The 54729-nt window shown below is 69.5% G+C and carries 53 protein-coding genes and 1 pseudogene (1 of these 54 only partly in view); 36 read left to right on the top strand and 18 right to left on the bottom strand.

Annotated features, from left to right (window positions below; translation table 11 throughout):
- The 3 genes in view from NNZ72_RS21325 to NNZ72_RS21315 are tightly spaced (at most 8 nt apart) and all read left to right on the top strand, a layout consistent with a single transcriptional unit that may run on beyond the window.
- On the top strand, window positions 1–999 hold the 3' portion of the coding sequence (locus tag NNZ72_RS21325) for a pseudouridine synthase (protein ID WP_257317641.1). 762 nt of this gene lie to the left of the window's left edge; the window shows 999 of its 1761 coding nt (coding positions 763–1761); its start codon lies beyond the left edge, outside the window; its stop codon occupies window positions 997–999.
- A gap of 6 nt (window positions 1000–1005) precedes the next feature.
- On the top strand, window positions 1006–1566 hold the full coding sequence (rsmD, locus tag NNZ72_RS21320; RefSeq protein ID WP_257317638.1) for a 16S rRNA (guanine(966)-N(2))-methyltransferase RsmD: 561 nt from the start codon (window positions 1006–1008) through the stop codon (window positions 1564–1566).
- A gap of 8 nt (window positions 1567–1574) precedes the next feature.
- Window positions 1575–2438, top strand: a complete 864-nt coding sequence (locus NNZ72_RS21315; protein WP_257317637.1) for a patatin-like phospholipase family protein — start codon at window positions 1575–1577, stop codon at window positions 2436–2438.
- Between the two features lie 3 nt (window positions 2439–2441).
- Here NNZ72_RS21315 and NNZ72_RS21310 read toward each other — a convergent pair whose 3' ends face one another.
- Window positions 2442–4238, bottom strand: coding sequence for a monovalent cation:proton antiporter-2 (CPA2) family protein (locus tag NNZ72_RS21310; protein ID WP_257317635.1), 1797 nt, complete (start codon window positions 4236–4238; stop codon window positions 2442–2444).
- A gap of 110 nt (window positions 4239–4348) precedes the next feature.
- Between NNZ72_RS21310 and NNZ72_RS21305 the strand changes: the two genes are divergently transcribed.
- Genes NNZ72_RS21305 through lpxK form a run of 6 tightly spaced genes read left to right on the top strand, consistent with a single transcriptional unit; the run spans window position 4349 to window position 9949 of the window.
- Window positions 4349–5695: a TldD/PmbA family protein gene (locus tag NNZ72_RS21305; RefSeq protein ID WP_257317634.1), complete on the top strand. Its 1347-nt coding sequence runs from the start codon at window positions 4349–4351 to the stop codon at window positions 5693–5695.
- A 4-nt stretch (window positions 5696–5699) separates the two neighbouring features.
- Window positions 5700–6512 carry a 3'(2'),5'-bisphosphate nucleotidase CysQ gene (locus NNZ72_RS21300; protein WP_257317633.1) on the top strand — a complete coding sequence of 271 codons (813 nt, stop codon included), beginning with the start codon at window positions 5700–5702 and terminating at the stop codon, window positions 6510–6512.
- 59 nt (window positions 6513–6571) lie between these two features.
- Window positions 6572–6808: a DUF4170 domain-containing protein gene (locus NNZ72_RS21295; protein ID WP_257317632.1), complete on the top strand. Its 237-nt coding sequence runs from the start codon at window positions 6572–6574 to the stop codon at window positions 6806–6808.
- Between the two features lie 53 nt (window positions 6809–6861).
- Window positions 6862–8175, top strand: a complete 1314-nt coding sequence (gene waaA / locus NNZ72_RS21290; protein WP_257317631.1) for a lipid IV(A) 3-deoxy-D-manno-octulosonic acid transferase — start codon at window positions 6862–6864, stop codon at window positions 8173–8175.
- 15 nt (window positions 8176–8190) lie between these two features.
- A complete protein-coding gene (locus NNZ72_RS21285) occupies window positions 8191–8919 on the top strand; it encodes an HAD family hydrolase (protein WP_257317630.1) in 729 nt (242 codons plus the stop codon).
- Window positions 8909–9949 (top strand): tetraacyldisaccharide 4'-kinase, encoded by a 1041-nt coding sequence (lpxK, locus tag NNZ72_RS21280; RefSeq protein WP_257317629.1) that lies wholly within the window; start codon window positions 8909–8911, stop codon window positions 9947–9949. The genes NNZ72_RS21285 and lpxK overlap by 11 nt, the downstream gene beginning before the upstream one ends.
- A 236-nt stretch (window positions 9950–10185) precedes the next feature.
- Here lpxK and NNZ72_RS21275 read toward each other — a convergent pair whose 3' ends face one another.
- Window positions 10186–10416, bottom strand: coding sequence for a DUF2093 domain-containing protein (locus tag NNZ72_RS21275; RefSeq protein ID WP_257317627.1), 231 nt, complete (start codon window positions 10414–10416; stop codon window positions 10186–10188).
- Between the two features lie 80 nt (window positions 10417–10496).
- Complete coding sequence (mutL, locus tag NNZ72_RS21270) at window positions 10497–12278, bottom strand: DNA mismatch repair endonuclease MutL (RefSeq protein ID WP_257317626.1); 1782 nt, start codon at window positions 12276–12278, stop codon at window positions 10497–10499.
- A gap of 298 nt (window positions 12279–12576) precedes the next feature.
- On the opposite strand from mutL, the gene NNZ72_RS21265 reads away from it, so the two are divergent.
- The 4 genes from NNZ72_RS21265 to NNZ72_RS21250 all read left to right on the top strand — a co-directional run bounded on the left by NNZ72_RS21265 (window position 12577) and on the right by NNZ72_RS21250 (window position 17891).
- Entirely contained in the window at window positions 12577–14310 is a 1734-nt protein-coding gene (locus NNZ72_RS21265; protein ID WP_257317625.1) for a response regulator, read from the top strand.
- Between the two features lie 139 nt (window positions 14311–14449).
- Window positions 14450–15808: a putative bifunctional diguanylate cyclase/phosphodiesterase gene (locus NNZ72_RS21260; protein WP_257317624.1), complete on the top strand. Its 1359-nt coding sequence runs from the start codon at window positions 14450–14452 to the stop codon at window positions 15806–15808.
- A gap of 110 nt (window positions 15809–15918) precedes the next feature.
- Complete coding sequence (locus NNZ72_RS21255) at window positions 15919–16257, top strand: PilZ domain-containing protein (protein ID WP_257317623.1); 339 nt, start codon at window positions 15919–15921, stop codon at window positions 16255–16257.
- Between the two features lie 98 nt (window positions 16258–16355).
- On the top strand, window positions 16356–17891 hold the full coding sequence (locus NNZ72_RS21250) for a trimethylamine methyltransferase family protein (RefSeq protein ID WP_257317621.1): 1536 nt from the start codon (window positions 16356–16358) through the stop codon (window positions 17889–17891).
- Window positions 17892–17952: 61 nt separating this feature from the next.
- Here NNZ72_RS21250 and NNZ72_RS21245 read toward each other — a convergent pair whose 3' ends face one another.
- The 5 genes from NNZ72_RS21245 to NNZ72_RS21225 form a co-directional block, all read right to left on the bottom strand.
- Complete coding sequence (locus NNZ72_RS21245) at window positions 17953–18669, bottom strand: PRC-barrel domain-containing protein (protein WP_257317619.1); 717 nt, start codon at window positions 18667–18669, stop codon at window positions 17953–17955.
- 124 nt (window positions 18670–18793) lie between these two features.
- Window positions 18794–19678: an SMP-30/gluconolactonase/LRE family protein gene (locus NNZ72_RS21240; RefSeq protein ID WP_257317618.1), complete on the bottom strand. Its 885-nt coding sequence runs from the start codon at window positions 19676–19678 to the stop codon at window positions 18794–18796.
- The gene (locus NNZ72_RS21235; protein ID WP_257317617.1) at window positions 19675–20313 is read right to left on the bottom strand and encodes a 2-dehydro-3-deoxy-6-phosphogalactonate aldolase; all 639 of its coding nucleotides are present in this window, start codon (window positions 20311–20313) and stop codon (window positions 19675–19677) included. The genes NNZ72_RS21240 and NNZ72_RS21235 overlap by 4 nt, the downstream gene beginning before the upstream one ends.
- Before the next feature lie 13 nt (window positions 20314–20326).
- Complete coding sequence (locus NNZ72_RS21230; RefSeq protein WP_257317616.1) at window positions 20327–21247, bottom strand: 2-dehydro-3-deoxygalactonokinase; 921 nt, start codon at window positions 21245–21247, stop codon at window positions 20327–20329.
- Window positions 21244–22017 (bottom strand): SDR family NAD(P)-dependent oxidoreductase, encoded by a 774-nt coding sequence (locus NNZ72_RS21225; protein WP_257317614.1) that lies wholly within the window; start codon window positions 22015–22017, stop codon window positions 21244–21246. Before NNZ72_RS21225 ends, NNZ72_RS21230 begins: the two co-directional genes overlap by 4 nt.
- A gap of 262 nt (window positions 22018–22279) precedes the next feature.
- On the opposite strand from NNZ72_RS21225, the gene NNZ72_RS21220 reads away from it, so the two are divergent.
- The 12 genes from NNZ72_RS21220 to NNZ72_RS21165 all read left to right on the top strand — a co-directional run bounded on the left by NNZ72_RS21220 (window position 22280) and on the right by NNZ72_RS21165 (window position 33577).
- Window positions 22280–23071, top strand: a complete 792-nt coding sequence (locus tag NNZ72_RS21220; protein ID WP_257317613.1) for an IclR family transcriptional regulator — start codon at window positions 22280–22282, stop codon at window positions 23069–23071.
- A 262-nt stretch (window positions 23072–23333) separates the two neighbouring features.
- Entirely contained in the window at window positions 23334–24086 is a 753-nt protein-coding gene (locus NNZ72_RS21215) for a helix-turn-helix transcriptional regulator (RefSeq protein ID WP_257317612.1), read from the top strand.
- Between the two features lie 85 nt (window positions 24087–24171).
- Window positions 24172–24918: a LuxR family transcriptional regulator gene (locus NNZ72_RS21210; protein ID WP_257317611.1), complete on the top strand. Its 747-nt coding sequence runs from the start codon at window positions 24172–24174 to the stop codon at window positions 24916–24918.
- Window positions 24919–25037: 119 nt separating this feature from the next.
- Window positions 25038–26198 (top strand): iron-sulfur cluster carrier protein ApbC, encoded by a 1161-nt coding sequence (apbC, locus tag NNZ72_RS21205; protein WP_257317610.1) that lies wholly within the window; start codon window positions 25038–25040, stop codon window positions 26196–26198.
- Between the two features lie 127 nt (window positions 26199–26325).
- A complete protein-coding gene (locus NNZ72_RS21200) occupies window positions 26326–27306 on the top strand; it encodes a magnesium transporter CorA family protein (RefSeq protein ID WP_371747802.1) in 981 nt (326 codons plus the stop codon).
- A 55-nt stretch (window positions 27307–27361) separates the two neighbouring features.
- Window positions 27362–29221 (top strand): potassium transporter Kup, encoded by a 1860-nt coding sequence (locus NNZ72_RS21195; RefSeq protein ID WP_257317608.1) that lies wholly within the window; start codon window positions 27362–27364, stop codon window positions 29219–29221.
- 286 nt (window positions 29222–29507) lie between these two features.
- Window positions 29508–30605, top strand: a complete 1098-nt coding sequence (locus NNZ72_RS21190) for a cell wall hydrolase (RefSeq protein ID WP_257317654.1) — start codon at window positions 29508–29510, stop codon at window positions 30603–30605.
- Window positions 30606–30870: 265 nt separating this feature from the next.
- Window positions 30871–31251 carry an AtpZ/AtpI family protein gene (locus NNZ72_RS21185; protein ID WP_257317607.1) on the top strand — a complete coding sequence of 127 codons (381 nt, stop codon included), beginning with the start codon at window positions 30871–30873 and terminating at the stop codon, window positions 31249–31251.
- Between the two features lie 62 nt (window positions 31252–31313).
- On the top strand, window positions 31314–32066 hold the full coding sequence (locus NNZ72_RS21180) for a F0F1 ATP synthase subunit A (protein ID WP_257317605.1): 753 nt from the start codon (window positions 31314–31316) through the stop codon (window positions 32064–32066).
- 66 nt (window positions 32067–32132) lie between these two features.
- Window positions 32133–32360 (top strand): F0F1 ATP synthase subunit C, encoded by a 228-nt coding sequence (locus tag NNZ72_RS21175; protein ID WP_024270186.1) that lies wholly within the window; start codon window positions 32133–32135, stop codon window positions 32358–32360.
- Between the two features lie 88 nt (window positions 32361–32448).
- Window positions 32449–33081, top strand: coding sequence for a F0F1 ATP synthase subunit B (locus NNZ72_RS21170; protein WP_257317600.1), 633 nt, complete (start codon window positions 32449–32451; stop codon window positions 33079–33081).
- A gap of 10 nt (window positions 33082–33091) precedes the next feature.
- A complete protein-coding gene (locus tag NNZ72_RS21165; RefSeq protein ID WP_257317598.1) occupies window positions 33092–33577 on the top strand; it encodes a F0F1 ATP synthase subunit B in 486 nt (161 codons plus the stop codon).
- 307 nt (window positions 33578–33884) lie between these two features.
- Here the strand turns inward: NNZ72_RS21165 and rnhB are convergent, their stop codons facing one another.
- Both rnhB and NNZ72_RS21155 read right to left on the bottom strand, forming a co-directional pair.
- Window positions 33885–34535 (bottom strand): ribonuclease HII, encoded by a 651-nt coding sequence (rnhB, locus tag NNZ72_RS21160; RefSeq protein ID WP_257317596.1) that lies wholly within the window; start codon window positions 34533–34535, stop codon window positions 33885–33887.
- 136 nt (window positions 34536–34671) lie between these two features.
- Window positions 34672–35829 (bottom strand): PA0069 family radical SAM protein, encoded by a 1158-nt coding sequence (locus NNZ72_RS21155; RefSeq protein WP_257317595.1) that lies wholly within the window; start codon window positions 35827–35829, stop codon window positions 34672–34674.
- 151 nt (window positions 35830–35980) lie between these two features.
- Here NNZ72_RS21155 and NNZ72_RS21150 point away from each other — a divergent pair, with 151 nt between their 5' ends.
- Window positions 35981–36502: a glycosyltransferase family protein gene (locus tag NNZ72_RS21150; protein ID WP_257317594.1), complete on the top strand. Its 522-nt coding sequence runs from the start codon at window positions 35981–35983 to the stop codon at window positions 36500–36502.
- A gap of 63 nt (window positions 36503–36565) precedes the next feature.
- Here NNZ72_RS21150 and NNZ72_RS21145 read toward each other — a convergent pair whose 3' ends face one another.
- The 5 genes from NNZ72_RS21145 to NNZ72_RS21125 form a co-directional block, all read right to left on the bottom strand.
- Complete coding sequence (locus NNZ72_RS21145; RefSeq protein WP_257317593.1) at window positions 36566–37558, bottom strand: calcium-binding protein; 993 nt, start codon at window positions 37556–37558, stop codon at window positions 36566–36568.
- A 77-nt stretch (window positions 37559–37635) separates the two neighbouring features.
- Window positions 37636–38184, bottom strand: coding sequence for a molybdenum cofactor biosynthesis protein B (gene moaB / locus NNZ72_RS21140; protein WP_257317592.1), 549 nt, complete (start codon window positions 38182–38184; stop codon window positions 37636–37638).
- Window positions 38171–39076: a 4-(cytidine 5'-diphospho)-2-C-methyl-D-erythritol kinase gene (locus NNZ72_RS21135; RefSeq protein ID WP_257317591.1), complete on the bottom strand. Its 906-nt coding sequence runs from the start codon at window positions 39074–39076 to the stop codon at window positions 38171–38173. The genes moaB and NNZ72_RS21135 overlap by 14 nt, the downstream gene beginning before the upstream one ends.
- Before the next feature lie 7 nt (window positions 39077–39083).
- Window positions 39084–40922 carry a tetratricopeptide repeat protein gene (locus NNZ72_RS21130; protein WP_257317589.1) on the bottom strand — a complete coding sequence of 613 codons (1839 nt, stop codon included), beginning with the start codon at window positions 40920–40922 and terminating at the stop codon, window positions 39084–39086.
- A gap of 144 nt (window positions 40923–41066) precedes the next feature.
- The gene (locus NNZ72_RS21125) at window positions 41067–42083 is read right to left on the bottom strand and encodes a polyprenyl synthetase family protein (RefSeq protein ID WP_257317588.1); all 1017 of its coding nucleotides are present in this window, start codon (window positions 42081–42083) and stop codon (window positions 41067–41069) included.
- Window positions 42084–42181: 98 nt separating this feature from the next.
- Here NNZ72_RS21125 and NNZ72_RS21120 point away from each other — a divergent pair, with 98 nt between their 5' ends.
- The 6 genes from NNZ72_RS21120 to NNZ72_RS21095 all read left to right on the top strand — a co-directional run bounded on the left by NNZ72_RS21120 (window position 42182) and on the right by NNZ72_RS21095 (window position 46818).
- Window positions 42182–42403, top strand: a complete 222-nt coding sequence (locus NNZ72_RS21120) for a putative signal transducing protein (protein WP_257317587.1) — start codon at window positions 42182–42184, stop codon at window positions 42401–42403.
- Between the two features lie 202 nt (window positions 42404–42605).
- The gene (locus tag NNZ72_RS21115) at window positions 42606–43382 is read left to right on the top strand and encodes a tRNA1(Val) (adenine(37)-N6)-methyltransferase (protein WP_257317585.1); all 777 of its coding nucleotides are present in this window, start codon (window positions 42606–42608) and stop codon (window positions 43380–43382) included.
- 69 nt (window positions 43383–43451) lie between these two features.
- The gene (locus NNZ72_RS21110) at window positions 43452–44330 is read left to right on the top strand and encodes a S49 family peptidase (protein WP_257317584.1); all 879 of its coding nucleotides are present in this window, start codon (window positions 43452–43454) and stop codon (window positions 44328–44330) included.
- 25 nt (window positions 44331–44355) lie between these two features.
- Complete coding sequence (locus NNZ72_RS21105) at window positions 44356–44547, top strand: hypothetical protein (protein ID WP_257317583.1); 192 nt, start codon at window positions 44356–44358, stop codon at window positions 44545–44547.
- A 192-nt stretch (window positions 44548–44739) separates the two neighbouring features.
- Entirely contained in the window at window positions 44740–45810 is a 1071-nt protein-coding gene (locus NNZ72_RS21100; RefSeq protein WP_257317582.1) for a dTDP-glucose 4,6-dehydratase, read from the top strand.
- A 60-nt stretch (window positions 45811–45870) separates the two neighbouring features.
- Window positions 45871–46818, top strand: coding sequence for a glycine--tRNA ligase subunit alpha (locus NNZ72_RS21095; protein ID WP_257317580.1), 948 nt, complete (start codon window positions 45871–45873; stop codon window positions 46816–46818).
- Between the two features lie 165 nt (window positions 46819–46983).
- Here NNZ72_RS21095 and NNZ72_RS21090 read toward each other — a convergent pair whose 3' ends face one another.
- Entirely contained in the window at window positions 46984–47181 is a 198-nt protein-coding gene (locus NNZ72_RS21090) for a hypothetical protein (RefSeq protein WP_257317579.1), read from the bottom strand.
- 154 nt (window positions 47182–47335) lie between these two features.
- Between NNZ72_RS21090 and NNZ72_RS21085 the strand changes: the two genes are divergently transcribed.
- From NNZ72_RS21085 to glyS, 4 genes and pseudogenes are all read left to right on the top strand, one after another.
- Entirely contained in the window at window positions 47336–47884 is a 549-nt protein-coding gene (locus tag NNZ72_RS21085) for a LemA family protein (protein ID WP_257317578.1), read from the top strand.
- A 2-nt stretch (window positions 47885–47886) separates the two neighbouring features.
- Window positions 47887–49815: a DUF2207 domain-containing protein gene (locus tag NNZ72_RS21080; protein WP_257317577.1), complete on the top strand. Its 1929-nt coding sequence runs from the start codon at window positions 47887–47889 to the stop codon at window positions 49813–49815.
- 286 nt (window positions 49816–50101) lie between these two features.
- Window positions 50102–50263, top strand: a pseudogene (locus NNZ72_RS25555) (endonuclease domain-containing protein); the annotation flags it as partial.
- Between the two features lie 111 nt (window positions 50264–50374).
- On the top strand, window positions 50375–52489 hold the full coding sequence (gene glyS, locus NNZ72_RS21075) for a glycine--tRNA ligase subunit beta (protein WP_257317576.1): 2115 nt from the start codon (window positions 50375–50377) through the stop codon (window positions 52487–52489).
- A 123-nt stretch (window positions 52490–52612) separates the two neighbouring features.
- On the opposite strand, the gene NNZ72_RS21070 is transcribed toward glyS, so the two are convergent.
- Both NNZ72_RS21070 and purD read right to left on the bottom strand, forming a co-directional pair.
- Window positions 52613–53086, bottom strand: coding sequence for a plant virulence effector HPE1-like domain-containing protein (locus tag NNZ72_RS21070; protein WP_257317575.1), 474 nt, complete (start codon window positions 53084–53086; stop codon window positions 52613–52615).
- Between the two features lie 96 nt (window positions 53087–53182).
- Window positions 53183–54454 (bottom strand): phosphoribosylamine--glycine ligase, encoded by a 1272-nt coding sequence (gene purD / locus NNZ72_RS21065; RefSeq protein ID WP_257317574.1) that lies wholly within the window; start codon window positions 54452–54454, stop codon window positions 53183–53185.
- Window positions 54455–54729: the final 275 nt, after the last annotated feature.

Raw genomic sequence — 54729 nt, 5'->3', positions numbered from 1 at the left:
GTCGGCCTGCGCGAGGGCAAGAACCGCGAGGTCAAGAACGTGCTCGGCGCGCTCGGCCTCGACGTCAACCGCCTGATCCGCATCTCCTACGGTCCCTTCCAGCTCGGCGAGCTGCCGGAGGGCCATGCCCAGGAGATTCGCGGCCGCACGCTGCGCGACCAACTCGGCCCCCGCCTCGTGGAGGAGGCGAAGGCGAATTTCGACGCCCCGCTCTTCGATCACGCTCCGGAACCGCCGCCGGCCGAGGAGCCGGTCCGCAAGGAGAAGCCCGCCCGCGAGAAGCCGGCCGACCGCCGCGAGGGCGCGCGCGCCCGCCTCGACACGAAGCGCGACGACCGCCCCGCCGGCCGGCGCGACGAGGGCAGGGGCCGGTTCGAGGACCGGCCGAAGCGCGAGCCCGCCGCCCGCACCCGCAAGTCCAACGTCTGGATGGCGCCCGGCGCCCGCCCCGTCGCCGAGAAGAAGGCCGACGAGGACGGCGCGAAGCGCGCGCCGCGCGCGCGGCCGGACGGCGCGCCCAAGGGCAAGCGCTACGGCCGCACCGCCGAGGGCGGACCGACCCGCTCCGCCCAGAAGTTCGATCCCGACCGCAAGGGGCCTGCCCGGGGCCGCGCGGCGGAGGCGGCCGGCAAGCCGCGCATCCTGAAGACCCGCGACGAGGAGGGCGAATGGATCCGCGCCGCCGAGCCGGAGCGCCGCGACGAGGGCGGTTTCGGCCGCAAGCGCGACGCCGCTGGCGGCGACCGGCCCGCGCGCGATTTCGGCGACCGCCCGCCGCGCGGCGAGCGCAAGCCGCGCGGAGAGGGCGACCGGCCCTTCGCCGACCGTCCGCCGCGCCGCGACGGCGGCAAGTCCTTCGGTGATCGCCCGCCCCGCGGCGAAGGCGGCAAGCCCTTCGGCAAGCCTTCGGGCGGAAAGCCGTTCGCGGGCAGGCCGGACGGCGGCAAGCCCTTCGGCGGGAAACCCGGCGGCGGCCGCCCGCGCGGCCGGGGGAAGTAGGCCGCCGTGCGCATCGTCGGCGGAGAGTTTCGCGGCCGCGCGCTCGCCACACCCCGGTCGGACGACATCCGCCCGACCACCGACCGCACGCGCGAAAGCCTGTTCAACATCCTGGCGCACGCCTATCCGGAGGTGCTCCACGGCACCCGCGTGCTCGACCTCTTCGCCGGCACCGGCGCGGTCGGGCTGGAGGCCCTGTCGCGCGGGGCGCGGAGCGCGCTCTTCGTCGAGCAGGGCGTCGAGGGCCGCGGCCTCCTGCATTCGAACATCGAGGCGCTCGGCGTGATCGGCCGCGCCAAAATCTTCCGGCGCGACGCGACGGCGCTCGGCGGCGTCGGCACGATGGAGCCCTTCCACCTCGTCTTCGCCGACCCGCCCTACGGCAGGGGGCTCGGCGAGAGGGCGCTCGACGCGGCCGCCCGCGGCGGCTGGCTCGTCGACGGTGCGCTGGCGATCCTGGAGGAGCGCGCCGATGTGACGCCGGCCGCCGTCGACGGTTTCGAGCCGCTGGAGGTGCGCACCTTCGGCGACACGCGCATGCATTTCTACCGTTACCGGCCCGGCTGAGGTCCGCCATGACCGAGATTCCCACCCCCGCAGCCCGCAAGCCCGGTCCCACCCTGGCGCTGGCGCTCGGCGGCGGCGGCGCGCGGGGGCTTGCCCATATCCATGTCATCGAGGTGCTGGACGAGTTCGGCCTGCGCCCGTCGCTGATCTCCGGCGCCTCGATCGGCGCGCTGATGGGCGCCGCCGTCGCCTGCGGCATGACGGGCGCGGAGATCCGCGAGCATGTGCTGTCGGCGATCGGCGGGCGGCGCGAGGTGCTGAACCGGCTGTGGAGCCTGCGCCCGGCGAGCCTTTCCGAGGTCGTCGCCAACGGCCTGCGCTTCGGCCAGTTCAACCTCGAGCGCGTGCTCGCCGCCTTCCTGCCGGAGCGGCTGCCGGAGACCTTCGAGGGTCTGGACATCCCGCTCAAGGTCGTCACCTCGGACTATTACGCCCAGTGCGAATGCCTTTGCGAGACGGGACCGCTGATGCCGGCGCTTACGGCGTCTGCCGCGCTGCCCGCCGTCTTCCGCCCGGTGACGATCGGCGGGCGCGTGCTGATCGACGGCGGCCTGTGGAACCCCGTGCCCTTCGACCATATCGCCGGCAGGGCCGACATCACCATCGGCGTCGACGTCATCGGCCATCCGCCGGCCGGCACCGCCGACCTGCCGAACGGCATCGACAGCCTTTACGGCGCCACCCAGCTCACCATGCGCTCGATCGTCACGCTGAAGCTGGAGAGGGGCGCGCCCGACATCTATCTGAGGCCCGAGGTCGGCCGCTTCCGCGTCCTCGATTTCCTGAAGGCGGAGGAGGTGCTGGCGGGCTCGGCCGGCATCCGCGACGTGCTGCGCCGCGCGCTCGACGAGCGGCTTTCGGCGCTCGCCTGAGGCCTATGGCGCCGCCTTCTCGCCCTCCAGGCCGGCCTGCGCCTTGCGCTTCGGCTTGAGGAGCGGCTCGGGCCGCACCGGGCTGGAATGCAGCATGTGCCGCCCGGCGGAAATCCCCTCGGCCGCCTGCAGTTCCAGCCGCGCCTCGTCGCGGCGGCGGATGTCGTCGGCGATCGCCTGCGCGCTCTCCTCGTCGTGCTCCAGCGCCTCCAGCGTCTTGCGGCCGAACAGCAGGCCGGATTCGAAGGTCTCGCGGATCTCGTAGCCGACGCCGCGCGCCCGCAGCGACAGCGTGTGGATGCGGTCGTAGGAGCGGGCGAAGATCTCGGCGTTCGGATATTCCGCCTGCACGAGGTCGACGATGCGGTCGGTGGTCTCCTTGCGGTGGGTGCAGACGGCGACGATCCTCACCCGCTCGATGCCGGCGGCATTGAGCACGTCCTTGCGCGTGCCGTCGCCGAAATAGATGCGGAAGCCGAAATTCGCCGCCTGGCGGACGCGCTCAGTGGACGAATCGATCACCGTCACCTCGCGCCCGCCGGCGAGCAGCACCTGCGCGGCGATCTGGCCGAAGCGGGAGAAGCCGATCATCAGCACGTCCGCGCCGGCCCCGTCGAAATCCTCCTCCATCTCCTCGCGCGTCTCCTCGCTGCGCAGGAAGCGCGTGAGCCCGGCGGCGAGCGGCGTCAGCGCCATCGACACGGTGACGATGGCGATCAGCAGCGAGGCGAAGCTTTGCGGGAAGATGCCGCCCCCCGCGGCGGCGGTGAACAGCACGAAGCCGAACTCGCCGCCCTGCGGCAGCACGAGCGCGATGCGCAGCGCGTCGCGGTGCGGCGAGCCCGCCAGCCGGCAGAGGCCGTAGATCAGCGTGCCCTTGACCACCATCATCACGGGCGTGGCGACGAGGATGATCGCCCAGCTCGACAGGATGACGTCGACATGCAGCGACAGGCCGACGGCCATGAAGAAGAGCGCCAGCAGGATGCCGCGAAAGGGTTCGACGTCCGCCTGCAATTCGTGGCGGTAGGAAGAATCGGCCAGCAGCACGCCGGCGAGGAAGGCGCCCATGGCCATCGACAGCCCGGCCATCTGCAGCAGCGTGGCGGCGGCGAGCACGACGAATAGGGCGGCGGCGATCATCGCCTCGCGCGCGCCGGTCCGGGCGATCACCTGGAACAGCGGGTTGAGCAGGTAGCGCCCGGCGACGAGCAGCGCGGCGATGGCGGCGACGGCGATCAGGAAGTCCTCGAAGGCGGTGGTCGGGTCCTGCGGCGCCTGCTCGGCGAGAAGCGGGATGAGCGCGAGCAGCGGCACGATCGCCAGGTCCTGCAGCAGCAGCAGCGAGAAGGCGCGCCGCCCGTAGGGCCGGTTGGTGTCGCCGCTCTCGTCGAGGATCTGCAGCGCGAAGGCGGTGGAGGAGAGCGCCAGGCCGAAGCCGACGATCAGCGCGCCCGGCGCGTCGGCCAGTCCCGACAGCCAGGCGAGCCCCGCCAGCGCGCAGCCCGTCGCCGCCACCTGCGCGATGCCGAGGATGAAGATGTCGTGCCGCATCGACCACAGCCTCGACGGCTTCAGCTCCAGGCCGATGAGGAAGAGCAGGAAGACGACGCCGAGCTCGGAGACGTTCAGGATCTCCTCGCCGTCGCGGATCTGGTGCAGGAGCGGCCCTATCACCACGCCGGCGGCGAGATAGCCGAGGATCGTGCCGAGCCCGAGCCGCTTGAACAGCGGCGCGGCAAGCAGGGCTCCGCCCAGCATGAGAAGGACTTCGTAATAGGCGCTGTGCGTGTAGGACATGCGGGATGGCATCCTTCGGGGGGCTGCTGGCGGCGGGCAAAAATCGGCGGCGCCGCCCTTGATGCCCGTGTCGGCGCACAATAAATGGGTCAGCAAAGAAAGGCCAAGTCATGTCAGAGACGATCGATTCCGCAAGCCTTCTCGCGCGCGCCGGCGAGCTCATCGACCGGGCGGTCGCGGCGGGTGCGGATGCCGCCGACGCGGTGGTCGTGCGCGGCCGGTCGCGCTCCGTCAGCGTACGCCTCGGCAAGGTTGAGGGCACGGAGGCGTCCGAAAGCGACGACTTCTCGCTGCGCGTCTTCGTCGGCCGCCGCGTGGCGAGCGTCTCGGCCAATCCGGGCTTCGACCTGAAGACGCTCGCCGAGCGCGCCGTCGCCATGGCGAAGGCCTCGCCGGAAGACCCCTTCGCCACGCTCGCCGACGAGAGGGACCTCGCCCGGAACTGGCCGGACCTCGACCTCTTCGACCCGACCGAGGCCTCCGCCGAGCAGCTGACCGAGGCCGCGCTTGCCGCCGAGGCCGCAGCCCTCGCCGTCTCCGGCGTCACCAATTCCGGCGGCGCGGGCGCATCGGCCGGCATGGGCGGGCTGGTGCTCGCCACCTCGCACGGCTTCTCCGGCTCGTACATGGCGAGCCGCTTCGGCCGCTCCGTCAGCGTGATCGCCGGCGAGGGCACGAAGATGGAGCGCGACTACGACTTCGACAGCAACCTCTATTTCGCCGAGCTGCGCGCGGCGGAGGAGATCGGCCGCGAGGCCGCCGCGCGCGCCGTGCGTCGCCTCAACCCGCGCCAGGTGCCGACGGCGAGGAACGTCACCGTCGTCTACGACCCGCGCGTGGCGCGCGGCATCGCCGGCCATATCGCCGGCGCCATCAACGGCGCTTCCGTCGCCCGCAAGACGAGCTTCCTGCGCGACCGCATGGGCGAGCAGGTGCTGAAGGCCGGCCTCACCGTCACCGACGACCCGCTGATCGTGCGCGGCCCCTCCTCGCGCCCCTTCGACGGTGAGGGCGTCACCGGCCGCAGGCTGGCGATGATCGAGGACGGCGTGCTCAAGCACTGGTTCCTCTCCACCTCGACCGCGCGCGAGCTCGGGCTTTCGACCAACGGCCGCGGCGTTCGCGGCGGCACGGCGGTCAACCCGGCCTCGACCAACCTCGCGCTGGAGCCCGGCGACATCTCCCCGGAAGAGCTGATCCGCGCCGTCGGCACCGGCCTCTACGTCACCGAGCTGATCGGCCAGGGCGTCAACATGGTGACGGGCGAATACAGCCGCGGCGCCTCCGGCTACTGGATCGAGAACGGCGAGCTCACCTTCCCGGTCTCGGAGGTCACCATCGCCTCCAACCTCAAGGACATGTTCCTTCGCATCACCCCCGCAAACGACATCGACCGCGGCTTCGGCGCCGCCGCCCCGACGCTCGCCATCGAGGGCATGACGCTGGCCGGGACGTGAGGCCATGACGCTTCATCCCGCGCCTACGGACTGGACCGCCGACCTCGACCTGCTGACCGGGGCGGCGAGGCTCGCGGGCGCGCGTGCGCTCGACTTCTTCCGCAAGGCGCCGGACGTCTGGTGGAAGAACGGCGGCCGCTCGCCGGTGAGTGCCGCCGACTTCGCCGCCAACGACATCCTCAAGAAGGAGCTGCTCTCGGCCCGGCCGAACTACGGCTGGCTGTCGGAGGAGACGGACGACGACGCCCGCCGGCTCGATTGCGAGACGGTCTTCGTCATCGACCCGATCGACGGCACCCGCGCCTTCATCGCCGGCAAGGACGTCTGGTGCGTGTCCGCCGCCGTCGTCCACGGCGGCCGGCCGGTGGCGGGCGTGCTCTTCGCGCCGGCGCTCGGCGAGCTGTTCACGGCGGTGGCCGGCGGCGCGGCGCTGAAGAACGGCGCCGCCGTCTCCACGACTGCCCCCGACGCCTCGCGCCCGACGCGCATGGCCGCGCCCGAGGACATGGTCCACGCCATCGACCGGCAGGCCTTCGGCGACGTGCAGCGCATCGCGCACGTGCCCTCGCTCGCCTATCGCCTCGCCATGGTCGCCGACGGGCGCATCGACGCCACGCTCGTCAAGCGCAACGCGCACGACTGGGACCTCGCCGCCGCCGACCTGATCCTGGCGCAGGCGGGCGGCGGGCTCGCGACGCTCGATGGCGAGGCGCTCACCTATAATCGCCGGGCCGTCAGCCACGAGACGCTCTGCGCGGCCGGCCTCACCCGGCTGCCCGGCCTCGTCGACGCGTCCCGGCACCTTGCCGGCCATTGACCTTTGACCCGGAATCCAGCAAACCGTCAGCCGGATTCCGCTTGAGAACGAGAAAAGACATGACCGAGAAAAGCGACACGAAGCAGCGACTCCACCTTGTCTTCGGCGGCGAACTGACGACGCTCAAGGACATCGAATTCCGCGACCTCGACAAGCTCGACATCGTCGGCATCTTCCCCGACTATGCGACCGCGCTCACCGCCTGGAAGGCGAAGGCGCAGCAGACCGTCGACAATGCCCACATGCGCTATTTCATCGTGCACATGCACCGCCTGCTCGACCCGCAGAACGGCTGACCCCGGCCGATGACCTTCCCCCGCCCGATGGCCGCAACCGAGGTGCCGCGCCGATGAGCAGCCGGTTCGCCCGCCTTGCGCTGTCGTTCTACCGCTGGGGCGGGGTCGCGCTCTATCCCGTGATCGGCCCCTATCTCGCGGTGCGCGTCGCCAAGGGCAAGGAGGACCGCTCGCGCCGGCGCGAGCGCTACGGCGTGGCGAGCGTCGAGCGTCCCTCCGGCCCGCTCGTCTGGTTCCATGCGGCAAGCGTCGGCGAGACGGTGGCGGTGGTGCCGCTGATCGCCGAGGTGCGCCGGCGCGGCATCGCGGTGGTGCTGACGACGGGCACGATCACCTCGGCCCGCGTCGCCGCCGAGCGGCTCGGCAAGGACGTCATCCACCAGTACGTGCCGCTCGACCTGAAGCCCGCCGTCAGCCGCTTCCTCGACTACTGGCATCCCGACCTCGCCATCATCGCCGAATCCGAGATCTGGCCGATGACCATCCTCGAGCTCGGCGCGCGCCACATCCCGCAGGTGCTGGTGAACGGCCGGCTCTCCGACCGCTCCTTCGAGCGCTGGAAGCGCCGCCCGGCGCTCGCCGACGCGCTGTTCGAGAATTTCGCCCTCGTCATCGCCCAGTCGGAGGCCGATGCCGAGCGGTTCCGGGCGCTGGGCGCGCTTCCCGTCCAGGTCTCCGGCAACCTCAAGGTCGACACCGACGCGCCGCCGGCCGATCCGGCCGTGCTGAAGGCCTATCGCGCGCAGATCGGCGCACGCCGCACCTGGGCGGCGATCTCCACCTTCGAGGGCGAGGAGGCGGCCGCCGGCAACGTGCACCGGGTGCTGAAGGAGCGTACCGGCCTGCTCACCATCATCGTGCCGCGCCATCCCGAGCGGGCGACGGCGATCGAGGACATGCTGGCGGCGCGCGGGCTTTCCGTTGCGCGGCGCACCCGCAACGATCCCGTGACGGCCGAGACGGACATCCTGCTCGGCGACACGATCGGCGAGATGGGCCTCTATCTGCGCCTGACCGAGGTCGCCTTCGTCGGCAAGTCGCTGTTCGGCCAGGGCGGGCAGAACCCGCTGGAGCCGGCCATGCTCGGCTGCGCCATCCTGTCGGGCGGCCACGTGCAGAATTTCCGCGAGAGCTACCAGATGCTCGCCCGCAACGGCAGCGCCCGCATGGTGCGCGACGTCGAGATGCTGGCGAAGGGCGTGCATTATCTGCTGATGAACGATACGGTGCGCCGGCAGATGATCGACGCCGGCCAGGAGACCGTGCAGGAGATGCGCGGCGCCCTGCGCGCGACGATCAAGGGGCTGGAGCCCTATATCAACCCGCTGACCGTGAAGGCGCGGCTCCACCCCCGCCAGCCCTCCTGAGGAAGGACCGCCGAGATGACGAAGACCGCGACGATCGCCGGCATCCTCTTCGACAAGGACGGCACGCTGCTCGACTATGCCCGCAGCTGGGTGCCGGTGAACCGCGAGCTTGCCCGGATCGCCGCGCGCGGCGACGAGGTGCTCGCCCGCCGCCTGCTCGTCGCCGGCGGCATGGACCCCGACAGCGGCTACGTCACGCCCGACAGCCTGCTCGCCGCCGGCAACACGGTGGAGATTGCCGAGGGTATGGTCGCCGCCGGCGCGCCCTTCACGGTGGGCGAGCTCTCGGTGATCTTCGACGGGCTCTTCGCCAATTCGGCGGCACTCGCCGTCGCCGTCACCGACCTTGCGGTCTTCTTCGAGACGCTGGGCACGCGCGGCTACCGGCTCGGCGTCGCCTCCAGCGACAACGAGGCCTCGATCCGCGCGACCGCCGACCGCTTCGGCTTTTCCGGCCGGCTCGACTACGTCGCCGGCTACGACAGCGGCTTCGGCACCAAGCCGGAGCCCGGCATGGTGCTCGGCTTCTGCGCGGCGACGGGGCTCGAACCGCACCAGGTCGCCGTCGTCGGCGACAACAACCACGACCTGCACATGGGCCGCAACGCCGGCGCCGGGCTCACCGTCGCCGTGCTCACCGGCACAGGCTCGCGCGAAACGCTCGCCGCGGCGTCCGACTATTGCCTCAACGACATCACCGAACTCATGGCGCTGATGCCCGGCGTCGGGTCCCATGGTCAGTGAGGCCCCGCCCTTCTGGTGGACGAAGCCAGACTGGCGCGCCCGTGCGCTCTGGCCGCTTGCGGGACTCTACGGGCTCGTCGCCGGGCGGCGCATGCGCAAGGGCCGCCGCGCGGGCGTCCCGGTGCCGGTCATCTGCGTCGGCAATTTCACGGTCGGCGGCGCCGGCAAGACGCCGACGGCGATCGCGCTCGCCAAGGCCGCCAAGGCCCGCGGGCTGAAGCCCGGCTTCCTGTCGCGCGGCTACGGCGGCTCGCTCGACGTCACCACCGTGGTCGACCCGCACCACCATCGCGCCCGCGCCGTCGGCGACGAGCCGCTGCTGCTTGCCCGCGAGGCGCTGACGGTCATTTCCCGCAAGCGGGTGAAGGGGGCACAGAAGCTGGTGGAGGAGGGGGCCGACCTCATCATCATGGACGACGGCTTCCAGAGCGCGCGGCTTACCTTCGACTATGCGCTCCTCGTCATCGACACGCGCCGCGGCATCGGCAACGGCCATCTCGTGCCGGCCGGCCCGGTGCGCGCGCCGATCCGCGAGCAGATCCGCCAGGCCGACGCGCTGCTTGCGATCGGCGACGGCGACGCCGCCGATAGGCTGATCCGCCAGGCCGCGCGCGCCGGCAAGGGCATCTATGCCGCGACGCTGGAGACGGTCGGGGCGGACGATCTCGACGGCGAAGTGGTGATGGCCTGGTCCGGCATCGCCGACAACGAGAAGTTCTTCCGCACCGTCACGGAGACGGGCGCGCATCTCTACGTCACGCGCGGCTTCCCCGACCACCATCACCTCAGCGACGACGAGGTGGAGGAGATCCTCGACCATGCCGAGGCGCTCGGCTACCGGCTGGTGACGACGGCGAAGGACAGCGTGCGGCTTGCCGGCGGCCACGGCCGTTCGGAGGAGCTGAAGGAGAAGAGCCGGGTGATCGAGGTGGAAATCCGCTTCGACGACCCGAAGGCCCCCGACGCGATCATCGACGCCGCCATCGCCGCCGCCCGCCGGCGCAAGCTGCAGCGGGTTGCGGGGCGGTAGGAAGGCGACCCGCCTGTCGTCGATCTCCCGCCCCCTCACCCTAACCCTCTCCCCGCAAGCGGGGAGAGGGGACGTGCCCTGCGCAGGATCCGGACAAGGGAAAACGGTGCGGCATATCTCCTTCGCCCCGCTTGCGGGGAGAAGGTAGCCGGCAGGCCGGATGAGGGGCCGAAAACCTGATATGCGATGGTCCCGCTCTCGCAGGCGAGGCGTCCGCCGCCGGAAAAGGAAGAACCTCAGCGCCGCTGGTTCGGCAGGGCTCCCGCGCGCTTTTCCGCCTCCAGCGAGGCGGCGGCGCTGGCGTAGGGCTCCTGGCGGGCGACGCTCCAGTAGCGCAGTTCGTCGATCGGGATCGTCTCGCCGGTGACGGCGCAGACGACGTGGGAGCCGGGCATCAGGATCTGGAAATCACCGTCGAGATAGCGGATCTTCGCCTCGCGGCTTGCGCGTCCTTCCAACCGGTTCATCGTCGTCTTCCGTCGTTGTCGTTCTGGTGCCATATCCCGGCGGCCGGCAAATATCCAGCCTTTTCGCAGCCACATGGAGGTCAGCTCCGCCCGAACAGCCGCTCGATGTCGGCGAGCTTCAGCTCGATATAGGTCGGCCGGCCGTGATTGCACTGGCCGGAGCCGGGCGTCGCCTCCATCTGGCGCAGCAGCGCGTTCATCTCCTCCGGCCGCATGCGCCGCCCGGAGCGCACCGAGCCGTGGCAGGCCATCGTGGCGGCGAGGTATTCGAGCCGGTTCTTCAGCCCGCTCGCCGTGTCCCATTCGGCAAGCTCGTCGGCGAGCTGGCGCACGAGCCCCGCCGCGTCCATCTCGCCGAGCATGGCCGGCGTCTCGCGCACGGCGACGGCGCCAGGCCCGAACCGCTCGATGCCGAGGCCGAGCTGCGCGAACTCCGCCGCATGCGCGAGGAGCCGGTCGCAGTCCTCCTCCGGCAGGTCGACGATCTCCGGGATCAGCAGCGCCTGCGCCGGCACCGGCCGGGAATGGAGCGCCTGCCGCATCGCCTCGAAGACGAGGCGCTCGTGCGCGGCGTGCTGGTCGACGATCACCAGCCCGTCCTCCGTCTGGGCGACGATGTAGTTCTCGTGAAGCTGCGCGCGCGCCGCGCCCAGCGGATGGCGGACGGGCTCCGCCTCGACGGATGCCGCGGCCGCCGGCTCGCTGCGGGCGGAAGGCGCGGCGAATCCGGAAAAATCCGCCTGCCGCTCGCGAAGCGCGACCGGCGCCTCGAAGGGGCGCCAGGGCGAGGCGGAAGGCGTCCAGGGCGCTGCGGGCCGGGCCGCCTCGGGCCGGAAGGCGCGCATCAGGCCGGAGGCCCCCGTGGTCGAGGCGCGGTCGCCGTCGCGCGCGAGCGCCTCGCGGATCGCGCCGACGATCAGGCCGCGCACGAGGCCCGGATCGCGGAAGCGCACGTCGGACTTCGCCGGATGCACGTTGACGTCGACCAGCGCCGGGTCGACGTCGATCCACAAGACCGCGACCGGATAGCGCCCCTGCGGGATCGTCTCCGCATAGGCCGCGCGCAGCGCCGACCAGACGAGCTTGTCCTGCACCGGCCGGCCGTTGACGAAGGCGAACTGGTTGAGGCTGTTGCCGCGGTTGAAGGTCGGAACGCCGGCAAAGCCGGTGAGCCGTACGTCCTCGCGCGCGGCGTCGATCTCGATCGCGTTGTCGCGGAAATCGCGGCCGAGCACCTGGCCGATGCGCGCCAGCCGGTCGGCGCCGGTCGCCGGGAACTCCAGCGTCGAGCGGTCGGAGCCCGACAGCACGAAGCGCACGGCCGGGAAGGCGAGCGCCATGCGGCGCACCACGTCGGAGATGGCCGACGCCTCCGCCTTCTCGCTCTTCAGGAATTTCAGCCGCGCGGGCGTCGCGAAGAACAGGTCGCGCACCTCCACCACCGTGCCGCGGTTGGCCGCCGCCGGCCGGACCGGACCGACCTTGCCGCCGGTCACGCTGATCTCCGCCCCTTCGCCCGCCTCGGCCGTGCGGCTGAGCAGCGAGAGCTTCGCGACTGAGCCGATCGAGGGCAGCGCCTCGCCGCGGAAGCCGAGCGTGCGGATGTCGGCGAGGTCGTCCTCGAGCTTGGAGGTGCAGTGCCGGCGGATCGCCATCTCGAGGTCGGCGGGCGCCATGCCGCAGCCGTTGTCCGTTACCCGGAGCAGCGCCTTGCCGCCGCCGGCCGTCGCGATCTCGATGCGGGTCGCGCCCGCGTCGACGGCATTCTCGATGAGTTCCTTGGCGGCGCTCGCCGGCCGTTCGATCACCTCGCCGGCGGCGATCCGGTTGATGAGGGTTTCTGAAAGCTGTCGGATGGTCATGCCGCCATTCTCTTGGATTCGCCAAGGCAATTCCAGCAAAACCGCGCGTGCTCCTTCCTCCGCGATCGCGTGAAGGCGGCGGATCGTTCCGGCGGCCGATTCCGTAAGCGGTCTCTTGTGCTTAATCAGCCTTTAAGAAAAAGCTGCGAACGTGTCGGCGGGCCTGTATGAGCGCAGGCCGGCCGGTCCCCGGCGGACAATTGCAGCGTCGCTGGTCGCTGCCATCCTCCCTGTCCGAAGATGCCATGGCATCCATCAGCATGTTTCGCGAATGCCAGAGAGGCGGGGACTTGAAACGATGAGCGACGGGGCGTCGGCAGACGCGAACATCCGGCTGGGAATGTTCGAGACGGCCTGCGACATTCTCGCCGCCGCCGTGATCGTCTACGACAAGAACGACAGCCTCGTCTTCGCCAGCCGCCAGATCCAGCGCTACTTTCCCATCCCCGCCGATTTCCTGAAGCCCGGGACGCGCCTGCGCGACGTGCTCGGCGCGATCTTCGACTGCGGCCTGCGCTACGGCATCGCGCCGGAGATGCGCCACAAGGCCGTGAACCGCGAGGAGTGGATCTCCGCCCGCATCTCCGCGCACTGGCGGGAGCAGCACGACGCGGTGGAGCGGCTCGGCCGCGACCGCTGGATCCATTTCCGCAAGCGCCGCCTGTCGAACGGCTACAACGTCACCACGCTCACCGACGTCTCCGAGCAGAAGAAGCAGGAAGAGCAGTGGCGCACCGACCTGGAGCGCGTCGAGCTGACCGAGGCTATCCTGGAGACGCTGCCGTCGCCGCTCGTCGTCAAGGACCGCAACCTCGCCCATATCGCCGCCAACCGCGCCTTCTGTGCGATCTACAACGTCGAGGCCGACGCGATCCTCGGCCGCAGCGCCTGGGACCTGTGCGACGCGGAGAACGCCGAGCGCACCGAGGCGAGCGACCGCGAGGTGCTGGAGACCGGCATGCCGATGCGCGTCGCCGAGCATATCGTGCGCGCCGACGGCTCCGACCTCTACGTCATCACCCGCAAGTACCGGGTGGGCCAGCCCGGCCACTGCGTCCTCGTCACCCACATGGAGGACGTCTCCGACATCGTCGCCGGAACCCGGGCGATGGAGGGCGGCGCCTCCCTCGATCTCTGCAGCGGCTTCGTCGAGGCGCAGAACTGCTTCGATCCCGTGCGCGACGCCGAGCGCCGCATCCTGCTCGAGCAGTTGCGCTCGGAGGACCTGACGGCCGTCTCCGGCCGCCGCATCCTCGTCGCCACGCCCAATCCGCGCATCGAGAACATCCTGGTCGAGGAGTTCAGGCGGCGCGGCGCCGAATGCTGCGCGGTGCGCGACCGCCACGAATGCGAGGCCTTCCTGGCGTTCGCCGGCAAGCGCGGGCTGCCGCTCGACCTCGTCGTCGTCGACGACAATCTTCCCGGCCACGAGGAACTCGCCGCCCAGGGGCACGGCGTGCCCGTCCGCCTTATCGCCCCGGACGGCATCGGGCCGGATTTCATGCGCGTCCTCGTCGAGGAGCACGAGCTCCTGTCGGAGAACGCCTCGCCGCTCGGCGACATCGTCAGCCCCGTGCCGATCGCCGACGACTGGTACATCGCCACCGACATCGCGGCCATGCCCTCTGCCGCCGTCGGCGACATCGAGGTGCTGGTGGCCGAGGACAACCAGATCAACCAGTTCGTCTTCTCGCAGATCCTCGAAGGCATGGGCATCTCCCACCGTATCGCCGAGAACGGCGAGGAGGCGGTGACGCTCTGGCGCAAGCACCAGCCGCGCCTCGTGCTGATGGACATCGCCATGCCGGTCAAGAACGGCATCGACGCGGCGATCGAGATCCGCGAGGCGGAGAAGGCGCTCGGCATCCACACCCCCATCGTCGCCGTCACCGCGCAGGCGCTCAACGTCGACATGCAGAACTGCATGGACGCCGGCATGGACGACTACATCACCAAGCCCGTCAGCCCCGACATGATCGAGGCGATCTACCGCCGCTACGCGGTCCCGCGCGAGGAGCGGTCGGTTGCCTGACGCGAGAAACCCCGGTCAACCCCCTAGAAATCGGGAGGGCCGGAAGGCTCCGGCGGCCGATCCGCTATGTTTTTGTTAAGAGTCATGCCTCATCGTGGAGCAGCCAACGGAGCGTGAGTGCAAGTGCGGGAAATCGTTGATGAAGTCTGCTGATCATGCGGCGCTGGAAGTTTCCCAGACTGACCTTCATGCCATGGCCTACACGGACCCGCTGACCGGGCTCGGCAACACCTACCGCCTGCGCGACAAGGTGCGCCAGATCGCCGCCGAGCGCGCCGAGGACCCGGCCCCCTTCGCCATCGGCATCGCCAATCTCGACGGCTTCAAGCCGATCAACGACCTGTTCGGCCCGCGCGCCGGCGACGAGATCCTCTGCCAGGTCGCCCACCGCCTCAGGGCCTGCATCCCGGACGGCGCCACCGTCACCCGCCACGGCGGCGACGAGTTCGCCTTCGTTCTGCCGCTCGTCTTCGAGCGCAAGGGCGCGGAGAAGATCGGCCAGATGCTGCGCGAGGTGCTGTCGGCCCCCTTCGATCTCGGCGACCGCAACGTCCGGCTCTCCGCCTCCTTCGGCTTCGCCATCTATCCCTTCGCCGGCGAGGACTTCACCGACCTCCTGAAGAGCGCCGACACCGCGCTCTATCGCTCGAAACGTCGCGGCCGCGGCCAGATCACCGTCTATTCGCAGGAGATCGCGCAGGAGATGAAGCGCGCGACCCATCTCGAGCAGGCGCTGAGGAACGCGATCATCGCCAACGAGGTGGACGTCCATTTCCAGCCGATCGTCCGGCTGCGCGACGATGCCGTCGTCGGCTTCGAGGCGCTCGCACGCTGGTGCGACGCCGATCTCGGCTACGTCTCGCCGGCCGTCTTCGTGCCGCTCGCCGAGGAGCGCGGCTTCATCGACACGCTGTCCGACACGCTGCTGCGCAAGGCGGCGGAGGCGGCCCTTTCCTGGCCGAAGGAGCTGTTCCTGTCCTTCAACCTCTCCTCCGCCCAGCTCATGGATCCGAAGACCGCCTTCAACACGCTGGCGATCCTCAACCGCACCGGCTTCGACCCGCGCCGGCTGGAGCTGGAGATCACGGAGACGGCCGTGATGACGGATGCCGACACGGCGCAGAAGATCGTCGCGGAGCTTCGCGGGGCGGGCGTGCGCGTCTCGCTCGACGATTTCGGCACCGGCCAGTCGAGCCTCGGCCGGCTGCGCGACTTCACCTTCGACAAGGTCAAGATAGACCGCGCCTTCGTCTCGCGCATCGCCAACGACAAGGCCTCCGAGCACATCATCAAGGCGATCGTCGCCATGTGCGAGGGCCTCGACCTGGAAGTGGTGGCGGAAGGCATCGAGGACTTTTCCGAGGCGCTGAAGCTGAAGGCGCTCGGCTGCGGCATGGGCCAGGGCTATTTCTACGGCAAGCCGACCGACGCGGGGACGACGATGCGGTTCCTCTCCGACCGCTATGTCAGCGTCGAGGGCCGCGCCGTCAACGCCTGAGCGCCGTCGCAGACGGCATTTCCCTAAAATCCGAGCTTTTGCCTTAGCGGGCGGTCAAGCCGCATGGGGTACGCTTTTCCCATCGTGGCACACTGTCCGGGAGGAAAGACATGCTGAAGAGCGGCATCATGCGCAAGGAACGGGGCTCGGCCCGCTCGAAGGTGCGCATATATGGCACGGTCAAGGTCATGCAGCAGTCGAGCCGGGGACGCATCGTCGACCTGTCGCAGCAGGGCATGGCGATCGACCTCGAGCGGTCGCTGCACATGACGCCCGGCCAGCAGGTGGAGGTCCTGACCGACGAGCTCGGGCCGATCGACGGCATCGTCTGCTGGTACGCGAACGGCAGGGTCGGCCTGCGCTACAAGATGACCACGCGCGCGGCGGCCCAGGTCGCCTCCTATTTCCGCTTCTTCCACAAGACGGTGACGCCGGTCCTGCGCGGCTGATCGCTCGCATAATCCCATCTTATGCGTCGCACCAGTATTTTGCCCGGTTACACGGCGCCCTTTCCCGTCTAGCCTTCGCGGCAAAAGGGGAGGCGAACATGACGGAACGGGCGGAAAGACGCGGGCGCGGCGCACGAAGCGCACGGCGGGAGGAGGCGGCGCAGGCGCACGGCGCGCCCTATATCGTGCGCAACATCCCGACCTACGACATCCTGTCCGAGGAAAACCTCCTCCGGATCGAGCATACGGCCGACCGCATCCTCGCCGAGATCGGTATCGAGTTCCGCGACGACCCGGTCGCGCTCGACCACTGGAAGCGCGCGGGCGCGAAGGTGGACGGGCTGCTCGTGCGCTTCGAGCCCGGCATGCTGCGCGAGATCGTGTCCTCCGCGCCGGCGGAATTCACGCAATACGCCCGCAATCCGGAAAACAACGTGCAGATCGGCGGCCGGAACGTCGTCTTCGCGCCCGCCTACGGCTCGCCTTTCGTCATGGACCTGGACAAGGGCCGGCGCTACGGCACGCTGGAGGACTTCCGCAACCTCATCAAGCTCGCCCAGTCGAGCCCCTGGCTGCACCATTCCGGCGGCACGATCTGCGAGCCGGTGGACGTTCCCGTCAACAAGCGCCACCTCGACATGGTCTACAGCCACATCCGCTATTCCGACCATCCCTTCATGGGCTCGGTCACGGCCGAGGAGCGGGCGGAGGATTCGATCGAGATGGCGCGCATCCTGTTCGGCGCCGATTTCGTCGACCGGAACTGCGTCATCCTCGGCAACGTCAACGTCAACTCGCCGCTCGTCTGGGACGGCACGATGACGAATTCGCTGCGCGCCTATGCGCGTGCGAACCAGGCCGCCGTCATCGTGCCCTTCATCCTCGGCGGTGCGATGGGGCCGGTGACGAATGCCGGCGCCATCGCCCAGTCCTATGCCGAGACGCTCGCCGGCTGTGCGCTGACCCAGCTCGAGCGGAAGGGAGCGCCGGTGATCTTCGGCAACTTCCTCTCCTCCATGTCACTGCGCTCTGGCTCGCCCACCTTCGGCACGCCGGAACCGGCCATCGGCTCGATGGTGATCGGCCAGCTCGCCCGCCGGCTGAAGCTGCCGCTGCGCTGTGCCGGCAATTTCTCCAATTCCAAGCTGCCGGACGGGCAGGCGATGCAGGAGGGGCTGATGTCCATGCTGTCGGCCGTCCACTGCGGCGCGAACTTCATCCTGCATTCCGCCGGCTTCCTCGACGGGCTGCTCTCGATGTCCTACGAGAAGTTCGTGATGGACGCCGATCTCTGCGGCGCGCTCCATTCCTATCTCGCCGGCGTGACGGTCGACGACAATTCGCTCGCTTTCGACGCCTTCGAGGAGGTCGGGCCGGGCAGCCATTTCCTCGGCTCGGCGCACACGATGCGCAACTACCAGACGGCCTTCTGGGATTCGGCGCTGTCGGACAACGAGCCCTTCGAGAAATGGAGCGGGGAGGGCGGCTCGACCGACATCGCCGCCCGCGCCAACCGCCAGTGGAAGAAGGTGCTCGCCGAATACCAGGCCCCGCCGCTCGACGAGGCTGTCGACGAGGCGCTCCGCGACTTCGTCGCCCGCAAGAAGGCGGCGGTGGACGACGCCTGGTACTGACACGGAAAACCCGGCGGCGCGGGTTGCGCCACCGGGTCGGATGAGGGTTGCCGGAACCCGCTTATTCGGCCGGCTCGGTCGGCAGCGTGCCGGGCGTCGTCGAGGACGTGGTGGAGGTGTCCACCTGCGTCTGCGCGTTGCGCTCGGCGACCTGCTGCGACTTCGTCTTGAATTCCGGCGCCGCCTGCAGGCTTTCGGCGGTTTCCGTCGTCGTCAGCTTGACGTCGTCGGAGTCCGGAACCTGGGTGATCGAGATGGTGTCGAACGGTACGGCGACCCATTTCTCGCCGATGCCGAGGAAACCACCGACGCCGACCACGGCTGCGGCGATGCCGCCGTCTTCCTGGATGATCAGGTCGCTGATCTTGCCGATGCTCTCGTCGGCGCTGTTGTAGACGGTCTGGCCGATATAGGTGTTGGCGCTGATCTGGTCGTCGCCCTGGGCGGTCAGATAGGTCTCACCCGCGGCCGGAGCCTGGGCAGTGTCTTCGGAGGGCGTCGCCGGGGTCTGGGCGGTGTCCTCAGAAGGCGTCGCCGGGGTCTGGGCAGTGTCTTCCGAAGGCGTCGCCGGGGTCTGTGCCGTATCCTCCGACGGGGTTGCCGGGGTCTGTGCCGTGTCGTCGGGCGTGGTGCCCATGGTGTCCGGGTTCACGGCCGGATCTTCCATGGTTTGGCCGGCGGCCGGCTGGTTGGTGTCCTGCGCATAGGCGACAGGAGCAATTGCCGCGCCCAGAAGGAGTGCACCAGCGGCAACGGAAGTGAAGAGTTTGTTGGTCATTTCGAACCTGCCTTTCGTCTTCGTTGGCATCAAGGCGCGGCGGCGTTCGGTAACTTTCCGTCCGTCCGCACCGGCTGATGCACAAGGAACGACGACCTCGGGTTTTGGTTCCGCCGAAAAAATCTCAGAGTGCGAAACGCGGTTCGAAGCGGCCCTTCACGGCGATGCCGAGCTCGAAGGTCTTGCCCGCATGGGGATCGGCCTGCCGCGCGGCCGCGTCCATGCCCTCCCAGGCGGAGGTGACGAGCAGGCGCGAGGCGTCCCTGCCGATGAAGGCCGGGCAGCTCGCCTGCGCGGCGGGCACGGCATGCGACGCGATCTTCGTGCCGTCCGGCCGGTAGACCTCGACGGCGCCCGCGCCCCAGCGTGCGTTCCAGATGAGCCCGTCCGCATCGCAGACCGCGCCGTCGATGCCGCCGCTTGCGGCCGTCTGGTCGCTCAGGACCTCCGGCTCGCCGACGGGAAGGCCGGTCGCCGGGTCGAGCGCCACCCGCATCAGGTGGTTGACGTCGGTGTCGGCGAAATAGCCGGTGGCCCCGTCGGGGGAGAAGCAGATGCCGTTCGGGATCGTCAGGCTGGAGAAGAGCCGCGTCACCCGCGCGCCCGCCACATGGTAGATCGCCCCGGCGTTCTTCTCGGCGCTGCGGCCCATCGTGCTCGCCCAGAGCGCGCCGCAGGGATGCATGCGGCCGTCGTTCGAGCGGTTCTGCGGCTTGTCCTCCAGCGTGGCGAAGGGCGCGAGCCGCCCGTCGGCGACCGTGCGGACGAACAGGCCCTTGTCCGAGACGACGATCTGGCGTTCCGCGTCGATGACGGCGAGCACGCTGCCGAGGAAGGGCAGGTCCTGCACCGTCTTTACCATGTCCGCGAGGCGGAGCGCGTGCAGCTTGCGGCCCTTGATGTCGAACCAGAAGGCGGTATCCGTCGCCGGATCGTAGGTCGGGCCTTCGCCGAGCTCGCTGGCGACGTCGCAGAGGATGCGGCCGGCGAAGGGATGGGTCTCGGTCATCGGGAAACTCCATAGGCGGCGTCATAGGCGGCGATCGTCGCCTCGGCGCGGGCGCGGACCTCGTCCGCCGCCATGCCGGGCTTGTAGAGGCTGGAGCCGAGGCCGAAGCTGCGCACGCCGATCGCCGCATAGTCGGCGAAGTTCCTCTCCGACACGCCGCCGACGGCGGCGATCTCCAGCTCGGCCGGCAGCACGGCGCGGATCGCCTGGATGCCGGCCGAGCCGAGCACGCTCGCCGGGAAGAACTTCAGCCCCGTCGCCCCGGCGCGGGCGGCGGCGAGCGCCTCGGTCGGCGTGAAGACGCCCGGCATCGTCACCATGCCCTTCTCCGCCGCGCGCGCGATGACGTCCGGCTCGACGTTCGGGCTTACCATCAGCGTGCCGCCGACGTCGGCGAGCCGGTCGACGTCCGCGACCGTCAGCACGGTGCCGGCGCCGATCAGCACACCTTCGGGCGCCAGCTTCACGGCGGCCTCGATCGAGCGGAACGGCTCGGGCGAGTTGAGCGGGATCTCGATCGCCGTGAAGCCGGTCTCGATCAGCGCGCCGACGACGCCGTCCGCCTCGGCGGGCTTCAGGCCGCGCAGGATGGCGATCAGCGGGCGGGTCATCGGGGGAAAGGGAATGCGGCTCATCGGCTTTGCTTTCTCAAAGGGACCAGAGGGCTTTCGCGCCGGCGGCAAGGCCCGCGCGCACGGCGGCGTCTGCATCGATCACGGTGGTAGCGATGTCCGCGGCGGCGAGGGCCGCGCGGTAGAGCGCGCCGAGCCCGCCGGACACGACAAGCGCCACCGGCGTGCCTTCGGCGACGAGCGACAGCGCGCCGGCGATCTCGACGCCGATCAGCGTGCCGGAAAGCCGCGCCCTGGCGTCGTCCGGCGACAGGCCCGCAAGCAGCCCGCCCGCGCGCACCGAGAACAGCCGGTTGGTCGCAAGCGCCGGCGCGGCGACGCTTTCGGCGACCGCCGTGCGGAACGCCGCGCTTTCGCCGGAGACCGTTCCCGCCCCGGCGATCGAATGGCTGAGGATCGTGTGCGCCGAGATCGCCTCGAAGAGCTCGCCGGTCATGAAGGTGGAGAAGCCCGCGACCGTGCCGCCGGAAAGCCGCACCCATTTGCTGTGCGTGCCCGGCATGCAGACGAGGCGGTCGCCGCTGCCGAGCCCGGCGGCGGCGCCGAGAAGCTGCGTCTCCTCGCCGCGCATTACGTCGGGGGCGGCCGGGTCGCGCTGCGCGAGGCCGGGCAGGATGCGGATGTCGGCGGCGACGCCCGGCACGCGCACCGCGGCGGCGGGAATGGCCGCAAGGGCCGCGGGCGTGTCGAGATAGCCGGCCTCGACCCAGCCCTGCTTCGCCCCGGCCATGCCGCAGATCAGCACCGGCAGGCCCTCGGGCGCGGAGACGGCGGCAAGGTGGCTCTCCAGCACCTCGGCGAAGCCGGTGCGGGCGGCCACGGTCATGCCTTCGCCGCTGCGGCGCTCGGCGAGCACGGCGCCGTCGCGGCCGATCAGCCAGAGGCGGAAGCTGGAGGTTCCCCAGTCGATGGAGACATAGGCGGGTCCGGTCGTCAAAGCATGCCTCCGTCGACGATGAGGGTCTGGGCGGTGACGGCGCCAGAAGCGTCCGACGCCAGGAAGAGACAGGGGCCGACGATGTCCTCGGGGCCGAGCGAGCGCTTCAGGCATTGCCGCGCGACGCCGGCGGCGGCCGCCGCCTCGTCGACCCAGAGCTGGCGCTGCCGTTCCGTCAGCACCATGCCGGGCAGGATGGCGTTGACGCGGATGTTCTCCGGCCCGAGCCGGCCGGCGAGCGACTTGGTGAGGCCGACGATGCCGGCCTTGGCGGCGGCATAGGCCGGAAGCTCGCCCATGTTGAGCAGGTAGGCGATGGAGGAGAGGTTGACGATCGCGGCGCCGCTTGTCCCGGCGGCCGCCCGGCGCAGGTGCGGCAGCGCCGCCTGTGCGGCGAAGGCGTAGTGGCGCAGGTTGACCGCCAGGCTTTCGTCCCAGTCCTCCGGCCCGATCGCCTCGAAATCGTGGCGGTCGTCGCGCGCCGCATTGTTGACGAGCACCTTCAGGCCGCCGAGCGCGTCCGCGGCCTCGGCGACGGCGGCGCGCAGCGCCGGGATGTCGCGCAGGTCCGCCTCCAGGAAAAGCGGCGCATGCTCGACCGTGCCGGAAAGGGAGGCGGCGAGCGCCCGGCTCTCCTTAACGGCGATATCGATGAAGGCGACGCGTGCGCCCTGCCGCGCGAAACCTTCGACGAGCGCCGCGCCGATGCCGGAGCCGCCGCCGCTGACAAGCACGCCGCTTCCCGCAAGGTCCGCATACCGGGCCGCCATCGCCGATCCTCCAGAGTTCCATTATATGGAATTGAGTTTGATTATCCGGAATTATTCCGCTAGGCTTGCCGCCTGTCAAGGAGGCGGGCCGGTCGCATCTGCGGCCTCGCCGCTCTAGCCCTCTCGCCCGCGAGAAGACGGTGGACGGGAAGCCGGAGCGGCATATCCCTTCGCCCCGCTTGCGGGGACAAGGTGGCCGGCAGGCCGGATGAGAGGCTTGGCATCCATATGCGGTGGCCTGTCGAGGCATGGGAGGCAAAGCATGGCATCGCGCCGGGGCGGCGAAGGGAAGGACACCGGCACGCTCGGCAAGGCCGTCGCCGTGCTGGAGACCGTCGCGCTCTCCGACCGGCCCATGCGCTTCACCGACGTGCTGGCCGCAAGCGGCCAGCCGCGCGGCACGCTGCACCGCCAGCTTTCCCATCTTCTGCGCGAAGGCCTGCTCGAGCTCGGGCCCGACCACGCCTACGTGCCGGGCCTTCGCCTCCTGAAGCTCGCCTCGGCGGCCTGGGCGCGCAACGAGCTGCGCGCGGTCGCCGCCCCCTTCCTGGAGGCGCTGCACCGCGAGACCGGCGAGACCGTGCATCTCGGCGTGCTGCGCGGGCGCGAGATCATCTATCTCGACAAGGTGGAGAGCCGGCAGGCCGTGCGCATGAACTCGCAGATCGGCAACGCCTCGCCGGTCTATTGCACCGGCGTCGGCAAGGCGGCGCTCTCCGTGCTCGACGCGCCGGCGCTGGAGGCGGTCCTGTCCGGGCTGGAGTTCCGCCGTTTCACGCCGCAGACGCTGGCCGACCGGGCGGCGCTGGAGGCCGAGCTCGCGGAGATCCGCCGGGAAGGCGTCGCCTTCGACCGCGAGGAGCACGAGCCCGGCATCCGCTGCGTGGCCGCACCCGTCCATGATGGCGGCCGCGATCTTGTGGCCGCCGTCTCTGTGACGGGCCCGGCCTACCGGGTCGGCCCCGAGCGGCTTGCGGAATGGGCGCCGCATGTGCGCGCCGCTGCCGCCGCCGTCATGGGGGAACTCGTGTTCCGCCTCGGGCCGCAACGGTAGGTCGAGCCGTGAGGTACGTGCACATACGGCCCGGTTGTCCTTGCGCCCTGTTTTACGGTAAACTGGGAAAATGCGCTGGACGCGGGTTTGGCGCCCCAGTAGCTTTTTCCGGAAGCGGTTTTCGGACTGCTTCGCATGCCGCGATCTTGAGGCGCGGTCAATACGATTAAGATGCATTGGGATACGGGGGTTCCCGAGGCACGCCGGGTGCGGCGCCGGACAACCGGCGCCCGTTCGCCCGTTGCCGAGGGGAGAGGCGAATATGGCGGATAGACTTCAAACGGCGTCTGTGCGGTCCCGGTTTCCGTGGGAGGGCAGCCTGCGGGACGACAGCCTGCCGGCGCTGGATTCGCGGGACGACGTTTCCGCCACGCTGGAACGCCTGGCGGAGCACTACGGCCTCAACGGCTATATCCTCATCAACGTCCCCGCCGAGACGTCGAGCGACTTTGCCTCGAACGTGCTGCTTACCTCCTGGCCCGAGGAGATGCTGCGGAACTACGACCATGCCGGCCTGTTCTTCGGCAGCCCGGTGATCGGCCGCCTGCGCCGCAGCACCACGCCCTTCGCCTATGATACCGAGACGACGAACCGCCGCCGCGCCGACGGCAAGGCGGAGATCGCCGTCAGCCTGTTCGGCAAGTACGGCCTGTCGCGCGGCGCCTACTTCCCGGCGCACAACGCGGCGGGCCTTCGCGGCGCGCTCGCCTTCGGCGGCATGCGCGAGGCGCTGAGCCCGCGCGAGATGGCCGAGCTGAACGCGGTCGCCAATGCCGTCTTCGCGCGCGTCGTCGACCTTGCGGCCGACCACCATCCCGGCGCCGCGCTCTCGCGCCGCGAGGTCGAGTGCCTGTCCTGGGCATCGGCCGGCAAGACCAGCCTGGAAATGTCGGAGATCCTCGGCCTCTCCGAATATACGGTCAATCACTACCTGAACCGTGCGACGCGCAAGCTCGATGCCGTCAACCGCGTCCAGGCCGTCGCCAAGGCCATTCGCGCCGGGCTCCTGAACTGATGGAAGACGATCCTTGGCCATGGCCGGAACGCAGACGCATCCCCTCCACCCCGTTCCGCAGGGACCGGATTCCGAAAGGCCGCGCATGATGATGGGGGAGGAAACCCAGGGCTACGAGAGCCGGATGCGCGACGAGGGCAGCGAGATCGCGGCGCTCGAGACCCAGTTCGACATCGTGCGCTACATGCGGCGCAAGTGCGAGGAGTTCGGCCTCAGGTATTTCATCGCCTTCACCCTGCCGGGCTTCGAGGCGGAGAAGCTGTCGGCCTATTCGATCGTCAGCAACTGGCCGCAGGAGTTCCTCAGCCGCTACGACGCGAACCGCATGGTCCGCCGCAGCGCCGGCATCCGCAAGCTCCGGCTGACGACCGTGCCCTTTTCCTACGACATGCTCGAATGGATCGGCGAGGCCGCCGCCGAGGAGGATTTCGGCAACTTCGCCGACGTCGTCAACGCGCACGGCATCCGCGTCGGCCACTTCTTCCCCGTCCACGACGCGCTCGGCAATCGCGGCGCCATCGTCTGGAGCGGCGAGAAGCAGGAACTGCCGCTCGACGACCGGCTGATGCTGCAGATGATCTCGATCCACCTGTTCAACCGGCTCGCCGAGATCGGCGCGGCCTGGAAATCGGGGCAGGTGGTGCTGACGGAGCGCGAGGTCCAGTGCCTGAGCTGGACGGCGGCCGGCAAGACCAGCCTGGAGATCGCCGAGATCCTCGGCCTCTCGGAGCACACGGTCAACCACTATCTCAACCAGGTCACGCGCAAGCTGGAGGCGGTGAACCGCACCCAGGCGGTGGTGAAGGCGATCCGCCGCGGCCTGATCGCCTGAGGCCGGGCTGAGACGACCTGCCGCAACCGCGAGCGCCCCTCGCGGGTGAAATCGTTTGGCGGGCGCCCGCGCGTGCACTATCTACACGGGGGGGCGCGGGTATCGCAGGCGAGGGTTTGATGACGGACGTAACCAAGGAACAGGTGCTGGAGCGGCTGAGGACGGTGCGCGGCCCCGGCATGAAGGGCAACATCGTCGATCTCGGCCTCGTGTCGGATGTCTTCATCTCCGACGGCAAGGCCTATTTCTCGATCACGGTGCCGGCCGAGCAGGCGCGCGATCTCGATCCGATGCGCGCCGCCGCCGAGCGGGTGGTGCGCGAGATCCCGGGCATCAAGTCCGCCATGGTGGCGCTGACGGCCGACAAGAAGGCGGCCTCCGGCCCCGCCGCCGCCCGTGCGCCGGCCCCGCCGCCGCCCGGCCGAGGGCATCAGCACGGCGCGCCCGGCCAGCCGCAGCCGCGCCCGAAGTCCGGCATTCCCGGCGTGCGCGCGATCATTGCGGTCGCCTCCGGCAAGGGCGGCGTCGGCAAGTCGACCACCTCCGTCAACCTCGCCCTGGCGCTGAAGGCGAACGGGCTGAGCGTCGGCATCCTCGACGCCGACATCTACGGCCCCTCCATGCCGCGGCTCCTGAAGATCTCCGGCCGGCCGCAGCAGCTCGAGGGCCGCATGATCAAGCCGATGGAGAACTACGGCATCAAGGTCATGTCCATGGGCTTCCTCGTCGACGAGGACGTGGCGATGATCTGGCGCGGGCCGATGATCCAGTCGGCGCTGATGCAGATGCTGCGCGAGGTCGCCTGGGGCGAGCTCGACGTGCTGGTGGTCGACATGCCGCCCGGCACCGGCGACGCCCAGCTCACCATGGCCCAGCAGGTGCCGCTCGCCGGCGCCGTCATCGTCTCGACGCCGCAGGACCTCGCCCTGATCGACGCCCGCAAGGGGCTGAACATGTTCAGCAAGGTCGAGGTGCCCGTCCTCGGCATCGTCGAGAACATGAGCTATTTCATCGCCCCGGACACCGGCAACCGCTACGACATCTTCGGCCACGGCGGCGCGCGGCGCGAGGCCGAGCGCATCGGCGTGCCCTTCCTCGGCGAGGTGCCGCTGACGATGGACATCCGTGAGACCTCCGACGCCGGAACCCCGGTCGTCGTCTCCAACCCGGACGGGGCGGCGGCCAAGGCCTACCGCGTGATCGCCGACCGCGTCTGGCAGGAGCTGCAGGCGCTGGAAGGCAAGGGCGCGCGCGGCGCGCCGTCGATCGTCTTCGAATAGCGCCGGGACACGCCCGCCGCACCCTTGATTTTTATATTGCACTGCGCAATATCCCCTGCCTGCCGCGCCTTCGAGCGCGGCGCAGCTCAGGAGTGTGAGCGATGGTCCTGTCCGGAGCCATTCGCCTGTGATTACGGTTTACCGTTCGAATGGCGAGGGGCGCGTCCTGCAGGACGTGGCCGAACCCGTCGCGGAGGCGTTCGCCGATGCCGTCTGGATCGACGTGCTCGATCCCGCCCGGGACGAAGAGGCGCTGATCGAGCGCGCCCTTTCCCTCGACATCCCCACCCGCGACGAACTGAAGGACATCGAGCCCTCCAGCCGGCTCTACACCGACGGCAGCGCGGCCTACATGACCGCCTCGCTGATCGTGCGCGCGGAAAGCGATCTGCCGGCGCTGACCGACGTCGCCTTCATCCTCACCGCCCGGCATCTCGTCACCGTGCGCTATGCCGAGCCGCGCTCCTTCGCCCTCTTCAAGGGCGCGATGCACCGCATCCCCGGCGGCTGTTCCTCGCCGACCGTGACGATCACGCGCCTGCTGGAGACCGTGGTCGACCGGACGGCGGAGATCCTGGAGATCGCCGTGGCGCGGGCCGATACGCTGTCGGTGGAGGTGTTCGGCGACAAGCGGCACCTCTCCCGCCGCCCGCCGCGCTACCTGGAGGACCGGCTGATCCAGGTCTCGGGCCTGCACCGCCTCGTGGCGAAGGTGCGCGACAGCCTCATGTCGCTGTCGCGCGTGCTGACCTTCCTGCATTCCCTGCCGGCGCTGCATGCCGACCGCGAAAGCCGGGAACTGTGCCGCACCGTCTCGCGTGACGTGCAGTCGCTGTCCGAGCATGCGAACTTCGTGGCCGGCAACATCACCTTCCTGCTCGACGCCTCGCTCGGCCTCATCAGCCTCGAGCAGAACGCCATCATCAAGATCTTCTCCATCGCCTCGGTGGTGCTGCTGCCGCCGACCCTGATCGCGTCGATCTACGGCATGAACTTCGACCACATGCCGGAGCTGCAGCTTCCCTATGCCTATCCGGCCACGCTGGTCGCCATGGCCGTATCGGCGATCCTCCCCTTTTTCTTCTTCCGTCGGAAAGGCTGGCTCTAGGGCCTGTTTCCCCATGAACCACGATGCTGGTTTCCCAACGCATTCGAAGGGCCGGGTGCGCAGCCTGGCGTTCGCCGCCCTCGGCTCCGTCGGCGTCGTCTACGGCGACATCGGCACGAGCCCCCTCTATGCCTTCCGCGAGGCGCTGAGGCCCGTCGCCGCCGGCGGCCTCGTGCGCGCGGAGATCATCGGCCTCGTCTCGCTGATGCTCTGGACGCTCACGGTGATCGTGACGCTGAAATACGTCCTCTTCCTGCTGCGGGCCGACAACCACGGCGAGGGCGGCACGCTCTCGCTGCTGGCGCTCCTGATGCGCACGGCGAACGGGCACGCCGCGGTCCTCTTCTTCATGGGCGCGGTCGGCGCGGCGCTCTTCATCGGCGACGCGATGATCACGCCGGCGCTCTCGGTTCTCTCCGCCGTCGAGGGGCTGAAGCTCGTCACGCCGGGGCTCTCCGACTACGTGGTGCCGATCTCCGTCGTCATCCTCGTCGCGCTCTTCGCCGTCCAGTCCTGGGGCACGGCCGCCGTCTCGCGCTTCTTCGGGCCGATCACGGCGCTCTGGTTCCTCGTCATGGGCGCGGTCGGCCTTCAGCATATCAGCGACGATCCCGGCGTGCTCGCCGCCTTCAATCCCTATCACGCCGCCGTCTTCCTGTTCCGGGAGGGCTGGCTCGGGCTCGTGGTGCTGGGCGCCATCTTCCTGACGGTCACGGGGGCAGAGGCACTCTATGCCGACCTCGGCCACTTCGGCCGCCGGCCGATCCAGTGGGCCTGGTTCTGCCTCGTCTTCCCCGCGCTCGCCCTCAACTATCTCGGCCAGGGCGCGCTGGTGCTGAGCCATCCGCAGGCGGTCGAAAATCCCTTCTACTTCATGTTCCCGAAATGGGCGCTGCTGCCGGTGGTCATCCTCGCCACCGCCGCCACCATCATCGCCAGCCAGGCGGTGATCACCGGCGCCTTCTCGCTGGCGCGCCAGGCGATCCACCTCGGCTACCTGCCGCGCATGGAGATCTTCCACACGTCGGAGACCCATACCGGGCAGATCTACCTGCCGGCGGTCAACACGCTGCTGCTCTTCGGCGTCATGCTGCTGGTCTTCGTCTTCGGCTCCTCCGAGGCGCTCGCCACCGCCTACGGCGTCTCCGTGACCGGTGCTATGGTCGTCACGACGCTGCTCGCCTTCGAGTTCCTGCGCATGCGCTGGCGCTGGCGTCCGCTCGTGGCCGGTGCCGTGCTCGCGCCGCTCCTGCTGTTCGAGCTCACCTTCCTTGCCGCCAACCTCCTGAAGATCCACGACGGCGGCTACGTGCCGGTGCTGATCGCCGCCGCCGTCGTCATCGTGATGTGGACCTGGACGCGCGGCACGCGGATCCTGCGCGAGAAGACCCGGCGCATCGAGGTGCCGATGGAGGCCTTCGTGAAATCCGTCGAGAAGCCGTCCGCCCACGCGCCGGTCCGCGTCGCCGGCACGGCGATCTTCCTGACCAGCGATCCGGATTTCGCGCCCGCCGCCCTCCTGCACAACATCAAGCACAACCACGTGCTGCACGACCGCAACGTCATCCTGACGGTGCGCACCACCAGCACGCCGCGCGTCGTGCCGGCCGACCGCTTCACCGTCGAGCCGCTGTCCGAGCGCTTCTCGCGCATCGAGCTGCGCTTCGGCTTCATGGAGACGCAGAACGTCTCGCAGGCGCTCGGGCTGATGCGCAAGGCCGGGCACAAGTTCGACATCATGTCGACCTCCTTCTATCTCGGCCGGCGCAAGCTGGTGCCGGATGCGCAGTCCGGCATGCCGATGTGGCAGGACCGGCTGTTCATCGCGCTCGCGAACGTCGCGACCGACCCGTCCGACTATTTCCGCCTGCCGACCAACCGCGTCGTCGAGCTCGGTTCGCACGTCGTCATCTGACGTTTGCCGGCAAGAGGGAGCCGCGCATTAACCAAGCATCAAGGTTAATGCTTCAATTTGCGAAACCAGAACAGGGTCGCCCGCAGGCGGATGCGCGGGCGGGTTCCGGCTAGTGGAATTTTTCGGGCGGGACGGACGCCGGCGGAGTGCGCCGGCGGCAGGGTCTTCGCGCGAGCGTCGGGTGCGGAGTGAAGAGTTGCGTAAGCGTAGCGTTCGTCATGTCGGCAGCGGCCGCCTTTCCCTTCTCTGGCGCACCTGGAAGACGCCGCTCGCCGCAGCGCTCGGCCTGCTGGCGCTCTTTCCCAGCCAGGCCGCCCATACCGACCTCGCCACCTTCCTCGCCGGCCTCAACCGCAAGGGCGGCAATCAGCAGATGGTGCTGACGCGCTCGCCGGCGGGCTCGATCCACGAGGTCGAGATCGCCTTCGCCGACGCGATCACCACCGGCGCCGTCGCCGGCGGCGCGGGCGTGGAGCTGCCGGGCGGCGTGACGGCGGCGCTGCGTGCCGAGGCGAAGGGCGAGGGCGGCATTCCCGACGAGGAGCGCATCAACCGACGCGACAAGAAGGGCCGCGTCGTCGCCGTGATGCCGGTGACGCCGCCCAAGGACTTCACCGCCGGCTCGATCCTGGAGCGCACCAGCTTCCTCCTCTCGCCCTCCCTGGAAAAAGGCGAGCGCATGACCTTCGTGCGGCCGAAGATCAAGGGGCGGGAGATCGAGATCGCCACCGCCTTCTACCGCAAGAAGCCGGTCGCGAAGGATGCCGGCGTGCCGGCGATGCTGGCGAACCTCGTCACCAACGACAGGGCCGACGTGCTGGCGACCGCCTATGCCCGCGTCGAGCCGGACTATGCGCGCGAATCCCCGTTCGATTCGATCCTGAAGCCGGAACGGGAGGCGGGCCGCTTCATCCCCGACATCGCGCCGGACGACCACGCCTGGGCGGCGACCCCGCTGCCGGCCGGCGTCTTCTCGGAGAAGGAGCAGAAGTGCCTCGCCGAGGGCATCTACTTCGAGGCGCGCGGCGAGGAGCTGAAGGGCCAGGCCGCCGTCGCGCAGGTCATCCTCAACCGCGTGCGCAATCCCGCCTATCCGAAGACGATCTGCGGCGTCGTCTACCAGAACCGCGACTGGCGCAACCGATGCCAGTTCTCGTTCGCCTGCGACCGCATCCCCGACCTGATTCTCGGGCCCTGGCACTGGAAGACGGCGAAGGAGATCGCCATGGCCGTCACGGCCGGCAAGATCTGGCTCGAGGAGGTGGGCTCCGCCACGCATTACCACGCCACCTACGTCCGTCCGCCGTGGGGACGCACGATGAAGCGGATGGCCAAGATCGGCCGGCACATCTTCTACCGCACCTATGGCGGCGGCTGGAGCTGAGGGGCGCGGGCCTTGCGGCGAGTCCGGCCGCAGCGGGCCGGGCGATTCCCGTCCGGCGGGGGACAATCTTCCGTGATTTCGGGTAATCCATTGATTTAAATGGATATTTTTGCTGTGGCGCAAAGCTCCGCCACGCCTTGACTATGCCGATCCCTAAAACTATGTTGCGCCCGACTTCAAAAGGGCTGGATATGGCTTGAACCCTAGCCGTTATTATGTCCGCAATGGGGCGAAACGCCCGGCGGAGAGGACGAAAGGGAACGCCATGACCGATCGGAAGGGAAGTCTGGAAGACCGGCTGAAGCGACTGGACGCGGAACTCGCGGAAAGGCGCGGCAAGGAAGAGGCCGGGACGGCCGCCGAGGAGCGGGCATCCGAAAGCCGCAAGGGCTATGCGGTCGCCATGAAGCTCTCCAGCGAATTCGTCGCCGCCGTCATCGTCGGTGCGCTTCTGGGCTATCTTCTGGACCATTTTGCGGGTACAGGGCCGTGGGGGATGATCATCCTTCTCCTGCTGGGTTTCTGTGCCGGCGTGCTGAACGTCATGCGCGCGGCGGGCCTAGTGGCCTCGCCCCATCCGGTGGACAGGCTGGCAGGCCGGGATCCCGGCGGGCGTGACGGAACCGGAAAGACGGACGGCGCGTAAGGCGCGCGCGGTTCGAACATTGGGTGACTTCCGCTCCGGCGGGCAAGCGAGAGAGACAAGCGGTGGCAAACGATCCGACCCATCAGTTCCTGGTCAACAAGATTGTTCCGATCGAGATCGGCGGCATCGACTTCTCGTTCACCAATGCCTCGCTGTTCATGGTCGCGACCGTCGCCGCCGCGGCGGGCTTCCTCTACTTCACCACCTCGCAGCGCGGCCTCGTGCCGAGCCGCATGCAGTCCGTCTCGGAGATGTCCTACGAGTTCATCGCCTCGATGCTCCGGGAAGGGGCGGGCAGCCAAGGGATGAAGTTCTTCCCCTTCGTCTTCTCGCTGTTCATGTTCGTGCTGACGGCGAACCTCATCGGCATGGTGCCCTATTTCTTCACCGTCACCAGCCAGATCATCGTTACCTTCGCGCTGGCGATGCTCGTGATCGGCACGGTGATCTTCTACGGTTTCTACAAGCACGGTTTCGGCTTCCTGAAGCTTTTCGTGCCTGCGGGCGTTCCCGGCGTGCTCCTGCCGCTGGTCGTCTCGATCGAGGTCATTTCGTTCCTCTCGCGCCCGATCAGCCTGTCGATCCGTCTTTTCGCCAACATGCTGGCGGGTCACATCACCCTCAAGATCTTCGCCGGCTTCGTCGCCTCGCTCGGCGCGCTCGGCGCCGTCGGCGTGGTGGGGGCGGTCCTGCCCCTGCTCATGACCGTCGCCGTGGTCGGTCTCGAATTCCTCGTGTCGTTCCTGCAGGCCTACGTCTTCGCGGTCCTGACATGCATGTACCTCAACGATGCCGTGCATCCGGGTGGTCACTAGGAAGAAAGTCGTCGACGCCTCCCGGCGTCGCTCATAAGCCGCAACAACCCATTCAAGGAGTTCAACATGGAAGCGGAAGCAGCAAAGTTCATCGGCGCGGGTCTTGCCACGTTCGGTCTCGCCGGCACGGCTCTCGGCCTCGGCAACATCTTCGGCAACTACCTTGCCGGCGCCCTGCGCAACCCGTCCGCTGCCGACAGCCAGTTCGGCCGCCTCGTCTTCGGCTTCGCCGTTACGGAAGCTCTGGGCATCTTCTCGCTGCTCATCGCGCTCCTCCTCCTCTTCGCCGTCTGATACGGCCTGAGGCGGGACCACGGCCCTCCGGGCCGTGGTCCGCATATCTGCAAGGACACCCTTTGAGAGTGCCCCCCTGGAGGTGAGCATGTTTGTGACCCCGGCGTCGGCCGAGTCCACCCCTTTCGAAATCGCCCAGGCCGAGACTCCTGCCGTGACGCATGAGGCCCAGCCGGCCGGCGAGGTGCACACCGAGACGGGTGTCGCACACGGCGACGAGCACGCCACCGGCGTCTTCCCGCCGTTCGACCAGACCACGTTCGCGTCCCAGCTCCTGTGGCTGGCGATCACCTTCGGTCTCTTCTACCTTCTCATGTCGAAGGTCATCGTTCCGCGCATCGGCGGCATCCTCGAGACGCGCCACGACCGCATCGCCCAGGACCTCGACGAGGCCGCCCGCCTGAAGGCGGAGGCGGATGCGGCGATCGCCGCCTATGAGCAGGACCTCGCCGCCGCCCGCGCCAAGGGCAACGCCATCGCCAGCGCAGCCCGCGACGAGGCCAAGGCCAAGGCCGACGCCGAGCGCGCCCGCACCGAGGCGGCCCTTCAGGAAAAGATCGCCGGTGCCGAGACCCGCATCGCCGAGATCAAGGCCAAGGCGCTTGCCGACGTCGGCTCGATCGCCGAGGAGACGGCCGCCGCCGTCGTCGAGCAGCTGATCGGCGCCAAGGCGAGCGAAGCCGAGATTTCCGCCGCCGTGAAGTCGGCCGCCGGCAAATAAGGAGGCACCCATGCAATTCGACGCCACTTTCTTCGCCTTCGTCGGCCTCCTGCTGTTCCTGGCCCTGGTCGTCTACCTCAAGGTGCCGGGCATGATGGCGAAGAGCCTCGACGCCCGCGCCGCGAAGATCTCCAACGAGCTCGCCGAGGCCAAGCGCCTGCGCGAGGAGGCCCAGCACCTGCTCGCCGAATACCAGCGCAAGCGCAAGGACGCCGAGGCGGAAGCCGCCGGCATCGTCGCCGCCGCCGAGCGCGAGGCGAGCGCGCTTGCCGCCGAGGCCCGGCAGAAGACCGAGGAATACGTCGCCCGCCGCAACGCGCTCTCCGAGCAGAAGATCCGCCAGGCCGAGGCCGACGCGATCAACGCCGTGCGCGCCGCCGCCGTCGACCTCGCCGTCGCCGCCGCCGAGAAGGTGATCGCCGCCAAGACGGATGCCGCCACCGGCAAGGCGCTCTTCGCCGACGCCATCGGCCAGGTGAAGACCCGCCTCAACTGAGGCTTCCTTTCTGAATGAATGACGAGAGGCCGGAGCGATCCGGCCTTTTTCGCGTTTGTGCTTATGGCATGGATGCGCCGCCGCTTCTCTTCTCCCCGGCGGGGAGAAGGTGGCCCGAAGGGCCGGATGAGGGGGCAAGCTTGCCGCATGCTGCCTGCGGGCCCCCTCATCCCGCTGCCGCGACCTTCCCCGGCGGGGAGAAGGGGCAGGAGGCACCCTCGGCATTCCTCCATATGCAATAGCCCTGCCCTTTGAGGGGAGATGGCCGGCAGGCCGGAAGGGGTATCGTGACGAAAGCCGTTGCTCCTTACTCTGCCTTGAGCGGCCGGAAGGTCATGCGGTGGAGGCGGCAGGGGCCGATGGTCTCGATCGCCCGGCGGTGGACGACGGTGGCGTAGCCGGCATGCGCGGCGAAGCCGTAGCCGGGGAAGGTGTGGTCGGCGCGCGCCATCATGCGGTCGCGCGTCACCTTGGCGACGATCGAGGCGGCGGCGATGGAGAGCGAGCGGGCGTCGCCCCTGATGACGGCGCGGCCCTCGCAGGCAAAGCCCGGCGGCACGTCGCGCCCGTCGGCGAGCACGAGGCGCGGGGCGAGCGAGAGACCCGCGACGGCGCGGCGCATCGCGTCGAGGCTCGCCTTGCGGATGTCGGTCCCGTCGATGCGGCGCGCCGAGCTGGAGGCGACCGAGACATGGGCGGTCGAAAGGATGGCGGCAAACAGCCCCTCGCGCTGGGCGGCCGAAAGCTGCTTGGAATCGTTGAGGCCGTCGGGGATCGCCGCCGGATCGAGGATCACGGCGGCGGCGACCACGGGGCCGGCGAGCGGCCCGCGCCCGGCCTCGTCGGTGCCGGCGACCGGCCAGAGGCCCGCCCTGCGCGCGGCCGTCTCCATCAGGAAGTCCGGCCCCTCGGGCAGGTCGAAGAGAAGGGGGGAATCGGAGGCAGTGTGGCGGGTCATGATGCGGAGACCCTCGCACATCCCTCCGATTCCCTGCAAGTCCCCCGGCAGGAGGCGGCGGCCGGAGGACATCCGGGCGCCCGGGGAAGGCGCGGCCGGAAGAGGAGAAGGACCGGGCGGGAAGCCCGGCCGGAGCTCACAGCAGCGAGAGCTGCACGCCGCCGCCGGCGGGCGGCACGAACTGGTCGACGGCGAGGTTGCGGCGCGTGCGCGTCAGCTCCAGCCGCTTGGCGGCCATCTCGAAGCGCCGGGCGATCTGCCAGGCATAGGGACCGGCGCCCTTCATGCGCTTGCCGAATTCCGCGTCGTAGTCCTTGCCGCCGCGCATCGAGCGCACCAGCGACATGACGTGGCGATAGCGGTCGGGATAGTTGCGCAGCAGCCAGTCGCGGAAGAGGGGGCTCACCTCCAGCGGCAGGCGGAGCAGCACGTAGCTCGCCTCGGCAGCACCGGCGGCCTTGCCCGAATCGAGCACCCGCTCGATCTCGTGGTCGTTGAGGCCGGGGATGACCGGCGCCATCATGATCGCCGCGGGAATGCCGGCCTCCGACAGCGCGCGGATCGCCTCCAGCCGCCGCGGCGGCGTCGCCGCGCGCGGCTCCATCGAGCGGGCGAGCTTGCGGTCGAGCGTCGTTACCGAGATGCCGGTCCAGGCGAGCCCGCGCGCGGCCATGCGGGCGAGGATGTCGATGTCGCGCAGGATCAGCGCCGACTTGGTGACGATCGAGACCGGGTGGTTCGCCGCGTCCAGCACCTCGAGGATCTGGCGCATGATCCGCCATTCCTTCTCCACCGGCTGGTAGGGGTCGGTGTTGGTGCCGATGGCGATCACCCGCGGCTTGTAGCCGGGCTTCGACAGTTCCCGTTCCAGGAGCTTCGGTGCGTCCGGCTTGGCGAAGAGCCGCGCCTCGAAGTCGATCCCCGCCGAAAGGCCCATGAAGGCATGCGTCGGCCGGGCGAAGCAGTAGATGCAGCCGTGCTCGCAGCCGCGATAGGGATTGATCGAGCGGTCGAAGGGGATGTCGGGGGATTCGTTGCGGGTGATGATGGTGCGCGGCCGCTCCACCTGCACCTCGGTGCGGAAGGGCGGAAGCTCCTCCAGCGTCTGCCAGCCGTCGTCGAAGGCCTCCCGCGCCACCGGCTCGAAACGGCCGGAAAAGTTGAGGCCCGCGCCGCGGCCGCGCCGGCGGTCCACCTCGACGCGCAGGCCCGACCGCGCCATCAGCGCCTCGGCAACGTCCTTCGTGTGGCCGGGCGCGAGCGCGCCCTGCCCGAGTGCGGCAAGATCGTTCATGGCTGTCTCCGGGGGCATCGCTCGGCCCCGATTCAATGACTATATTCCTATCGCCGAAATGAGAACATTGCAAGAACAAATTCGCGGAACGCGCGCCGGCCGGCCGCGGATGCCGGTGGAAATCCATGCTGCGATGCGATATTGAAGGGTCATGCTGACGATCATCATGGAATGCCGGGACAACGAGGCGGAACTCGCGCAGACCCTGTCGGCGCTGGTGGCGGGCGCCGTCGAGGGCATCGTGCGCGACGTCATCGTGCTCGACCGCGGCTCGCGCGACGGCTCGTCGAAGGTGGCGGACGCCGCCGGCTGCCGCTTCCTCACCGAGTGGGACATGAAGGACGTGGTTCGCTCGGCGCGCGGCGACTGGCTGCTGCTCTTGGAGCCGGGCGCGCGCCCGCTCGCCGGCTGGGTGGACGCCGTCGTCGACCATGTCGCGATCGAGAAGAGGCCGGCGCACTTCTCCGGCTCGCGCAGCCACCGCCCGCCGCTCTTCAGCCGCCTGCGCCGCCGGCCGGCGCTGGAGCGGGGATACCTCGTCAGCAAGCGCCAGGCCTCTGCCACCGTGGCGAGCGGCATGGCGCTCGCCGAGATGGCGAAGCGTGGCGGCGCGCGCAGGCTCGTCGCCGAGATCGTGCCGGCCTGGGCCATGAAGGTCATGCGCGGAGCCTAGGCACGTCCAGCCGAGGCTGGATCGCTTCGGCGTCGGACGATGCGGCGAAAACAAATGCTCCGGTCAGAGCAGGAAGTCGCCCTTCAGCAGGCTGTCGATGCCGCGCACCCCGATCTCGAAATCGGCGCGGCCGTCGCCGTTGACGTCGCCGGCGACGATGCCGTCGTTGAAGCGCAGCTCGCCCGCCTTGCCGGAGAAATCCCGTTCGCCGACGAAGGAGAAGGCCTGGTTGCCGCCGCGGCCGGCATTGGCGTCGATGTCGCGAAGGTCGATGCGGTCGCGCTCGCCGCGGTCGAAGTCGAGGATGACGTCGCGCCGGGCGCCGACGGCCGATTCGGCTGTGGAGTTGAAGTCGAAGCGGTCGGCACCGCCGTCGCCCTGCAGCGCGTCCATGCCGCGGCCGCCGGCGAGCACGTCCTTGCCGCCGCCGCCGGCGATGGCGTCGTCGCCCTTGAGGCCCTTCAGCACGTTGGCCTTGGCAGAGCCGAGGATCTCGTCGCCGGCATTGGTGCCGCCGGCGTTCTCGATGCTGATCAGCCGCTCGAAGCGGTTCGCGCCGGTCTGGGCGAAGCCGCGGCCGAGGTCGATGCCGACGCCGGTCCCGCCGACCACGGTGTCGTCGTCGCGCGGCACGTAGCTGATCGAATCGCGGCCCGTTCCGCCGTGGAAGGTGTTCTGCTGGCCGACGGAGAAGAAGCGGTCGTTGCCGCTCTCGCCGAGATAGGTGCTCTTGAAGGTGACGACGGCGATCTTGTCGTTGCCGGCGCCGGCCTTGACGAGGTCGCCGCGCTCGCTGGAAAACGAGCCGAAGCCGGTGCCGGCATAGGTGTCGTTGCCCGCGCCGAGCCGGATGACGTTGCCGTCCTCCTTCAGGTTGACGACCTTGTCGTGGCCGCGGCCTGCGTCGACGTCGTTGCGCCCGCCGAAGTCGTCGGTGCGGTTGAGGACGATCGTGTCGTTGCCGCCGAGCGCGCGGACGACGAGCTCGGCATTGTTGATGCTGCCGCCCTGTATGATGCGGTCGGCGCCGCTGGTGCCCCTGATCGTCCGTCCCATGTCCGCGCTCCTGTGTTCGGGAATGGGAGGCATCGTAGCGGCCGGCGCGCCGGTCCGCTGTTCTCCATGGAACAGGCTCAGCCCTTGCCGCGCCTCAGGTGCTCGTCGAGGCGCGGCAGGATCTCGACGAAGTTGCAGGGCATGTGCCGGTAGTCGAGCTGGGCCTTCAGGATGCCGTCCCAGGCGTCGCGGCAGGCGCCGGGCGAGCCGGGCAGCACGAAGATGAAGGTGGCGTTGAGCACGCCGCCGGTCGCCCGCGACTGGATCGTCGAGGTGCCGATCTTGTCATAGGAGATGCGGTGGAAGACGGCGGAGAAGCCGTCCATCCGCTTTTCGAACAGCGGCTCCAGCGCCTCCGGCGTCACGTCGCGGCCGGTGAAGCCGGTGCCGCCGGTGGTGATGACGACGTCGACCGCCTCGTCCCGCGTCCAAGCCTCGACTGCTTCACGGATCGCGGCGACGTCGTCCGTGACGATCATGCGGGCGGCGAGCCGGTGGCCGGCCGCCTCGATGCGGGCGGCGAGCGTGTCGCCGGACCGGTCCGTCGCGAGGTCGCGCGTGTCGGAGACCGTGAGCACGGCGATGCCGAGCGGAATGAAGGGGCGCGTCTCGTCAAGCCCGGCCATGGCCGTCGTCCTCGCAAAGCGTCGTCGTGGCGACAATGAACCAGTCCGGGTGCCGGCGGGCAAGCCCGTCCGCGGCCGCCCGGGCCTCGCCGGGCGAGGCATAGAGACCGAAGCAGGTGGCGCCGGAGCCGGACATGCGAACGAGGCCGGCGCCGCTTGCCGCAAGGCTGTCGGAAATCGCGGCGATCTCGCCGCAGAGCCGGCGCGCCGGCGGCTCCAGGTCGTTGCGCAGCCGGGCGATGAGCGCCGGCCAGTCGATGCCCGCCGCCCGCGGCAGGTCGAGCGGCGGATTGCGCTTCTCGGCGAGCGCCTGGAAGACGGCGGGCGTCGAGACGCCGACGAGCGGATTGGCGAGCACCACTGGCAGCGCGGGCATGGCGAGCCGCACGATCTCCTCGCCGACGCCGCGCGCGACGAGCGGCCGGCTCGCAAGACACATCGGCACGTCCGCGCCAAGCCCGATGGCGAGCGCGTCGAGCGTCGCCTGCGGCAGGCCGGCCCGCCAGAAGGCGAGGAGCCCGCGCAGCGCCGCCGCGGCGTCCGCCGAGCCGCCGCCGATGCCGGCCGCGACCGGCAGGTTCTTCTCCAGATGGATGTGCACGGGCGGCGCGGCCTGTCCGGTCGCGGCCAGGGCGGCGCGCAGCCGGTTGCGGGCGGAAAGCACGAGGTTGCCGTCGCCGCCGAGCGTGCCGGCGAATCGGCCGGAGAGCGTGAAGCGGTCCTCGGCGGCCGGCGAGAAGCCGATGCGGTCGCCGAAGGCGGTGAAGGTCACGAGGCTGTCGAGCAGGTGGTAGCCGTCCGCGCGCTGGCCGACGACGGCGAGCGCGAGGTTGATCTTGGCCGGCGCCGGTTCGACGAGGGCGCAGCCCGGCGGAAACGCGTGCGACAGCATCGCCGGATCAGGACTTGCGGTCGGCCGCGCTGCTTTCGGGCGAGGGGTTCTGGACCGGCTTGTCCTCCTTCGCCTCGGCCGAGGCGGGCTCGGTCTTCGGCAGGTCCGGCAGGCCGTTGGCGATCTTTTCCTTGATCTTCGGGATCTCGACCTCTTCCGGCTTCAGGCCGAGCGCGCGGTTCCACTGGAAGGTCGCCTCCAGCTTTCGGCCAACGCGCCAGTAGACGTCGCCGAGATGGTCGTTGATCGTCGGGTCGCCGGCCTTGAGCTCGGCCGCCCGTTCCAGCTCGGTCACCGCGTCGTCGTAGCGGCCGAGGCGGTAGTAGGCCCAGCCGAGCGAATCGACGATGTAGCCGTCGTCGGGGCGCAGGCTCACCGCCCTGCGGATCATGTCCAGCCCCTCCTCGAGGTTCATGTCCATGTCCACCCAGGAATAGCCGAGATAGTTGAGCACCTGCGGCTGGTCGGGATTGAGGTCGAGCGCCTTGCGGAAGTTGGGCTCGGCCTGGTCCCACTTCTTCTGCCGCTCGTAGGCGATGCCGCGCTGGAAGAAGATGCTCCAGTGCGTGCGGTTCGGCACGGGGCCGATGACGGCGACGGCGCGGTCGTAGAGCTCGCCCATCTCCTTGTATTCCTTGGCCTCGGAATAGACGTTGCCGAGGGCGAGATAGCTGCGCAGGTCGCTCGGGTCGGCCTCGATCAGCTTCGAGAGGTGCTCCTTCGCCTCGGCCACCTTGCCGGTGTCGGCGAGGTTGAGGCCGAGCTGCAACTCGGAGATGCGCCGCATCGGCGAGTTCTCCGGTACCGCGCGGTAATATTCGATGGCGCGCTCGGGCTTCTTCATGTTCTCGGCGAGCCCGCCGAGCAGCACCAGCGTGTCGTCGCTCTCCGGGTCGAGCGCGCGGGCGGCCTGGAGGTAGAGCGAGACGATGTCCTCCGCGCCCTCGCGGTTCAGCGCCCCGCCGATCGAGAAGAGCACGGCGGCGGCCCCTTGCGCCGCGGTGCGCACCTGTTGTTCCTGCGGCGCGCCGGCCTCGATCGACTGGCGCAGCGCCTTGAGCGGCGCGTAGCTGGAGATGAAATTGTCGCCGACCGACACGGCGTCGAGCGCCTTCTGCCGGTTGCCCTCGCGGGCCTCCAGCCGGGCGAGCGCCATCACGGCGCGCAGGAACGTGTCGGGGGCGGCACTCGCGCCGCTGCGGTCGAGGATCGCCTCGTTGAGGCGGGCGCGCGCGGTCGCCTTGTCGCCGGCCGCCGCGGCCAGCGCCCCGGCGTGGTAATTGGTGAAGATGCCGAACCATTCCGGGCCCTCGAGCCCGGCGATGAGCTTCAGCGCTTCCTTCGGCCGGCCGTCGCCGAACTTCGCCCAGGCGAGCAGAAGGTCGTTCATCATCCGGTCGAGGTCGTTCGGGCCGTTGTAGACGAGGATCTTCTCGGCGGTCTTGTACTCGCGCTTGCGGATCGCCTCCATGCCGCGCACCACCGTGGTGATGCGCTCGACGGCGGCATCGCCCTTCAGCGTCTCCGCGAGCTTCGCGCCCTCGTCGAAATGGCCGCTCATCAGGAGCGTGATCATCAGCCGCTGCTTCACGTCGGCATTGGTCGGGTCGAACTGCAGCGCGATCCGGTAGAGGGAGACGGCCGTGTCGTAGTCCTTGTCGAAATCCGCCGTGCGCGCGGCGAGGAAGGCGCCGGAGAAGGTGGAGACGCTCGACAGGTCGAAAGGCGTTTCCTCGCCGGCCTCGGCGGCGGGCGCATCTTCCGCGCGCGCGCCGGGCGCCGTCAGCAGCAGGCTGGCCGCGATCGCAGCGCCGGAGAGGAGCCGAAGGAGAAGGGAATGCCGCATCCAGATGCCTTTCGCGAGAACTGTGGCCCGTCGCCCGGAAGAGGTCGCGGCAGGGCCGGCCGCGACGCCATGCCGGAATCATGACGGCAGAGAATGGCTTTTTTGGCGCGGTGCGGCAAGAAATTCCTGCCACCCGGATCTGCGTCAGTTGACGCGGGAAATGCAGAAGTCGATGACGTCGAGCAGCGCTTCCTTCCAGGGCGTTTCCGGCAGCGGCGCGAGCGCGTCGCGGGCGATCGTGCCGTAGTGCTGGGCGCGCGCGATCGTGTCGGCAAGGCCGCCGTAGCGCGCGATGAGCGCCAGCGCCCGCTCCAGGTTGGCATCGTCGCTCGCACCGCCCTCGATCGCCTCGCGCCAGAAGGCGCGGTCCTCGGCCGTCCCCCGCCGCCAGGCGAGGATGACGGGCAGCGTGATCTTGCCCTCGCGGAAGTCGTCGCCGGTGTTCTTGCCGAGATCGGCCGCCTTGCCGCCGTAGTCGAGCGCGTCGTCGACGAGCTGGAAGGCGAGGCCGAGGTTCATGCCGTAGGATTTCAGCGCATTGCGCTCGGCGCGCCCCGCATTGGCGACGATCGGCCCGACTTCGGCGGCGGCCGCGAAGAGCGCCGCCGTCTTGGCGCGGATCACCTGGAGGTAGTCGTCCTCCGTCGTCTCCATGTTCTTGGCGACGGCAAGCTGCAGCACCTCGCCCTCGGCGATCACGGTGGCGGCGGTGGAGAGCACGTCGAGCGCCTCCAGCGAGCCGACCTCGACCATCATCTTGAAGGCCTGGCCGAGCAGGAAGTCGCCGACGAGCACGCTCGCCTGGTTGCCCCAGATCGTGCGGGCGGTGGACTTGCCGCGGCGCAAGTCGCTCTCGTCGACCACGTCGTCGTGCAGGAGCGTCGCCGTGTGCATGAACTCGACGCTGGTGGCGAGCTTGACGTGTTGGTCGCCCTGGTAGCCGAACATCGCGGCGGCGGCGAGCGTCAGCATCGGCCTCAGCCGCTTGCCGCCCGAGGAGATCAGATGGTTCGCCACTTCGGGGATCATCTGCACGTCGGAACCCGCCTTCGACAGGATGAGCTGGTTCACCCGCTCCATGTCGGCCCTGGTGAGGTCGACGAGCGGCTTCACCGAAGCCTGTTTGTTTTTGCCTTCCTCAAGCGGTATCACAACGCCCAAATGCCCGGACTCCTGTTCATTTTTGTTGAAAGACAATAGAAAGCGGGGCTCCATGCGGCAAGAGGCGAATTGTCCCGCCCCGGATTTAGAGCTGGAAAATGATCGAACTGATCCGCACCAACGACGCCGTGCTGCTCTCCTTCGTCGAGAGCCTGATGAAGGAGGCGGGCATCCACTGCCTCATCGCCGACCAGGCGATGAGCATCCTGGAGGGCTCGCTCGGCATGCTGCCGCGCCGCTTCCTGGTGGAGAGCGGGCGGGCGGACGAGGCGCGGCGCATCCTCAAGGACGCGGGGCTGGCGGCGGAGCTGAGGCCGTGAGGAAAGTCCACCCCCCTCTGCCCTGCCGGGCATCTCCCCCTCAAGGGGAGAGATCGGACGGGGCACCGTTTCGCCTACCTTCAGCGCCGCAGTTCGAGCGAGGTTCCAGCCTCTTGCCGATCTCCCCCCTTGAGGGGGAGATGCCCGGCAGGGCAGAGGGGGGTATCGCGTGCACGCCGCCCACCGCCGAGGCTGCCGCTCGATGACCCTCACCGAAACCGTCGACGCCTTCCACTACGGCCGCTTCCACCTCGTCCAGCCGAAGGGCATCGGCCATCGCTCCGGCATGGACGCCATGCTGCTCGCCGCGCTCGTGACCGGCGAGGGGGCGATCCGCGTCGCCGATCTCGGCGCCGGCGCGGGTGCCGCGGGCCTCGCCGTCGCCGCGCGCCTGCCGGAGGCCCGCGTGCTGCTGGTCGAGCGCTCGCCGCTGATGGCGGGCTTTGCCCGCAAGACGCTGGCCCTGCCCTCGAATGCCCGTCTCGCGCCCCGCGTCTCCCTCCTGGAGGCCGACGTCTCCCTCACCGGCCGGGCGCGGCTGGCGGCGGGCCTCGCCGACGACGTACACGACCACGTCATCATGAATCCGCCCTTCAACGCCCGCGCCGACAGCCGCACGCCCGACGCCCTGAAGGCGGAGGCGCATGCGATGGACGACGGCCTGTTCGAGCGCTGGATCAAGACGGCCGGCGCCATCCTGAAGCCCGGCGGCCAGCTCTCGCTGATCGCAAGGCCGCAATCGATCGCGGAGATCGTCGACGCCTGCGGCCGCCGCTTCGGCGCAATCGAGATCACCCCGCTCCACGCGCGTGCCGGCGAGACGGCGCTGCGCATCCTCGTCACCGCCATCAAGGGCTCGCGCACGAAGCTCGCGCTGCGCATGCCGATCGTCATGCACGAGCCGGGCGCGCACGACTTCACCCCCTTCGTCGACGCGCTGAACAACGGCCTTGCCGCCTATCCGCGCCTGCCGCGGTGAAAGGCGGCCTTGCGTTTTGCCGCGCCGTGCATACATCAGCCGGGCAGAAACAGGAGACGGAAACGCGCGATGGGCGGATTTTTGAAGAGGCTGGTGCCGAAGAGGTTCCGCAAGGAGGGCGCCGTCATCCCCGTCGTGCGGCTGCAGGGCGCGATCATGGCGGGCGGCAGCCAGTTCCGCCCGACGCTCAACCTGGCGGCCGTCGCCCCCGTCCTCGACAAGGCCTTCGCCTACAAGGATGCGCCCGCCGTCGCCGTCTCCATCAATTCGCCCGGCGGCTCGCCTGTGCAGTCGCGGCTGATCTTCCAGCGCATCCGCGACCTCGCGGCCGAGAAGGACAAGCGCGTCCTCGTCTTCGTCGAGGACGTCGCGGCCTCCGGCGGCTACATGATCGCGCTTGCCGGCGACGAGATCTTCGCCGACCCGAGCTCGATCGTCGGCTCCATCGGCGTCGTCTCCGGCGGCTTCGGCTTCCCGGAACTGTTGAGGAAGATCGGCGTCGAGCGCCGCGTCTACACGGCCGGCGAGAACAAGGCGATCCTCGATCCCTTCCGTCCCGAGCGGGAGGAGGACATCGAGCACCTGAAGTCCCTGCAGCTGGAGATCCACAAGGTCTTCATCGACATGGTGAAGACGCGCCGCGGCCCCCGGCTCGCCGACGATCCGGCGCTGTTTTCCGGCCTGTTCTGGACGGGCGGGCGCGGCGTGGCGCTCGGCCTCGTCGACGGGCTCGCCGACATGCGCTCGGAACTGAAGCGCCGCTACGGCGAAAAGGCGCGGCCCGAGCTCGTCTCCTCGCCCAAGGGCCTGTTCGGCCGGCGCATGCCGGGCGTCGGCGGGGGGCTTTCCTCGGGACTGGGGGAGCGTATAGGCTCGGCGGGCGTGGCGGAGGTCGCAGCGCTCGCGGAGGAGAAGGCGCTCTGGGCGCGCTACGGCCTGTCCGGCTGAGACCGGGCGCCCGAGGGGAGGAAGAATGGCGCAACTGATATTCCTGCTTCTGGTCGCGGCCGCCATCTGGTTCGGCTATCGCCGCTTCGTCGCCGATGCCGAGCGGCTGACCCGCCAGCGCCGCAACGCCGAGGACGAGCGTCGCACCGGCGCGGACGGCACGCTGGTCAAGGATCCGGAGACCGGCGAATACCGCCTGCGCCGCGACGACGAGTGAGGCGGCCGGCACGGCCCTGTGCCGTTCCGGGAAGGGCAGGCGTCCCGCCGCGGCACGTTAACCAGCCGGGGTAAGGTTAACGGTCGTTTTACGTGGCCGAAACGGCCCGCCGCGTTGCCTTGGCGGCCGGGACGTCCAATCTGTCGGCTCGGGTCGCGCATTCGCGATTCCCCACGCAGACGGAGTAGCATCATGGCCTCGCTCGACCTCGCCTCGATCCGCACGATCGTCGTCACCGGCGGCGCCGGCTTCGTCGGCTCGCACATCGTCGACGACCTCCTCGCCCACTGCCCGGCCGCCCGCGTGCGCGTTCTCGACAGCTTCACCTATGCCGCCGACCTTTCCAATCTCGACGCCGCACTCGCTACCGGCCGCGTGACGCTACACGAGGGCGACGTCGGCAATCTCGACCTCGTGACGGAGGTGCTGAAGGATGCCGAGCTCGTCGTGCACGCGGCCGGCGAGAGCCATGTCGAGCGCTCCTTCTCCGTCCCCGAGCGCTTCACCCTCGCCAATGCGCTCGGCACGCAGGTGCTGGTCGAGGCCATGGGCCGGCGCGACGTGCCGCTGATGATCCATGTCGGCTCGGCCGAGGTCTACGGCGCCGGCGACGGCCGCCCGCTCGGCGAGGATGCGGCCCTCCTTCCCGACAACCCGCACGCCGCCTCCAAGGCCGCGGCGGAAATGCTGATCGCCGGCGTGCGCAGCGCCTTCGGCCTCGACATCCGCGTGCTGCGCCCTTCCAACATCGTCGGCACGCGGCAGAACCCGGAGAAGCTGCTGCCGCGGTTCCTGGAGCTCGCCGCCGTCGGCCGTCCGCTCACCGTCCACGGCGACGGTTTGCAGCGGCGCGCCTTCCTGGCGATGGGCGATTTCTGCGCGGCGCTGCGCGCGGTCATCGTGCACGGCGCGGAAAACACCACCTACAACGTCGCGGGCGAGGAGACGCACGATATCCTCACCGTCGCGCGCATGGTGCTCGACGCGGTGCCGGAGCCGACGGCGGGCGTCGAGTTCGTCGCCGGCCGGCCCTTCCAGGCGAGCCGCCCGCCGCTCGGCACGTCGAAGCTCCGGACGCTCGGCTGGCGGCCGGAAAGCACGCTCGCCCGCGAACTGCCGGCGCTCGCCGCCTGGTACGGCGCCCGCATTCCCGCCGGCCTGCGACGCCAGCTCCGCCATGTGCCGACGCTGGCGCCCCGTCGCATCCAGGCCGTCACCCAGCCGGCCGGCTCGAGCCTGTTCCGCTCGCTGGAAAGCCATTGACGCGGGCAGGCGCCTCGTGGCACCAGTCCGCCAGCTTTCCAAGATGCCCGGACCGGACCGATGACGCCCACTGACCACATGCACCCGACGCGCTCCTTCCAGGGGCTGATCCTGACGCTCCACAATTACTGGGCGGACAAGGGCTGCGCCGTGCTCCAGCCCTACGACATGGAGGTCGGCGCCGGCACCTTCCATCCGGCGACCACGCTGCGTGCGCTCGGTCCCCGGCCGTGGCGGGCGGCCTATGTGCAGCCCTCGCGCCGTCCCTCCGACGGCCGCTACGGCGAGAACCCCAACCGCCTCCAGCACTATTACCAGTACCAGGTGATCCTGAAGCCGAACCCGTCGAACCTGCAGGAGCTCTATCTCGGCTCGCTCGCGGCGATCGGCCTCGACCCGCTGCTGCACGACGTGCGTTTCGTCGAGGACGACTGGGAGAGCCCGACGCTCGGCGCCTGGGGGCTCGGCTGGGAATGCTGGTGCGACGGCATGGAGGTCTCGCAGTTCACCTATTTCCAGCAGGTCTGCGGCATCGAATGCGCGCCCGTCTCCGGCGAGCTCACCTACGGGCTGGAGCGCCTCGCCATGTACGTGCAGGGCGTCGACAACGTCTACGACCTCAACTTCAACGGCCGCGAGGGCGACGAGAAGATCACCTACGGCGACGTCTTCCTGCAGGCCGAGCAGGAATATTCGCGCCACAATTTCGAATATGCCGACACGGCGATGCTGCACCGCCATTTCGTCGACGCCGAGACGGAGTGCCAGGCGCTGCTTTCCGCCGGCGCGCCGGGCGACACGAACGCGCTGCACAGATGCGTGCTGCCGGCCTACGACCAGTGCATCAAGGCGAGCCACGTCTTCAACCTGCTCGATGCGCGCGGCGTCATCTCTGTCACCGAGCGGCAGAGCTACATCCTGCGCGTGCGCACGCTCGCCAAGGCCTGCGGCGAGGCCTTCCTGCTGACGGACGCGGGCGGGGCGAACTGGAAGAAGGACGCGGCCTGAGGGCATAAGCCCCTCATCCGGCTGCCGCCACCTTCTCCCCGCAGGCGGGGAGAAGGTGATGCCGCGCTGTTTTCCGGATATCAGGAAACCCTTGGCCAAGTTCCCCTTCTCCCCGCCTGCGGGGAGAAGGTCCCGGCAGGGGGATGAGGGGCAATCCTTCCCGCCTCAAGCCAGCGCCGCCGTCTTCACGCCCAGTTCCCACACCGGCTTCAGCGTCGGCATGGCCCCGGTCGGGAGCTGGCCGGCATAGGTCTGCAGCGCCCGGCGCACGCCCTTCGGCCGCTCGGCGGAGGCTCCCATCGTGTAGGCGAGGAAGAGGGCGGAAAAACCGATGACGTTGATGGCGAGGACGAGGGCTTTCATGGCGGTTGCTTCGGGGGCTGGCGTTGCGATGGCGTGACTATCGGCCAAAGCGGACCCCGCCGCGGTTCCCGCGGTGACAGGTCCCGAAGGAAGGGGCTTTCCCCCGGCGCGTCGGATGCTAATCTCCGCCCGTCAACGGAAAGCGGAGAGCGACATGATCGGTCTGGCAATCGCGGCGGTGGTCGTCATCTATGCCATCGTCATCTACAACGGCCTGGTGCGCGCGCGGCAGGTGAAGGAGGAGGCCTGGTCGGGCATCGACGTGCAGCTGAAGCGCCGCGCCGACCTCATCCCCAATCTCCTCGAAACCGTGAAGGGCTATGCCGCGCACGAGAAGGAGACGCTGGAGAAGGTCGTGGAGCTGCGCAACCGCGCCCAGGCCGTGCCGGCCGGCGACATCGCGGGCAGGGCGCAGGCGGAAGGCCTGCTCGGCCAGGCGCTCGGCCGGCTCTTCGCGCTCGCGGAAGCCTATCCCGACCTCAAGGCCAACCAGAATTTCGCCGAGCTGCAGCAGACGCTGGAGACGCTGGAGGGAGAGATCCAGATGTCGCGCCGCTATTACAACGGCGCCGCGCGCGACCTCAACGTCAAGGTCGAGAGCTTTCCCTCGAATCTCGTCGCGACGGTCTTCAAGTTCGTCAAGGCGCCCTATTTCGAGATCGACAACCCGGCCGACCGCGCCGTGCCCGGCGTGAAGTTCTGACCATGCTGCGGATCGCCGCCCTCGTCCTCTCGGCCTGCCTGCTTTTCGCGGGCACGGCGCGGGCGGAGGAATATATCGACCGCTACCACGCCGACATCGCCGTGGCCAGGGACGGCATGCTCACCGTCACCGAGACGATCCGCGTCCATGCCGAGGGCGACCGCATCCGCCGCGGCGTCTACCGCGACTTCCCGCTCACCGCGCTCGACGATTCGGGGCGCGAGCGGGAGGTGGATTTCGAGATCGAAAGCGTCGAGCGCGACGGCCGCCCGGAGCCATACCATACGGAAAGCGCGCGCCGCGGCATCCGCATCTATTTCGGTTCGGCCGGGACGCAGCTCTCCCCCGGCTTCCACGAATACCGGCTCACCTACGAGACGGGCCGGCAGATCCGCTTCTTCGAGGGCCATGACGAGCTGTTCTGGAACGTCACCGGCACGGAATGGGCGTTCCCCATCCGCGCGGCGGGCGCCACCGTCACCCTGCCGGAGGGCGTCGCTGCGACGGAGCTGACCGCGTTCACGGGCGGCTACGGCGCGACCGGCCGCGACGCGCGGGCGGAGAACCGCGGCGGGAGCGCCGTCTTCTCCGCCACGCGGGCGCTCGGCCCCCGCGAGGGCCTGACGATCGGCGTGAAGATGCCGGCCGGCAGCATCGACCGGCCGAGTGCCGCGCAGGAGCGGGCGTGGTGGCTGCGCGACAACCGCGACACGCTGATCGGCCTCGGCGGGCTCGCGGCCGTGCTCGCCTGGTACGTCTTCGCCTGGCGCGCGGTCGGGCGCGACCCGCCGGCGGGCGTCGTCGTGCCGCGCTGGGACCCGCCGGAGGGCATCTCGCCGGCGCTCGTCAACTATATCGACGGCAAGGGCTTTCGCGGCCAGGGCTGGACGGCGGTCTCCGCCTCGCTCCTCAACCTCGCCGTCAAGGGACTGGTGGAACTGAAGGACCTGAAGCGCACGATCGTTGTCACCCGCACGGACAAGCCCGCCCCGCCGAAGCTGCCGACCGGCGAGGCGGAGATCCTGAAGTCGCTCTCCGAGGCGGGCGCGAGCCTCAGGATCGACCGCGAGCACGGCGAGCGCGTGCAGAGCCTCGGCGCGGATTTCCGCGCCGCCATGGAGAAGGAGCACCGCCGCAAGTACTATCTCGCCAACTGGCCGCAGATCCTCGTCGGCGTCGCGCTCTCGGCGCTCTGCCTCTTCGCCGTCGTCGCCTTCGGCGCGCTGGACGAGGAATCGGTCGCGCTCGTCGTCGTGCCGGTCGTCGCCTCCATTTTTGTGGCGATCTTCTCCGTCACGCTCGGGAGGAACCTCGCCCGGGCCCGCTCGCTCGGCGCGCGCATCATGGCGATCGTCGTCATCGCCTTCGTCGGCTTCGTGGCGGTAAGCGTCTTCGGCGGCATCCTGCTCGCGCTGATGGCGAGCGGCATCGTCACGAGCCATCTGCCGCTGCTGATGGCGGTCGGCGGCATCGTCGGGGCGAACCTCGTCTTCTTCTTCCTGATGGGCGCGCCGACGCCGCTCGGCCGGCGGATGATGGACGGCATCGCCGGGCTGAGGCAATACCTGACGCTCGCCGAGAAGGACCGCATGAACATGGCCGGCGCGCCGGAAATGTCGCCCCGGCATTTCGAAACGCTGCTTCCCTACGCGGTGGCGCTCGGCGTGGAAAAGCCATGGTCCGAGGCCTTCGAGCGCTGGCTCGCCGCCGCCGTCGCCGCGGGTGCCGCGGCCGCCTACCAGCCCGCTTGGTACCACGGCGATTTCTCCTCCGGAAACCTCTCCGGCCGCATGAGCGACTTCGCCGGCTCCATGGCCGGCACGCTCACCGCTTCCCTCCCGCCCCCGCCCAGCAGCTCCTCCTCCGGCTTCTCCTCCGGCGGCGGCTTCTCCGGCGGCGGCGGCGGCGGTGGCGGCGGGGGAGGGTGGTAGAAGCCGCCGCGGATCACCCCACCCTGGACCTTCGGGCCGATCCTTCCATCGAGGGGAGGGGCGGATGAGGCGGCGCGGCATTCCACCTCCCCCTCGATGGAGGAGGTCGCCGCGAAGCGGCCGTTGGGGGTGACAAGGCAGGACGGGAGAGACGCATGGCAGATTCGAAGCCACCCCGCTGACCCGCTTCGGGACCGCCGATGCCTGCCGCCTGCGGGCCGGAGGCACGCACTTCCGCCGCCAGGTTCCGATCGGCCGGTATCTCGCCGATTTCGCCTGACATCGGATCGGCCTCGTCATCGAGCTCGATGGCGGCCAGCACGGAGAAGACGCCGCCCTCGCCCGTGACACGCTGCGTACGGCCTATCTGCAAAGTCAGGGCTATCAGGTCATCCGCTTTTGGAACCACGAGGCCATGGTGGAACTCGACGCGGTGCTGGACACCATATTTGCCGTTGTACAGCAGCGCCTGATTTTGCTAGCAGAGGCACACGATTTTCACCCCGCCACGGCACACCGTGCCATCCCTCCCTCGCCAGGGAGGGTGAGGAAGAATGACATGCCCGATCTCCTGCTTGAACTCCGCTCCGAGGAAATCCCCGCCCGCATGCAGCGCAAGGCGGCCGGCGATCTGAAGAAGCTCGTCACCGATGCGCTGGTCGAGGCGGGGCTGACCTACGAGGGCGCGCGGGAATATTGGACGCCGCGCCGGCTGACCCTCGACATCCGCGGTTTGAACGCCCGCTCGGCCGACATCCGCGAGGAGCGCAAGGGCCCGCGCACGGATGCCAACGAGAAGGCGATCGAAGGGTTCCTGCGCGGCGCGGGGCTTTCCTCCGTCGCCGAGGCCCATGTCCACAGCGATCCGAAGAAGGGCGATTTCTACGTCGCCCATATCGTCAGGCCCGGCCGCCCGGCCGAAGAGATCATCGCCGAGGTCCTGCCCGGCATCGTCCGCAGCTTCCCTTGGCCGAAGTCGATGCGCTGGGGTGCCGCCTCCGCCAAGCCCGGCGCGCTGCGCTGGGTGCGGCCGCTGCAGTCCATCCTCTGCACCTTCGGCGCGGAGACCGAGGAGACGCGCGTCGTGCCCTTCGAGGTGGACGGCATCGTCGCCGGCAACCTGACCTGGGGCCATCGCTTCCACGCGCCGGAGGCGATCACCGTGCGCCGCTTCGAGGACTATGTGGCGAGCCTCGAGAAGGCGAAGGTCGTGCTCGACGCCGAGCGCCGCAAGCAGATCATCGCCAGCGACGCCGCCAATATCGCCTTCGCCAACGGCCTGGAGCTGGTCGAGGACGAGGGCCTGCTGGAGGAGGTCTCCGGCCTCGTCGAGTATCCGCAGGTGCTGATGGGTACCTTCGAGGAGGAGTTCCTGTCGATCCCCTCGGAGATCATCCGCCTCACCATCAAGACGAACCAGAAATGCTTCGTCACCCGCAGGCCGGGCGCGGAGACGCTCTCCAACCACTTCATCCTCGTCGCCAACATCGCGGCGAAGGACGGCGGCAGGGAGATCGTCCACGGCAACGGCAAGGTCGTGCGTGCGCGGCTCTCGGATGCCCGCCATTTCTGGCTGCGCGACCAGGGCGACCTGCCGGATCTCGCCACGCTGTCGGCCTCCGCCGCGAAATTCGGCCTCGACCTGACAAAGCCGCTCGACCAGCGCATGGCCAAGCTCGATGCGCTCGCCGTCACCTTCCATGCCAAGCTCGGCACGCAGGGCGAACGCGTGTCCCGCATCCGCACGCTCGCCGCGGCGCTCGCGACGGTGACGGGCGCCGATCCGGTGCTCGTCGACCGCGCCGTGGTGCTCGCCAAGGCGGACCTGCGCACCGAGGCCGTCGGCGAGTTCCCCGAGCTGCAGGGCATCATGGGCCGCAAATACGCCCTGCTCCAGGGCGAGGACGACGCCGTCGCGGAGGCGATCGAGGACCACTACAAGCCGCAGGGCCCCTCCGACCGCGTGCCGGCCGGCCCGGTGGCGCTCACCGTGGCGCTCGCCGACAAGCTCGACACGCTGTCCGGCTTCTGGCGCATCGACGAGAAGCCGACCGGCTCGAAGGATCCCTATGCGCTGCGCCGCGCGGCACTCGGCGTTATCCGCATCCTGCTGGAGAAGGATATCCGCCTGCCGCTGCTTTCCGTGGCCGGCGACACGGACCTGCTCTCCTTCTTCCACGACCGCCTGAAGGTCTACCTGCGCGACATGGGCGCGCGCCACGACCTGATCGACGCGGTGCTGACGCCCGAGGCCGACGACCTGCTGATGGTCGCCCGCCGCGTCGAGGCGCTGACGGCCTTCCTCAATTCCGAGGAAGGGCAGAACCTGCTCGCCGGCACCAAGCGCGCCGCCAACATCCTCGCGGCCGAGGAGAAGAAGGGCACGGCGGTCGCGGCCGAAGTCGATGCCGGGCTGCTGTCGCTCGATGCCGAGAAGGCGCTCGCCGCGGCCGTCGCGGCGGCCGCCGGAGAGGCGGCGGCTGCCGTCGCGAAGGAGGACTTCCAGGCGGCGATGACGGCGCTCTCGGCGCTGCGCGCCCCGGTCGACCGCTTCTTCGACGACGTGCTCGTCAACGACGACGACCCGGCGGTCCGCGCCAACCGGCTGGCGCTGCTCGCCGCGATCCGCTCGGCGACCGGCACGGTCGCGGATTTCTCGAAGATTTCGGGATAGCCGCGTGGCACCCCTTCTCGCGCTTGCGCCCCCGCTCTAGGACCAGGGGCGCAAGACGTCCGCGAAGCGGATTCTCGTCAGTCAGGTGACTGAGAGGCAGGGACGTGCCTCGTCACTATGGCCTCAATTGAGCCGGAGTGCAAATCCGGACGGATCAAACTCCCGTGAGACGCTCATCGCGGCCGTGGCGGTCTCGTCCGCGGCGGCCGTGTCGAGCGCGCCGGTGCGGGCGTTTGCGTCGATCTTTTCCTCGACCGCCGGAGCCGCGTCGTCCGCAGCGTCCGCCGCCTCGACCGGCTCGGCCGGCGCCTTGCTGACGAAGGTGACGGGCGAGCCGCCCATCCAGGCCTCGGTGCGGTAGATCCTGCGCTCGCCGTTCTCCTCGCGGATCTCGATCTTCTGCGTTCCGGGCGCGATCGCCTCGACGTGATAGGTCTCGCCCTTCGGCTTCGCCTTCAGCGCCGGGCAGGCGGCGCAGGAGACGGTGGAGACGCTGCCGCCGGAGCCCGTCGCCGCGGTGAAGGGCTCGATGGACGAGGCGAGGGCCGGGGCGGCCATGAAGAGGACGGCGAAGGTCGCGGCAGGCAGGATGCGCATCGAAGGATCTCCCGTGTCGTTGAGGGGAGAATAGCGCCGGCCGGTTACGGCCCGGTCAGGACAATCGCTAAAATTCGAGCGATGTGCCGATTTTCCTCAGCCCCGCTCGCGCGCGACGGCGCGCCAGCCGATGTCGCGCCGGCAGAAGCCGTTTTCCCATTCGACCCGGTCGAGCGCCTGGTAGGCCGCCTTTTGCGCCGCGGCGGCGGTCGGCGCGACGGCGGTGACGTTGAGCACGCGCCCGCCGGTCGCCACCAGTCGGCCGTCCTTCAAGGCTGTGCCGGCATGGAACACCTTCGTTCCCGCGTCGTCGGCGGGAAGCGCGAGGATCGGAGTGTTCTTCTCGTAGGCGCCCGGATAGCCCTTCGAGGCCATGACGACGGTGAGCGCCGTCTCGTCGCGCCATTCGGCCGTCACGGCATCCAGCCCGCCGGTCGCCGCCGCGTGGAGGAGCGGCAGCAGGTCGCTCTCGAGCCGCATCATCAGCACCTGGCATTCCGGGTCGCCGAAGCGGACGTTGTATTCGATGAGCTCCGGCCCCTTCGCCGTGATCATCAGCCCGGCGAAGAGCACGCCCTGGAAAGGGTGCCCCTCCGCCGCCATGCCGCGGATCGTCGGCACGATGATCTCCTTCATCGTGCGGTCCACCATCTCCGGCGTCATCACCGGGGCGGGCGAATAGGCGCCCATGCCGCCGGTGTTCGGGCCGGTGTCGCCGTCGCCGACGCGCTTGTGGTCCTGGGCGGAGGCGAGCGGCAGGGCGTTCACGCCGTCGCAGAGGCAGAAGAAGCTCGCCTCCTCGCCGTCGAGGAAGGCCTCCACCACCACCTCGGCGCCCGCGGCCCCGAAGGCGCCGTCGAAGCAGTCGTCGATGGCCGCGAGGGCCTCGTCGGGCGTCATGGCGACGGTCACGCCCTTGCCGGCGGCAAGCCCGTCCGCCTTGACGACGATCGGCGCGCCCTCGCGGGCGACATAGGCCCTGGCGGCGGCGGCATCGGCGAAGCGCCGGTAGGCGCCGGTCGGGATGTCGTATTTCGCGCAGAGGTCCTTGGTGAAGCCCTTCGAGCCCTCCAGTTGCGCGGCGGCGGCCGAGGGGCCGAAGACGGCGATGCCGCCGGCGCGCAGCGCATCGGCAAGGCCCGCGACCAGCGGCGCCTCCGGTCCGACGACGACGAGCGAGACGTCGTTGTCCCGGCAGAAGGCCGAGACGGCGGCGTGGTCGTCGACGTCGAGCGGAACGATCGTCGCGCATTCGGCGATGCCGGGATTGCCGGGGGCGGCATAGAGCGTGGCGAGCAGCGGCGACTGCGCGATTTTCCAGGCGAGCGCGTGCTCGCGTCCGCCCGATCCGATCAACAGAACCTTCATGCGCTTGCCCCCGATGCGATGTCTGACGGCGGGTTAAGGGGACGGGCGCGAAAGGTCAAGGCTGCCGGTGCCGGTACACAGGGATGCCGGCGTCTCCGCTTTCCCTTCTCCCCTGCGGGGAGAAGGTGGCCCGAAGGGCCGGATGAGGTGGAGCCCGTATGAGCGGTGATGATCTCGCCTGAAGGTTTCCCCCTCATCCCGCTGCCGCGACCTTGTAACTTCCCTTTCACCGCGAAAGGGTCTGTATTTCCCTTTGCGGTGGCGGATGGAAACCC

The organism is Shinella pollutisoli, from assembly GCF_024609765.1.
Taxonomy (GTDB): domain Bacteria; phylum Pseudomonadota; class Alphaproteobacteria; order Rhizobiales; family Rhizobiaceae; genus Shinella; species Shinella pollutisoli.
The sequence above is the reverse complement of the archived record's forward strand: the minus strand, read 5'-3'. Positions and strand labels throughout refer to the sequence as shown.

What these genes read in the sequence shown, in the direction of transcription:
- NNZ72_RS21300 (WP_257317633.1), top strand. Translation starts at nt 5,700, where the DNA reads ATGACGCTTCATCCCGCGCCTACGGACTGGACCGCCGACCTCGACCTG.
- NNZ72_RS21210 (WP_257317611.1), top strand. Translation starts at nt 24,172, where the DNA reads ATGATGATGGGGGAGGAAACCCAGGGCTACGAGAGCCGGATGCGCGAC.
- NNZ72_RS21150 (WP_257317594.1), top strand. Translation starts at nt 35,981, where the DNA reads ATGCTGACGATCATCATGGAATGCCGGGACAACGAGGCGGAACTCGCG.
- NNZ72_RS21305 (WP_257317634.1), top strand. Translation starts at nt 4,349, where the DNA reads ATGTCAGAGACGATCGATTCCGCAAGCCTTCTCGCGCGCGCCGGCGAG.
- purD (WP_257317574.1), bottom strand. Translation starts at nt 54,454, where the DNA reads ATGAAGGTTCTGTTGATCGGATCGGGCGGACGCGAGCACGCGCTCGCC.
- apbC (WP_257317610.1), top strand. Translation starts at nt 25,038, where the DNA reads ATGACGGACGTAACCAAGGAACAGGTGCTGGAGCGGCTGAGGACGGTG.
- rnhB (WP_257317596.1), bottom strand. Translation starts at nt 34,535, where the DNA reads ATGACCCGCCACACTGCCTCCGATTCCCCCCTTCTCTTCGACCTGCCC.
- NNZ72_RS21070 (WP_257317575.1), bottom strand. Translation starts at nt 53,086, where the DNA reads ATGCGCATCCTGCCTGCCGCGACCTTCGCCGTCCTCTTCATGGCCGCC.
- NNZ72_RS21155 (WP_257317595.1), bottom strand. Translation starts at nt 35,829, where the DNA reads ATGAACGATCTTGCCGCACTCGGGCAGGGCGCGCTCGCGCCCGGCCAC.
- NNZ72_RS21095 (WP_257317580.1), top strand. Translation starts at nt 45,871, where the DNA reads ATGACGCCCACTGACCACATGCACCCGACGCGCTCCTTCCAGGGGCTG.
- NNZ72_RS21090 (WP_257317579.1), bottom strand. Translation starts at nt 47,181, where the DNA reads ATGAAAGCCCTCGTCCTCGCCATCAACGTCATCGGTTTTTCCGCCCTC.
- NNZ72_RS21185 (WP_257317607.1), top strand. Translation starts at nt 30,871, where the DNA reads ATGACCGATCGGAAGGGAAGTCTGGAAGACCGGCTGAAGCGACTGGAC.
- NNZ72_RS21310 (WP_257317635.1), bottom strand. Translation starts at nt 4,238, where the DNA reads ATGTCCTACACGCACAGCGCCTATTACGAAGTCCTTCTCATGCTGGGC.
- NNZ72_RS21215 (WP_257317612.1), top strand. Translation starts at nt 23,334, where the DNA reads ATGGCGGATAGACTTCAAACGGCGTCTGTGCGGTCCCGGTTTCCGTGG.
- NNZ72_RS21170 (WP_257317600.1), top strand. Translation starts at nt 32,449, where the DNA reads ATGTTTGTGACCCCGGCGTCGGCCGAGTCCACCCCTTTCGAAATCGCC.
- NNZ72_RS21255 (WP_257317623.1), top strand. Translation starts at nt 15,919, where the DNA reads ATGCTGAAGAGCGGCATCATGCGCAAGGAACGGGGCTCGGCCCGCTCG.
- NNZ72_RS21105 (WP_257317583.1), top strand. Translation starts at nt 44,356, where the DNA reads ATGGCGCAACTGATATTCCTGCTTCTGGTCGCGGCCGCCATCTGGTTC.
- NNZ72_RS21115 (WP_257317585.1), top strand. Translation starts at nt 42,606, where the DNA reads ATGACCCTCACCGAAACCGTCGACGCCTTCCACTACGGCCGCTTCCAC.
- mutL (WP_257317626.1), bottom strand. Translation starts at nt 12,278, where the DNA reads ATGACCATCCGACAGCTTTCAGAAACCCTCATCAACCGGATCGCCGCC.
- NNZ72_RS21245 (WP_257317619.1), bottom strand. Translation starts at nt 18,669, where the DNA reads ATGACCAACAAACTCTTCACTTCCGTTGCCGCTGGTGCACTCCTTCTG.
- NNZ72_RS21240 (WP_257317618.1), bottom strand. Translation starts at nt 19,678, where the DNA reads ATGACCGAGACCCATCCCTTCGCCGGCCGCATCCTCTGCGACGTCGCC.
- NNZ72_RS21175 (WP_024270186.1), top strand. Translation starts at nt 32,133, where the DNA reads ATGGAAGCGGAAGCAGCAAAGTTCATCGGCGCGGGTCTTGCCACGTTC.
- NNZ72_RS21085 (WP_257317578.1), top strand. Translation starts at nt 47,336, where the DNA reads ATGATCGGTCTGGCAATCGCGGCGGTGGTCGTCATCTATGCCATCGTC.
- NNZ72_RS21100 (WP_257317582.1), top strand. Translation starts at nt 44,740, where the DNA reads ATGGCCTCGCTCGACCTCGCCTCGATCCGCACGATCGTCGTCACCGGC.
- lpxK (WP_257317629.1), top strand. Translation starts at nt 8,909, where the DNA reads ATGGTCAGTGAGGCCCCGCCCTTCTGGTGGACGAAGCCAGACTGGCGC.
- NNZ72_RS21145 (WP_257317593.1), bottom strand. Translation starts at nt 37,558, where the DNA reads ATGGGACGGACGATCAGGGGCACCAGCGGCGCCGACCGCATCATACAG.
- NNZ72_RS21110 (WP_257317584.1), top strand. Translation starts at nt 43,452, where the DNA reads ATGGGCGGATTTTTGAAGAGGCTGGTGCCGAAGAGGTTCCGCAAGGAG.
- NNZ72_RS21260 (WP_257317624.1), top strand. Translation starts at nt 14,450, where the DNA reads ATGAAGTCTGCTGATCATGCGGCGCTGGAAGTTTCCCAGACTGACCTT.
- NNZ72_RS21165 (WP_257317598.1), top strand. Translation starts at nt 33,092, where the DNA reads ATGCAATTCGACGCCACTTTCTTCGCCTTCGTCGGCCTCCTGCTGTTC.
- NNZ72_RS21080 (WP_257317577.1), top strand. Translation starts at nt 47,887, where the DNA reads ATGCTGCGGATCGCCGCCCTCGTCCTCTCGGCCTGCCTGCTTTTCGCG.
- NNZ72_RS21275 (WP_257317627.1), bottom strand. Translation starts at nt 10,416, where the DNA reads ATGAACCGGTTGGAAGGACGCGCAAGCCGCGAGGCGAAGATCCGCTAT.
- NNZ72_RS21135 (WP_257317591.1), bottom strand. Translation starts at nt 39,076, where the DNA reads ATGCTGTCGCACGCGTTTCCGCCGGGCTGCGCCCTCGTCGAACCGGCG.
- NNZ72_RS21225 (WP_257317614.1), bottom strand. Translation starts at nt 22,017, where the DNA reads ATGGCGGCCCGGTATGCGGACCTTGCGGGAAGCGGCGTGCTTGTCAGC.
- moaB (WP_257317592.1), bottom strand. Translation starts at nt 38,184, where the DNA reads ATGGCCGGGCTTGACGAGACGCGCCCCTTCATTCCGCTCGGCATCGCC.
- NNZ72_RS21285 (WP_257317630.1), top strand. Translation starts at nt 8,191, where the DNA reads ATGACGAAGACCGCGACGATCGCCGGCATCCTCTTCGACAAGGACGGC.
- NNZ72_RS21295 (WP_257317632.1), top strand. Translation starts at nt 6,572, where the DNA reads ATGACCGAGAAAAGCGACACGAAGCAGCGACTCCACCTTGTCTTCGGC.
- NNZ72_RS21235 (WP_257317617.1), bottom strand. Translation starts at nt 20,313, where the DNA reads ATGAGCCGCATTCCCTTTCCCCCGATGACCCGCCCGCTGATCGCCATC.
- glyS (WP_257317576.1), top strand. Translation starts at nt 50,375, where the DNA reads ATGCCCGATCTCCTGCTTGAACTCCGCTCCGAGGAAATCCCCGCCCGC.
- NNZ72_RS21120 (WP_257317587.1), top strand. Translation starts at nt 42,182, where the DNA reads ATGATCGAACTGATCCGCACCAACGACGCCGTGCTGCTCTCCTTCGTC.
- NNZ72_RS21130 (WP_257317589.1), bottom strand. Translation starts at nt 40,922, where the DNA reads ATGCGGCATTCCCTTCTCCTTCGGCTCCTCTCCGGCGCTGCGATCGCG.
- NNZ72_RS21250 (WP_257317621.1), top strand. Translation starts at nt 16,356, where the DNA reads ATGACGGAACGGGCGGAAAGACGCGGGCGCGGCGCACGAAGCGCACGG.
- NNZ72_RS21265 (WP_257317625.1), top strand. Translation starts at nt 12,577, where the DNA reads ATGAGCGACGGGGCGTCGGCAGACGCGAACATCCGGCTGGGAATGTTC.
- NNZ72_RS21315 (WP_257317637.1), top strand. Translation starts at nt 1,575, where the DNA reads ATGACCGAGATTCCCACCCCCGCAGCCCGCAAGCCCGGTCCCACCCTG.
- NNZ72_RS21220 (WP_257317613.1), top strand. Translation starts at nt 22,280, where the DNA reads ATGGCATCGCGCCGGGGCGGCGAAGGGAAGGACACCGGCACGCTCGGC.
- waaA (WP_257317631.1), top strand. Translation starts at nt 6,862, where the DNA reads ATGAGCAGCCGGTTCGCCCGCCTTGCGCTGTCGTTCTACCGCTGGGGC.